Origin of the sequence: Streptomyces hygroscopicus subsp. hygroscopicus, from assembly GCF_001553455.1 — a bacterium.
Classification (GTDB): domain Bacteria; phylum Actinomycetota; class Actinomycetes; order Streptomycetales; family Streptomycetaceae; genus Streptomyces; species Streptomyces hygroscopicus.
Genome location: NZ_BBOX01000049.1, coordinates 1 through 53,355, shown reverse-complemented (window position 1 = coordinate 53,355; position 53,355 = coordinate 1). Strand labels below are relative to the sequence as shown.

The 53,355-nt window shown below is 72.0% G+C and carries 52 protein-coding genes, 2 tRNA genes and 1 riboswitch; of the genes, 24 read left to right on the top strand and 30 right to left on the bottom strand.

The window, feature by feature from the left end; translation table 11 throughout:
• Positions 1–96: 96 nt before the first annotated feature.
• A complete protein-coding gene (locus tag AXW62_RS06770; protein ID WP_060943675.1) occupies positions 97–1,368 on the bottom strand; it encodes an extracellular solute-binding protein in 1,272 nt (423 codons plus the stop codon).
• 262 nt (positions 1,369–1,630) lie between these two features.
• Here AXW62_RS06770 and AXW62_RS06765 point away from each other — a divergent pair, with 262 nt between their 5' ends.
• The 3 genes from AXW62_RS06765 (at position 1,631) to mctP (ending at position 4,747) form a co-directional block, all read left to right on the top strand.
• Entirely contained in the window at positions 1,631–2,425 is a 795-nt protein-coding gene (locus tag AXW62_RS06765; protein ID WP_060943674.1) for a GntR family transcriptional regulator, read from the top strand.
• A gap of 451 nt (positions 2,426–2,876) precedes the next feature.
• The gene (locus AXW62_RS06760; RefSeq protein WP_030823073.1) at positions 2,877–3,137 is read left to right on the top strand and encodes a DUF3311 domain-containing protein; all 261 of its coding nucleotides are present in this window, start codon (positions 2,877–2,879) and stop codon (positions 3,135–3,137) included.
• The gene (gene mctP, locus AXW62_RS06755; RefSeq protein WP_060943673.1) at positions 3,134–4,747 is read left to right on the top strand and encodes a monocarboxylate uptake permease MctP; all 1,614 of its coding nucleotides are present in this window, start codon (positions 3,134–3,136) and stop codon (positions 4,745–4,747) included. Before AXW62_RS06760 ends, mctP begins: the two co-directional genes overlap by 4 nt.
• Positions 4,748–4,931: 184 nt before the next feature.
• On the opposite strand, the gene AXW62_RS06750 is transcribed toward mctP, so the two are convergent.
• Positions 4,932–5,585, bottom strand: coding sequence for a hypothetical protein (locus AXW62_RS06750; RefSeq protein ID WP_060943672.1), 654 nt, complete (start codon positions 5,583–5,585; stop codon positions 4,932–4,934).
• Positions 5,586–5,814: 229 nt separating this feature from the next.
• On the opposite strand from AXW62_RS06750, the gene AXW62_RS06745 reads away from it, so the two are divergent.
• Positions 5,815–6,480, top strand: a complete 666-nt coding sequence (locus AXW62_RS06745) for a hypothetical protein (RefSeq protein ID WP_143712729.1) — start codon at positions 5,815–5,817, stop codon at positions 6,478–6,480.
• 10 nt (positions 6,481–6,490) lie between these two features.
• Here the strand turns inward: AXW62_RS06745 and AXW62_RS06740 are convergent, their stop codons facing one another.
• Positions 6,491–6,982 carry an ATP-binding protein gene (locus AXW62_RS06740; RefSeq protein WP_060943670.1) on the bottom strand — a complete coding sequence of 164 codons (492 nt, stop codon included), beginning with the start codon at positions 6,980–6,982 and terminating at the stop codon, positions 6,491–6,493.
• Positions 6,983–7,113: 131 nt separating this feature from the next.
• Here AXW62_RS06740 and AXW62_RS06735 point away from each other — a divergent pair, with 131 nt between their 5' ends.
• The 3 genes from AXW62_RS06735 to AXW62_RS06725 are packed head-to-tail and all read left to right on the top strand — an operon-like array spanning position 7,114 to position 8,408.
• On the top strand, positions 7,114–7,995 hold the full coding sequence (locus tag AXW62_RS06735) for a helix-turn-helix domain-containing protein (protein WP_252368517.1): 882 nt from the start codon (positions 7,114–7,116) through the stop codon (positions 7,993–7,995).
• A 1-nt stretch (position 7,996) separates the two neighbouring features.
• Positions 7,997–8,197: a DUF397 domain-containing protein gene (locus tag AXW62_RS06730; protein WP_060943669.1), complete on the top strand. Its 201-nt coding sequence runs from the start codon at positions 7,997–7,999 to the stop codon at positions 8,195–8,197.
• A gap of 10 nt (positions 8,198–8,207) precedes the next feature.
• Entirely contained in the window at positions 8,208–8,408 is a 201-nt protein-coding gene (locus AXW62_RS06725; protein WP_060943668.1) for a DUF397 domain-containing protein, read from the top strand.
• 12 nt (positions 8,409–8,420) lie between these two features.
• Here AXW62_RS06725 and AXW62_RS44790 read toward each other — a convergent pair whose 3' ends face one another.
• Both AXW62_RS44790 and AXW62_RS06715 read right to left on the bottom strand, forming a co-directional pair.
• Entirely contained in the window at positions 8,421–8,729 is a 309-nt protein-coding gene (locus AXW62_RS44790) for a Rossmann-fold NAD(P)-binding domain-containing protein (protein ID WP_060943667.1), read from the bottom strand.
• Between the two features lie 169 nt (positions 8,730–8,898).
• On the bottom strand, positions 8,899–9,240 hold the full coding sequence (locus AXW62_RS06715) for a hypothetical protein (RefSeq protein ID WP_289305991.1): 342 nt from the start codon (positions 9,238–9,240) through the stop codon (positions 8,899–8,901).
• 23 nt (positions 9,241–9,263) lie between these two features.
• Here AXW62_RS06715 and AXW62_RS06710 point away from each other — a divergent pair, with 23 nt between their 5' ends.
• Positions 9,264–10,004: a patatin-like phospholipase family protein gene (locus AXW62_RS06710; RefSeq protein WP_159060821.1), complete on the top strand. Its 741-nt coding sequence runs from the start codon at positions 9,264–9,266 to the stop codon at positions 10,002–10,004.
• A 170-nt stretch (positions 10,005–10,174) separates the two neighbouring features.
• Here the strand turns inward: AXW62_RS06710 and AXW62_RS46610 are convergent, their stop codons facing one another.
• Positions 10,175–11,104 (bottom strand): IPT/TIG domain-containing protein, encoded by a 930-nt coding sequence (locus AXW62_RS46610; protein WP_174556358.1) that lies wholly within the window; start codon positions 11,102–11,104, stop codon positions 10,175–10,177.
• 392 nt (positions 11,105–11,496) lie between these two features.
• Here AXW62_RS46610 and AXW62_RS06700 point away from each other — a divergent pair, with 392 nt between their 5' ends.
• The 3 genes from AXW62_RS06700 to AXW62_RS06695 all read left to right on the top strand — a co-directional run bounded on the left by AXW62_RS06700 (position 11,497) and on the right by AXW62_RS06695 (position 12,575).
• Complete coding sequence (locus AXW62_RS06700) at positions 11,497–11,784, top strand: hypothetical protein (RefSeq protein ID WP_060943665.1); 288 nt, start codon at positions 11,497–11,499, stop codon at positions 11,782–11,784.
• A 59-nt stretch (positions 11,785–11,843) separates the two neighbouring features.
• On the top strand, positions 11,844–12,002 hold the full coding sequence (locus tag AXW62_RS44375) for a DUF7196 family protein (RefSeq protein ID WP_169808119.1): 159 nt from the start codon (positions 11,844–11,846) through the stop codon (positions 12,000–12,002).
• A 78-nt stretch (positions 12,003–12,080) separates the two neighbouring features.
• A complete protein-coding gene (locus tag AXW62_RS06695) occupies positions 12,081–12,575 on the top strand; it encodes a GNAT family N-acetyltransferase (RefSeq protein ID WP_060943664.1) in 495 nt (164 codons plus the stop codon).
• A gap of 202 nt (positions 12,576–12,777) precedes the next feature.
• On the opposite strand, the gene AXW62_RS06690 is transcribed toward AXW62_RS06695, so the two are convergent.
• From AXW62_RS06690 to AXW62_RS06680, 3 genes are all read right to left on the bottom strand, one after another.
• Positions 12,778–14,241, bottom strand: coding sequence for an FGGY-family carbohydrate kinase (locus AXW62_RS06690; RefSeq protein WP_060943663.1), 1,464 nt, complete (start codon positions 14,239–14,241; stop codon positions 12,778–12,780).
• 261 nt (positions 14,242–14,502) lie between these two features.
• A complete protein-coding gene (locus AXW62_RS06685) occupies positions 14,503–15,450 on the bottom strand; it encodes a DeoR/GlpR family DNA-binding transcription regulator (RefSeq protein WP_079115502.1) in 948 nt (315 codons plus the stop codon).
• A complete protein-coding gene (locus AXW62_RS06680; protein WP_060943662.1) occupies positions 15,447–16,088 on the bottom strand; it encodes a histidine phosphatase family protein in 642 nt (213 codons plus the stop codon). Before AXW62_RS06680 ends, AXW62_RS06685 begins: the two co-directional genes overlap by 4 nt.
• Before the next feature lie 229 nt (positions 16,089–16,317).
• Here AXW62_RS06680 and AXW62_RS06675 point away from each other — a divergent pair, with 229 nt between their 5' ends.
• From AXW62_RS06675 to AXW62_RS06665, 3 genes are all read left to right on the top strand, one after another.
• Positions 16,318–17,826: an FGGY-family carbohydrate kinase gene (locus AXW62_RS06675; protein WP_252368515.1), complete on the top strand. Its 1,509-nt coding sequence runs from the start codon at positions 16,318–16,320 to the stop codon at positions 17,824–17,826.
• Between the two features lie 37 nt (positions 17,827–17,863).
• A riboswitch (cobalamin riboswitch) is annotated at positions 17,864–18,020 on the top strand.
• 136 nt (positions 18,021–18,156) lie between these two features.
• Entirely contained in the window at positions 18,157–20,586 is a 2,430-nt protein-coding gene (locus AXW62_RS06670) for a ribonucleoside-diphosphate reductase subunit alpha (RefSeq protein ID WP_060943661.1), read from the top strand.
• Entirely contained in the window at positions 20,586–21,656 is a 1,071-nt protein-coding gene (locus AXW62_RS06665) for a ribonucleotide-diphosphate reductase subunit beta (RefSeq protein WP_060943660.1), read from the top strand. The genes AXW62_RS06670 and AXW62_RS06665 overlap by 1 nt, the downstream gene beginning before the upstream one ends.
• Positions 21,657–21,747: 91 nt before the next feature.
• Here the strand turns inward: AXW62_RS06665 and def are convergent, their stop codons facing one another.
• From def to AXW62_RS06625, 8 genes are all read right to left on the bottom strand, one after another.
• Positions 21,748–22,377: a peptide deformylase gene (def, locus tag AXW62_RS06660; protein WP_030823024.1), complete on the bottom strand. Its 630-nt coding sequence runs from the start codon at positions 22,375–22,377 to the stop codon at positions 21,748–21,750.
• Between the two features lie 341 nt (positions 22,378–22,718).
• Positions 22,719–23,705: a tetratricopeptide repeat protein gene (locus tag AXW62_RS06655; protein ID WP_030823020.1), complete on the bottom strand. Its 987-nt coding sequence runs from the start codon at positions 23,703–23,705 to the stop codon at positions 22,719–22,721.
• A 232-nt stretch (positions 23,706–23,937) separates the two neighbouring features.
• Complete coding sequence (locus tag AXW62_RS06650; protein ID WP_244502980.1) at positions 23,938–25,419, bottom strand: HD domain-containing protein; 1,482 nt, start codon at positions 25,417–25,419, stop codon at positions 23,938–23,940.
• Between the two features lie 373 nt (positions 25,420–25,792).
• Positions 25,793–27,322 (bottom strand): HD-GYP domain-containing protein, encoded by a 1,530-nt coding sequence (locus tag AXW62_RS06645; RefSeq protein WP_079115503.1) that lies wholly within the window; start codon positions 27,320–27,322, stop codon positions 25,793–25,795.
• Positions 27,323–27,643: 321 nt separating this feature from the next.
• A complete protein-coding gene (gene rsrA / locus AXW62_RS06640; protein ID WP_030823011.1) occupies positions 27,644–27,961 on the bottom strand; it encodes a mycothiol system anti-sigma-R factor in 318 nt (105 codons plus the stop codon).
• On the bottom strand, positions 27,958–28,647 hold the full coding sequence (locus AXW62_RS06635; RefSeq protein ID WP_060943677.1) for a sigma-70 family RNA polymerase sigma factor: 690 nt from the start codon (positions 28,645–28,647) through the stop codon (positions 27,958–27,960). The genes rsrA and AXW62_RS06635 overlap by 4 nt, the downstream gene beginning before the upstream one ends.
• 302 nt (positions 28,648–28,949) lie before the next feature.
• Positions 28,950–29,654 carry an alpha/beta hydrolase family protein gene (locus AXW62_RS06630; RefSeq protein WP_060943676.1) on the bottom strand — a complete coding sequence of 235 codons (705 nt, stop codon included), beginning with the start codon at positions 29,652–29,654 and terminating at the stop codon, positions 28,950–28,952.
• A 161-nt stretch (positions 29,655–29,815) separates the two neighbouring features.
• Positions 29,816–30,643 (bottom strand): SOS response-associated peptidase, encoded by an 828-nt coding sequence (locus AXW62_RS06625; RefSeq protein WP_060943658.1) that lies wholly within the window; start codon positions 30,641–30,643, stop codon positions 29,816–29,818.
• A gap of 48 nt (positions 30,644–30,691) precedes the next feature.
• Between AXW62_RS06625 and AXW62_RS06620 the strand changes: the two genes are divergently transcribed.
• The 4 genes from AXW62_RS06620 to AXW62_RS06605 all read left to right on the top strand — a co-directional run bounded on the left by AXW62_RS06620 (position 30,692) and on the right by AXW62_RS06605 (position 34,362).
• Positions 30,692–31,405, top strand: coding sequence for a M50 family metallopeptidase (locus AXW62_RS06620; protein ID WP_060943657.1), 714 nt, complete (start codon positions 30,692–30,694; stop codon positions 31,403–31,405).
• A gap of 116 nt (positions 31,406–31,521) precedes the next feature.
• A complete protein-coding gene (gene aroA / locus AXW62_RS06615; RefSeq protein ID WP_030822997.1) occupies positions 31,522–32,895 on the top strand; it encodes a 3-phosphoshikimate 1-carboxyvinyltransferase in 1,374 nt (457 codons plus the stop codon).
• 12 nt (positions 32,896–32,907) lie between these two features.
• A complete protein-coding gene (gene rsgA, locus AXW62_RS06610) occupies positions 32,908–33,915 on the top strand; it encodes a ribosome small subunit-dependent GTPase A (protein WP_060943656.1) in 1,008 nt (335 codons plus the stop codon).
• Between the two features lie 123 nt (positions 33,916–34,038).
• Positions 34,039–34,362, top strand: a complete 324-nt coding sequence (locus AXW62_RS06605; RefSeq protein WP_030822992.1) for a DMT family transporter — start codon at positions 34,039–34,041, stop codon at positions 34,360–34,362.
• A gap of 108 nt (positions 34,363–34,470) precedes the next feature.
• Here AXW62_RS06605 and AXW62_RS06600 read toward each other — a convergent pair whose 3' ends face one another.
• Complete coding sequence (locus AXW62_RS06600) at positions 34,471–35,103, bottom strand: TetR/AcrR family transcriptional regulator (RefSeq protein WP_030822989.1); 633 nt, start codon at positions 35,101–35,103, stop codon at positions 34,471–34,473.
• A 182-nt stretch (positions 35,104–35,285) separates the two neighbouring features.
• On the opposite strand from AXW62_RS06600, the gene hisN reads away from it, so the two are divergent.
• Positions 35,286–36,080: a histidinol-phosphatase gene (hisN, locus tag AXW62_RS06595; protein WP_030822984.1), complete on the top strand. Its 795-nt coding sequence runs from the start codon at positions 35,286–35,288 to the stop codon at positions 36,078–36,080.
• 215 nt (positions 36,081–36,295) lie between these two features.
• The gene (locus AXW62_RS06590; RefSeq protein ID WP_030822981.1) at positions 36,296–36,688 is read left to right on the top strand and encodes a CBS domain-containing protein; all 393 of its coding nucleotides are present in this window, start codon (positions 36,296–36,298) and stop codon (positions 36,686–36,688) included.
• Positions 36,689–36,836: 148 nt separating this feature from the next.
• Here AXW62_RS06590 and AXW62_RS06585 read toward each other — a convergent pair whose 3' ends face one another.
• Complete coding sequence (locus AXW62_RS06585; RefSeq protein ID WP_060943655.1) at positions 36,837–38,303, bottom strand: catalase; 1,467 nt, start codon at positions 38,301–38,303, stop codon at positions 36,837–36,839.
• Between the two features lie 162 nt (positions 38,304–38,465).
• Here AXW62_RS06585 and AXW62_RS06580 point away from each other — a divergent pair, with 162 nt between their 5' ends.
• Positions 38,466–38,879, top strand: coding sequence for a Fur family transcriptional regulator (locus AXW62_RS06580; RefSeq protein ID WP_030822977.1), 414 nt, complete (start codon positions 38,466–38,468; stop codon positions 38,877–38,879).
• 151 nt (positions 38,880–39,030) lie between these two features.
• Here the strand turns inward: AXW62_RS06580 and AXW62_RS06575 are convergent.
• The 4 genes from AXW62_RS06575 to AXW62_RS06560 all read right to left on the bottom strand — a co-directional run bounded on the left by AXW62_RS06575 (position 39,031) and on the right by AXW62_RS06560 (position 44,333).
• A tRNA-Met gene (locus tag AXW62_RS06575) sits at positions 39,031–39,107 on the bottom strand.
• A gap of 102 nt (positions 39,108–39,209) precedes the next feature.
• Positions 39,210–41,066 carry a tetratricopeptide repeat protein gene (locus AXW62_RS06570; RefSeq protein ID WP_107406235.1) on the bottom strand — a complete coding sequence of 619 codons (1,857 nt, stop codon included), beginning with the start codon at positions 41,064–41,066 and terminating at the stop codon, positions 39,210–39,212.
• A 181-nt stretch (positions 41,067–41,247) separates the two neighbouring features.
• A tRNA-Met gene (locus AXW62_RS06565) sits at positions 41,248–41,321 on the bottom strand.
• A 69-nt stretch (positions 41,322–41,390) separates the two neighbouring features.
• Positions 41,391–44,333, bottom strand: a complete 2,943-nt coding sequence (locus AXW62_RS06560; protein ID WP_079115501.1) for a UPF0182 family membrane protein — start codon at positions 44,331–44,333, stop codon at positions 41,391–41,393.
• Positions 44,334–44,468: 135 nt separating this feature from the next.
• Between AXW62_RS06560 and AXW62_RS06555 the strand changes: the two genes are divergently transcribed.
• Positions 44,469–45,032, top strand: a complete 564-nt coding sequence (locus tag AXW62_RS06555) for a PPA1309 family protein (protein ID WP_060943652.1) — start codon at positions 44,469–44,471, stop codon at positions 45,030–45,032.
• Between the two features lie 21 nt (positions 45,033–45,053).
• Here AXW62_RS06555 and AXW62_RS06550 read toward each other — a convergent pair whose 3' ends face one another.
• The 4 genes from AXW62_RS06550 to AXW62_RS06535 form a co-directional block, all read right to left on the bottom strand.
• Positions 45,054–46,148, bottom strand: a complete 1,095-nt coding sequence (locus tag AXW62_RS06550) for a YlbL family protein (protein WP_060943651.1) — start codon at positions 46,146–46,148, stop codon at positions 45,054–45,056.
• A 110-nt stretch (positions 46,149–46,258) separates the two neighbouring features.
• Positions 46,259–46,441 carry a hypothetical protein gene (locus tag AXW62_RS06545; protein ID WP_030822966.1) on the bottom strand — a complete coding sequence of 61 codons (183 nt, stop codon included), beginning with the start codon at positions 46,439–46,441 and terminating at the stop codon, positions 46,259–46,261.
• A gap of 271 nt (positions 46,442–46,712) precedes the next feature.
• Complete coding sequence (locus AXW62_RS06540; RefSeq protein ID WP_030822963.1) at positions 46,713–47,180, bottom strand: molybdenum cofactor biosynthesis protein MoaE; 468 nt, start codon at positions 47,178–47,180, stop codon at positions 46,713–46,715.
• Positions 47,181–47,387: 207 nt separating this feature from the next.
• Positions 47,388–48,497, bottom strand: a complete 1,110-nt coding sequence (locus AXW62_RS06535; protein ID WP_060943650.1) for an NAD-dependent epimerase/dehydratase family protein — start codon at positions 48,495–48,497, stop codon at positions 47,388–47,390.
• A 191-nt stretch (positions 48,498–48,688) separates the two neighbouring features.
• Here AXW62_RS06535 and AXW62_RS06530 point away from each other — a divergent pair, with 191 nt between their 5' ends.
• On the top strand, positions 48,689–50,191 hold the full coding sequence (locus AXW62_RS06530; protein ID WP_060943649.1) for a zinc-dependent metalloprotease: 1,503 nt from the start codon (positions 48,689–48,691) through the stop codon (positions 50,189–50,191).
• Complete coding sequence (locus AXW62_RS06525) at positions 50,188–50,721, top strand: NUDIX hydrolase (RefSeq protein WP_060943648.1); 534 nt, start codon at positions 50,188–50,190, stop codon at positions 50,719–50,721. The genes AXW62_RS06530 and AXW62_RS06525 overlap by 4 nt, the downstream gene beginning before the upstream one ends.
• A 114-nt stretch (positions 50,722–50,835) precedes the next feature.
• On the opposite strand, the gene AXW62_RS06520 is transcribed toward AXW62_RS06525, so the two are convergent.
• The 3 genes from AXW62_RS06520 to AXW62_RS06510 all read right to left on the bottom strand — a co-directional run.
• A complete protein-coding gene (locus AXW62_RS06520) occupies positions 50,836–51,594 on the bottom strand; it encodes an AIM24 family protein (protein ID WP_030822952.1) in 759 nt (252 codons plus the stop codon).
• A 16-nt stretch (positions 51,595–51,610) separates the two neighbouring features.
• Entirely contained in the window at positions 51,611–52,294 is a 684-nt protein-coding gene (locus tag AXW62_RS06515; RefSeq protein ID WP_030822949.1) for an AIM24 family protein, read from the bottom strand.
• Positions 52,295–52,305: 11 nt separating this feature from the next.
• On the bottom strand, positions 52,306–53,355 hold a 1,050-nt coding region (locus AXW62_RS06510), incomplete at its 5' end, for an AIM24 family protein (RefSeq protein WP_252368513.1).

Below are 53,355 nucleotides of genomic sequence, written 5' to 3'. Positions count from 1 at the left end.
GGGCCACCGGGCCGGGGGCCGGCGGTGCCCCGCTCCGGCGGACCCCGGCCGCCGCCGGGCCGGGATCCTCGCGTTCGGTCGCCACGGCCATCGTGCTCAGTGCTCCTGGCTGAGGCGCTTGTTCATCTCGCCCTCGACCGACTTCGCGGCGGCGGCCGGTGACTTACCGTTCAGCACCGCGGTCATATAGGTCTTGATCGGGTTGGGGGCGTTCTCCACCGGGGCCCATTCGGGGATCAGCGGAGTGGTGCCGCCGCTCGCGGCGGCCGGCGCGGCGGCCTGGGCGGCGGGGTTGCCCTTGAGCTGCTCCTGGAGCGACTCCTTGTTGGGGATGACACCGCCCTCCTTGGCGAGCTGTCCCTCGTAGGTGTCATTGAGCGCGATCTTCAGGAACTCCTTGGCCAGCTCCTGCTTGTCGCTGCCCGCGGCGACGGCGAGGTTGGAGCCGCCGAGGAAGACGCCCTCCGGCTTGCCGGCGGTCTCACCCGGGATGGTGAAGTAGCCGATGTCCTTCTCGATCTTCGGGTTGGCCTTGATCGCGACACCGGCCTCCCAGGGCATGCCGATGAAGGCGCCGGTCCTGCCCTTGGCGAAGACCTCGCCCTGCTGCGGGGTGGCCTCGTCCTTGTCCTTGGGGGCCTGGCTGAAGGACTGGTACTGCTTGTAGATGTCCATGGCCTTGCCGACCTTGGGGTCGGCGAGGTTGGAGACCCACTTGTCGCCACTCTTCTTGACGAGGTCGGCGCCGGTGCCGATGGTCAGCCCGTCGAAGAAGTACCAGTTCTGGCCCGGGAGGTAGATCGGCTCGGCGTCGGTCTTCTTCTTGATGGCGTCGAGGTCACGGAAGAACTCGGTACGGGTCTTGGGGGTGTCCTTGATCCCGGCCTCGGCCCAGATCTTCTTGTTGTAGACGACGACCCGGTTGGACGCGTACCACGGCGCCGCGTACTGCTTGCCGTCGTAGACCGCGGACTTGTTGAGGGACTCCGCCCAGTCGGCGCCGATCGACTTCTTGAGGTCGCCCAGCTCGGCCAGTCCGCCGGCCTGCGCGTAGGAGGGGGTCTGGGTATTGCCGATCTCCAGCACGTCCGGCGGGTCGGATTCCGAGAGCGCCGTGGTCACCTTCTGCTGAATGCCGTTCCACTGCTGGGTCTCGATCTTCAGCGTGGCGCCGGTCTTCTTCTCAAAAGCGGCCTTGACATCCTTCGTCCAGCCGTCGGGCGCGGAGCCGTCCATCGCCCAGACGGTCAGCGTCTGCCCCTTAAAACCATCCGCTCCGGCCTTGTCGTCGTCGCCGTCGGACCCACAGGCCGCGACGGATACCAGCATTGCCGCGACACCCGTCGCCGCTATGAGCCCACGCTTCACAGCACTCTCCTCACAAGGACCGGATCAGGGTTTAATGGTCCAGACCAGTGCCCCGCAGCTTGGCCTAGACCTTTAGGGGTGTCAAGGGTGTATAAGAGTCACCGTGGGCTCCGTTACCGGACCGACACCTCCCGACATCCGGACCGAGGAATCGCCCGGAGCCGGGACCGTGCCACGATGTGAGGCGCTGAATTCTTCAAAAGACCGGTGACGGCGACAGACGCCGGTGACGGCGGCGGACCAGGAGTCGGAAGGGCGCGCGATGGAGACCGACGGGGCAACGGCGGCAGCGGCGGCCACCACGGCGGCCGAGAGCGGCGGCAACGGCTCCGGCGGGGCGCGCACCGCACGCGTCCCGAAGTACTACCACCTCAAGCGCCACTTGCTGGAGATGACCGAGACCCTGCCACCCGGCACCCCGGTCCCCCCGGAGCGCACCCTGGCCGCCGAGTTCGACACCTCGCGCACCACCGTGCGCCAGGCGCTCCAGGAACTGGTCGTCGAGGGGCGCCTGGAGCGGATCCAGGGCAAGGGCACCTTCGTGGCCAAGCCGAAGGTCTCCCAGGCGCTGCAACTCACCTCGTACACCGAGGACATGAAGGCCCAAGGCCTGGAGCCCACCTCCCAGCTGCTGGACATCGGCTACGTCACCGCCGACGACCGGCTCTCCGGGCTGCTGGACATCGCCACCGGCGGGCGGGTGCTGCGCATCGAGCGGCTCCGGCTGGCCAGCGGTGAGCCGATGGCGATCGAGACCACCCACCTGTCCGCCAAGCGCTTCCCCGCGCTGCGCCGCAGCCTGGTCAAGTACACCTCGCTCTACACGGCGCTGGCCGAGGTCTACGACGTCCGGCTGGCCGAGGCCGAGGAGACGATCGAGACCTCGCTGGCCACCCCGCGCGAGGCCGGGCTGCTGGGCACCGACGTGGGGCTGCCGATGCTGCTGCTCTCGCGCCACTCGCGGGACGCGTCCGGGGAGCCGGTGGAGTGGGTGCGGTCGGTCTACCGCGGGGACCGCTACAAGTTCGTGGCCCGGCTGCAGCGGCCGCACGGCTGAGCGCCGAGCCGCGCTACGGCGATCGGCCGGGCCTTCCCCGCGCCTGAAGCCGGGCCCTCCCTGCGCCTGAAGCGGCGGGCCGCACCACGGCCGGGTACCGAGCCGCGCTACGCCAGAGGGCCTCAGCCGCAGTACGGCCGGACACCGAGCGGCCCTACGGCCGAGCGCGGAGCGGCCCTACGGCCGGACGCCGAGCGGCCCTACGGCTGGGCGCTGAGCGGCCTTACAGCTGGGCGCTGAGCGGCCTTACGGCTGGGCGCCGAGCGGCCCTACCGCCGGACGCCGAGCCGCGCCCCGGCCGGGGCGCACCGCGGCTGACCGGCTTACTTTCTCATTTCGATATACGGACGGGTAGTGACTGCCGCCCGGCCCCGGGCTTAGATTTCCTGCGCATTGCACAAATGATCAGCTGTGACGCAGGTGATGAGCCGAGGGGACGGGAGCCCGCCACATGTCAGACACGTCCACCGCACCGGGCAGGAGACCGGTCGTCACGCCGCCGCGCGTCCTGGCCGCTCTCTGCCTGATCGCACCCTTCGTCGGGATGCTCTGGGTCGGCTCGTACGCCAAAGTCGAGCCGACCTTCATCGGGATCCCGTTCTTCTACTGGTACCAGATGCTCTGGGTGCCGGTCTCGGCCGCCCTGACCTCGGTCGCCTACGTCCTGGTCCGCCGCGAGCAGCGGGCGCGCAAGGGGGGTGACGGGGCATGAACGACGGAGTGAACGGCGTCGCACTCGCCGTCTTCATCTTCTTCTTCGTCGTCGTCACGGTCATGGGGTTCCTGGCCGCGCGCTGGCGTGCCGCCGAGAACGCCAACAACCTCGACGAATGGGGGCTGGGCGGCCGCAGCTTCGGCACCTGGATCACCTGGTTCCTGCTCGGCGGCGACCTCTACACCGCGTACACCTTCGTCGCCGTCCCGGCGGCGATCTACGCGGCGGGCGCGTCCGGTTTCTTCGCGGTCCCGTACACCATCCTGGTCTACCCGCTGATCTTCACCTTCCTGCCCCGGCTGTGGTCGGTGTCGCACAAGCACGGGTACGTCACCACCTCGGACTTCGTCCGCGGCCGGTTCGGCTCCAAGGGGCTCTCGCTGGCCGTCGCGATCACCGGCATCCTCGCCACCATGCCGTACATCGCCCTCCAGCTCGTCGGCATCCAGGCGGTGCTGGACGTGATGGGCGTCGGCGGCGGGGAGAACACCAACTGGTTCATCAAGGACCTGCCGCTGCTGATCGCCTTCGGTGTGCTCGCGGCGTACACCTACTCCTCGGGTCTGCGTGCCCCCGCGCTCATCGCCTTCGTCAAGGACACCCTGATCTACATCGTCATCGCGGTGGCGATCATCTACATCCCGATCAAGCTGGGCGGCTTCGACGACATCTTCAGCGCGGCGAGCGACAAGTTCACCAAGGCCGGCGCGGGCGCGATCGCGCCCGGCGCGGAGGGCCAGTGGGCGTACGGCACCCTGGCCCTGGGCTCGGCGCTCGCCCTGTTCATGTATCCACACTCGATCACCGCCACGCTCTCCAGCCGCAGCCGTGAGGTGATCCGCCGCAACACCACGATCCTGCCGCTGTACTCGCTGATGCTGGGGCTGCTGGCGCTGCTCGGCTTCATGGCCATCGCCGCCGGGGTGAAGGTCGACAACGGCCAGCTGGCCATCCCGCAGCTCTTCGAGGACATGTTCCCCGACTGGTTCACGGGCATCGCCTTCGCCGCGATCGGCATCGGCGCCCTCGTCCCGGCGGCCATCATGTCGATCGCCGCGGCGAACCTCTTCACCCGCAACATCTACAAGGACTTCCTGCGGCCGAACGCCTCGGCCGAGGAGGAGACCAAGGTCTCCAAGCTGGTCTCGCTGCTGGTGAAGGTCGGCGCGCTGATCTTCGTGCTGGGCATGGACAAGACCGTCGCGATCAACTTCCAGCTGCTGGGCGGCATCTGGATCCTCCAGACCTTCCCGGCCCTGGTGGGCGGCCTGTTCACCCGCTGGTTCCACCGCTGGGCGCTGCTGGCGGGCTGGGCGGTCGGCATGGTCTACGGCACGTGGAAGGCGTACGACACCCCGAGCGGCGCCCAGAGGCACTTCGGCAACACCGCCGACATCCCCGGCATCGGGGAGATCGGCTACATCGGCTTCACCGCCATCGTGCTCAACGTGCTGGTGACCGTCGTGCTGACGGTGGTGCTGCGCGCGCTCAAGGCGCCCGACGGCATCGACGAGACCACCGCCGCCGACTACACGGCGGACGCGGGCGACCCGGGCGTCCAGGTCGACCTCCCGCCCGCCACGGCGGGCTCCCCGGGCGGCCACTGACGCCTGGCGGCGGGCCGCGCGGATCGCCCGGTCCTCGCGGATCGCCCGGCTTGCTTGGCTTGCTTGGCTTGCTTGGCTTGCTTGGCTTGCTTGGCTTGCTTGGCGAACGGGCCGCCGGCTCCCCTCGCGGGGGCCGGCGGCCCGTATCTGTGGTCGCGGGGTACCGGGGTGCCGGGCGCGGGGCTTACGGGTGGTACTTCTCCTCGACCGTCTCGGCACCGGCGGACTTGGTGCTCAAGGTGACGCGGACGGTCACGCTGCCGGTCTTCGCGGCCTTCTCCAGATCGTCCGCGGTGCACTTCGTGGTGCCGTAGCCGTCCTCGCCGAGGGCCACATGGCCGGACTCCTCGCCGCAGATCGCGGCCGCGCCGAAGATCTGGGTGGCGTTGGAGATGAAGAACGCCTGGTCGGTGCTGCCGTCGTCGGGGTGGACGATCAGCTTGCCGGGCGCGAGGTACTGCAGCTTGCCGACGTACGTGTGGTGGTTGCCCGCGTTGGCGACGCCGCCGCCGGAGGAGGCGGACCCACCACCGGTGCCGCCGCCGTTCTGGCCCTGCGAGCCGGAGCTGTCCGAGGAGGAACCGCCCGTCGAAGAGCCCTCCTTGGCGGTGCCGCCCGTGGAGGAGCCCCCCTTGGCGGAGCCGCCCGTGGACGGGGCCGAGGCCGAGGCGTCCTGCGAGGCGGACGCGGCGGAGGAGCTCGAGGAACCGGCGGACTCCGAGTCGTCGGGACCGCATGCCGTCGCCCCGAGGCCCAGCGCCGCGGCGGCGACGATGGCGGCGGCGATGCGGCGGCCGGCACGGCCGCGGAAGCGCTTGGTGGTGGTGGCGGTGTTCATGGTGGTGCTCCTGTTGTTTCTGTTCTCTCGTCTCGCTCCCGGACGAACATCAGCTTCGGAGATCGGCTTGGCGTTCTGCTAACGGACGGCTAATGCGCTGGTGACAGGGGGATCAGCGGGGTCGCGGCCCCGTCCGGATGGGGCCCGTCCGGGTGAGTACGGATACCTACGCCGCGATGAGTGACGGCGCGGATCCGGCCCGCCGGGACCGCGACCTACTGTCCGGTACATGACCGAGAGCGAGGTTGCCGCCGGAAAGAGCGGCGGCGGGTGCGGAGCCGGGTGTGCCAGTGTGGTGGGTCTGCTGCTGGCCGTGGCCATGGCCGTGCTCGCGTACGCGAGCACGGATTCGACCTATCCCGACGTCGACCCGGAGAAGAGGGCGCGCCGGCTCTCCGGTTACTCCCAGGACGCCTACGGCGCACTCGGCATCGACCGCACCCTCGAAGGCGGCTACGTCGACGTCTTCACCAACAACACCTTCGGGGCCGACGACTGCTACCCGGACGGCCTGTTCAGCTTCGCCGACCCGCCCGTGGACGGCGCGTACCGGCTGTACCAGGAGTGGACCCTGAGCAAGGTGCGCAAGGCGGACGCGCTCCCCGGCCTGCGCGGGGTGCGCGATCGCCTCAAAGCCAAGGGATGGCACGTCACGGAGTACGGCAAGAACGAGCAGATCGAGGAGTGGAGCGTAGAAGCGGAGCGCGACGGGGGCTACGCGATGAAGGTCAGCTGGGAACCGGAATACCAGCGGCTCTCCGGCTTCGTCAGCGCGTCCTGCGCGATGGACCCCGGCTGGCCGGAGAAGAAGCGGGAACAGGAGGAGGAGGACGGGTACAGCGGCTCGTACGACGGGCCGACCCTGAACTTCCCCCCGGCGCTCACCCCGGCCTGATACCGGCGCGTCAGGCGGCGGTCCCGAAGGCGTCGCGGGGCTGCGGGGCCAGTTCGAACCAGAGCAGCTTGCCGCTCCTGCCGAACAGCTCGTCGGCGAGCGCGTAACCGCCCCAGTTGTCCGCGCAGATCCGGACGATGAGCAGTCCGCGCCCGTAGGTGGCCTCGGTGTTCGCGGCGGCCTCCGCGAGGGCGGACGAGCGGTCGAAGAGGGCCGGGGGCTTGTCGAAGGGCGGCGGGATGTCCGGATTGGTGTCCCACACGCTGATCCGCAGGCGGCCCTCCTCCACGGTGCGGATGCGCATTTCGGCCGGACCGGTGGTGTGGCGGTAGGCGTTGGTGACCATTTCGCTGGTGAGCAGGGTCGCGGGGTCGGTGAATCCGCCCATGCCGTGCCGGGCGAGGACCGCACGGAGGGTGATCCGGGCGATGGCGGCGGCGCGGGGGTCGTGGGGCAGGCGAAGTGAGTAGGACCAGGGGTTTTCCGTTGCTGCGGTGGGCATGAAGTCTCCGGTTTGTGCGTGGAGTTGGACGATGTCCGGGCACACACCGTAGCCTGCAACCCTTAAGGTATTTACCCCCTGACGGGAAAGGGGTGCATATACCACTCGTGTGAGTGACACGCCTGTTGCGCATGAGCAGGGAGAATCAGCAGATGCCCATGAGAAGCGTTCCGACCGCACGCCAACTCCGCCTCGGCACCGAGCTGCGTAGGCTCCGCGAGCGCGCCGGTCTGTCGTCCACCGAGGCCGGGCGGCTGCTCGGCACCAACCAGACGACGATCAGCAACATCGAGGCGAGCCGGTTGGGCGTGAGCGCGGAGCGGCTGCGAGCGCTCGCACGGAACTACTCGTGCGCGGACGAGGCTCTGATCACGGCACTCATCGACATGGCGGCGCAGCGCAAGCGCGGCTGGTGGGAGGAGTACCGGGAAATCCTGCCCACCGGATTGCTCGACCTGGCCGAGCTGGAACACCACGCCGTGGCACTGCGCACGGCGTATATCGCTCACATCCCTGGCCTGCTGCAAACGCCCGAGCATGCCCGGGAGATCTTCCGGCAGGCCGTGCCGCCGCTGCCTCCCCCAGACGTGGAACACCGTGTCTCGCACCGCATCAAGCGCCAAGCGATCCTGTACCGCGAAAACCCCACGCCGTATACAGCGATCGTCCACGAAGCCGCACTGCGCATGCGTTTCGGCGGCCCGGATACGGCACGCCTCCAGTTGCAGCACATCCTCGACATGAGCGAACACGAGCACATCAAGGCGCTCGTGATCCCCTTCGAAGCCGGGTCGTTCCCGGGCTCGGGACAGTCCGTTTGCTACGTCACCGGGCCGGTCCCGCAGCTGGACACGGTCCAACTCGACGCGGAATATGGCTCCGAACTCCTCGACGCCGCCGCCCAGTTGGAGAAGTACCGCGTCGTACTGGACCGCATGGAAGCAGTCGCTCTGCCGGAGAACAAATCCCGCGACCTCATCCGGAACATTATCCGCACCATGAAAGGTGAATGAGTTGTCCACTCATGACTGGCGGAAGTCCTCGTACAGCGCGGAAGCCAACGCCTGCCTCTACGTCTCCGCGCCCGACAGCGCCACCATCCGGCTCCGCGAGAGCGACGAACCCGACACCATCCTCACCACCACCCCCACCGCCCTCGCCGCCCTCATACGCAGCACCAAAGCAGGGCGACTCGACCACCTCGGCATGGCATAGGGCGGAACGCATGCCCACCCACTGCTGGCGGAAGTCCTCGTACAGCTCCCAAGGGGCGAACTGCCTGTACGTCTCCGCCCCCGACAACGCCACCATCCGACTCCGCGAAAGCGACAAACCCGACACCATCCTCACCACCACCCCCACCGCCCTCGCCGCCCTCATACACAGCGCCAAAGCAGGACGACTCGACCACCTCGGCGCAGCGTAGAGCGTGAGGTGATCAGGAGGCTGGCGGCGTGGCGAGGTAGTCGCCGTGCTCCAGATCGTCGAGCAGGGTCGGGTGGGTGGGGGACCAGCCGAGCAGCCGCTGGGTGTGGGCACTGGAAACGGGCCCGTCGAAGCCGTACAACGCGGCCGGCGACGGGCTGTGGAAGTGCGGGGCGGCCTCGTCGGGGGTCAGTGGGGCCGTGGGAAGGCCGAGGCCCCGGGGGCAGATCACGCGGGCCCTGCCGGCCGAGGAACTGCTGGCGCTGGTGGTGCACCTCTCCCTGCTGGGCTCGGACGCGTCCCCGGCGCCCGAGCCCGGCACGGCGCACGGCGCACGACGTGCGGCGTCGCGCGATCGTGGCGACGGTGCGCGCCCTCACCGCTCTGTGACGGTCTGGGCCGCGAGGCGGTTGACGACCGTGTTGTCCGCAACGTTGCCCCGCCATGGGTGGGTCACAACGCCATGGGTGGGTCACAACGCCATGGGTGGGTCACAAGGAGGTGCGGGCGATGGTGCCTGCGGTGAGGGTGGCCAGCATGTCTTGCAGGGCGGTGACGAAGTCCAGCTTGAACGCGGTGAGTGACGGGTCGGCCCGGTAGGCGGCGAGCATCGCCTCGGAGGGGCGGGCGTGCGTCCATACGGCACCGATCACCATGATCATGGCTGCGGTCAGCCGCGGGGCGTCCTTGCCCAGTTCGGGCAGGTAGCGGCCGGTCAGCGTGGCGATGGCGACGACGTTGGCCACGGCCGCGCGCTTGTAGCGGGCGGCTACCTCGGCGGAGACGTTGTGCTCCAGCACGCCCGCCTGCCTGCTCGGTCGCCGTTGGCACATCGGCCGGCGCCTACGTCGCGACGATGGCCATGGGCGGCGTCGACCTGGTCGAGCGCGCCCGCGCCGAACAGAGCGGCGCCCTGCTCACGTCACTGGCACCGGTGCCCGGACCAACCCCCGGCACCACCACTGACACCAGCGGCAGCACCAGCGGCGGCACGAGCGCGGTTCCACCGGACATCATGCGCTTGATGCTCTCCCCCGAGGGGCCGAGCATCGAGCGAGCGCGCGCCATCGGCCATCTCGCCATGACCGCTGCACGCGACCTGGACCAGGACGCGGCCATGCACCTGTGGCGGTCCGTACTGCCGCTTTCCGTCTGGCCGGAGGGGGACCTGCGCATCACCAGCGTGTGCTGTGAAACCGGCGAGACCGTGTTGTGGACGCGAAGCGACGGCATTGATCTGCCCACAGCCGTCGCCTCATCCTGCGCCGTACCCGGCTTCTTGCCACCGGTCCCATTCGACGGCGCCCATTACTGCGACGCCCCCCGCCTCCCCAGCGCCGCCGCACTGGCCAAGGAGAAGAACCTCGACGCCATCATCTTCATCGGCCCTCGCGCGGGAGCACTCGCCAACGTGGCCGAAGACGCGGAACTCGACGAGCTCGAACGACAGGGACTACGCGTCGTGAGGATCACCGACGGCCCGGACTTCACCGACGTTGCCGGAGAACTTCTCGACCAACGACTGCGCCCCCGCGCCGCCCAGATCGGCCTGGACGACGGCCGCAGGGCTGCCCAGCAGGTCGCGGCGCTGCGGTGAGGGACAGCCACTCGGCTGTCAGAGCAGGGATCGCGGGACGGCCCTTCATACCGGCGGTCGGCCCGCGCGGGCCGACGTACGCGCGGCTGGGGATGTCGTGGGTGGCGCCGGTCACCGGGCCCTGTGGAACGAGGCCCGGTGACCGGCGCGGTGGGTCGTCAGACGCTCGGTCAGACGTAGGTGAAGCCGCCGGGGACGGTGATGGTGCCGAACGCCGTCACCAGCGTGACGGTCGCGTTTCCGGCCACTCCGGGCGGGGTGGTGCCGGTGACCGTGGTGGCGGTGGCGGACACACCAGTGGCGGGAACGCCGTTGAACAGCACGGCCAGCACACCGCCGAGGTTGGTGCCGGTGATGGTGAACGCCGTGCCACCGGCGATGGGCCCGGAGGTGGGGCTGATGGCGGCGGCCGTCGACGCGGGCGGAGGCACGAAGTAGGTGAAGCCGCCGGGGACGGTGGTGCTGCCGCCGGGCCCGGTGACCGTCACGGCGACGTTGCCGCCCGCGGGCGGGCCCGCCGGGGTGATGCCGACCAGGCTGGTCCCGGCGGGGTTGATGAACAGGATCGTCGAGGGGTTCCCGCCGAAGCTGACGCCGGTGACGCCGGTCAGGTTGGTGCCCGTGATCACGTACAGCGTGCCGCCGGTGGTCGGGCCCACGGTCGGGGTGATGGCGACGGCGGCGGGCGGGGCCGGTGCCACGTAGGTGTAGGGCAGGGAGTTGCTGGTACCGGTGGCGGTGGTGACGGTGACCTGGACGACCCCGGCCGCGTGCGGCGGGGCTATCACCACGATCACGTCGTAGCCGTTGTTGCCGCCGCCTCCGGGCCAGCCGCCCCCACCGGGCCAGCCGCCGCCACCGGGCCAGCCCCCTCCGTCACCCCAACCCCCGCCGGGATAGTCCTGGTAGACGATGGTGGCGGGTGTACCGCCGAAGGACACGCCGGTGACGCCGCGCAGGTTCTGCCCGAACAGCCGGACGTAGTTCCCGCCGGCCGCCGGTCCCGAGTCGGGTGCCAGGGCGAGCAGCAGCGGCGGTCCCGCCGGGGGCCGGGGCCAGTAGTCCGCGGCGGCGGTGGTCGCGAGAGCGGTCGAGGTCATGATTGGTCCTCCCGGGGAAGGGTCGGTGCCGCGCACCAGTGGCATGCCGATGTGGTGGGCCACTGCTGGTCAACGCCGCGTCTCCAGCACGCGGTCGAGGCAGGCCGTACCGGCGGAACGGAAAGCCGCCGGGCTGCCGGTCGGAGCGCCGGAGCGGTGCGCGGATGATGGCGGAGCCACGGGGCGAACGCCCGGCTCCTGGAGTGGCCGATGAGATACGGAGCAGCCTCGGCGGCCACGTTCCCAGTTATCCACGCGCTCCCGTATCGCTCAAGACCCCTGGGCGGCCATCACTCGTTTGGCGCATACCACGGGGACGTGCGGCGCGCGTGTAATGGAGGGCATCGGCAGTGCCGGTCCCTCGTACGACCGACCGGGGAGGGAGCGATCCGATGAGCCTCGCGGCGTTCCTCCTCGCGCTCGGCACCACCTGTCGCATCACCCGCTTCATCACCAAGGACACGCTGGCGGCGGGCTTCAGATCGTGGGTCGCCGACCGCTTCGGTGACGACTCGGGGCCGTCGTACCTGGTCAACTGCGGCTGGTGCACCAGCACATGGGTTGCCGGGGCGACCGCCGTGTACGCGTCCTTGCTGCACACCACCGCGTGGTTCCAGCTGCCGGCCACCGCCCTGACGCTCTCCTACCTGGCCGGTGTCGCCTCGCGGTGGCTGGACTGACATCCACGCGAGGACTGACATCCACGCGAACGCGTCTCGAAGGAAAGGAACGGGCAGCCATGGCCTGCAACTGTGGTGGTGGAACACCTCGAACGGTCGTCGTCTACCACCTGACACTGCCGGACGGCACGGTCCGGCGCTACGTCACCTACCAGGAAGCCGAGGCGGCCAACCGGCGCGCGGGCTTCACCGGAGTGATCACCACCGTCGCCCAGTGACGACGGCACCCGCACCGGAGAAGCCCGCACCGCCTGAGCGCGGGCCCGGCTGTCGGTGGGGTGCGGCACACTGCGGACATGGACATCACGATCAGGCACGCGCGGGACGAGGAGCTGGACCGGATCGGAGAGCTCACCGCGCAGGTCTACCTCGCGGACGGGCTGCTGGACTTCGGGAACAGCGACCCCTACCTCGCCACGCTGCGCGACGCCCGGCGCCGCGCCACGGAGGCCGAGCTGCTGGTCGCGGCCGACGCGGCGAGTGATGAGGTGCTGGGCTCCGTGGCGCTCGCGGTGCACGGGGAGGCGTACGCGGACCTGGCCCGGCCCGGCGAGGGCGAGTTCCGGATGCTGGCCGTGCGGCCCGCATCGCGGCGGCGCGGGGCGGCCGAGGCGCTGGTGCGGGCCTGTCTGGACCGGGCGCGCGAGCTGGGTCTGGAGCGGGTCGTGATCAGCAGCCAGCAGTCGATGACCGCCGCCCACCGGCTGTACGGCCGACTCGGCTTCGTCCGGGCGCCGGAGCGGGACTGGTCACCGCTAGCGGACACGGACATGATGCTCCGTTCACCGTAGAGCTCTGACCAGCGTTCACCGTGGAGCTCTGACCAGGGGGACGAGACCTCGGGGGCGGGATTCCGGGGCGGGCCCCAGGGGCCCCCTTCCGGGGTCGGGACTTCCGGAGGGCGAGGTCCCGGAGGCGGGATTCCGGGGGCAACCGCCCCCTCGCCCCCACCGACCGCCAGCGCAGCCAGCCGCACCCTCGCCCCGGCGACCGCTAGCGCAGCCAGCCGCGCTCGCGCAGGGCGGCGGTGAAGGCGGCGTACGACTCGTCGAGGGCGGCGCGTTCGGCCTCGTCCGGTTCGATGTCCCGGCCGGTACGGACCATCGCGGCGGCGCTCGTCGCCACGTCCGGGTGGAGGGTGCCGGACGCGGCGAGGAGAGCGGCGCCGAAGGCGGTTTCGGCGTGGTCGGCGATGCGGAGGGGGCGGCCGAGGACGGTGGCCCGGACGCGGTTCCACAGCGGGCTGCGGCTGCCGCCGCCCGCCGCCCACAGCGGGCCCTCGACCGTGACGCCCAACTCCCCTACCCGGTCCAGCGCGAGGCGCTCCAGGAAGGCGACGCCCTCCAGGTCGGCGCGGTGGCGGTCGGCGTCGTCGGCCGGGCTGCCCAGGAGGAAGCCGCGCGCCGCGCCGCTGACGAACGGGAAGCGCTCGCCCTCGCGGCGCAGGGGGTAGGCCACCACGGACGCCGGGCCACGGGCCTCGGCGGCCGCGTCGAGCGCGGGCAGCCGGTCGGCGGGCAGATGGGCGAGGGCCTCGCCGCCGGTGTTGGACGCGCCGCCCGGCAGCCACCAGCCGTCGGGGTGGCGGTGGCTGTAGAGCGCGCCGGACGGGTCGGCGGTCAGCTCCCGGGTGACGCCCTTGAGGACGTACGTGGTGCCGAGGACGCCCACGAACTGACCGGGCCGCACGGCCCCGGTGGCGAGCTGCCCGGCACAGCCGTCCGTCATCCCCAGGCGCACCGAACAGCCCACCGGCAGCCCGGTTTCGCTCGCGGCCACCGCGCACACCGTGCCGGCCCCGGTGGCGGGGGCCTGTACGGGCGGCAGCCACCCGGGCGGTACGCCCAGCGCGGCCAGGACCTCGCCCGGCCACTCGCCCACGCGTGGGTCGTAGCCGCTCTTGAGGGCGTGGCTCCAGTCGGTGGCGACCGGCCCGCCGGTCAGCCGCCGTCCGATGAGGTCGGGGGTGTGGAGGAGGTGGCGGCCCCGGCCGTCGTCCGACCCGTACGCCTCCGCCAGCCAGGCGATACGGCCCAGCGCCGCCGTAGGGCCGACCGTCAGGCCGAGGTCACGCCAGCGCGCGGCGCCCAGTTCCTGGGCGCGTGCGTTGAGTTCCGTGGCGCGGCGGTCGTCGTACATCAGGGCGGGGCCGACCGGTTCGCCCGCGTCGTCCGCCAGGACGACCGTGCCCGAGGTCGCCGAGGTGGCGACGGCCGCCACCTCCCGGCCGCCCAGCGGAAGCGCGGCCGTCGCCCGGCGCAGGGCCGCCGCCACGGCGGGCCACCAGGCCCGCGCGTCCTGCTCGCTACGGCCGCCCGCGCCGCGCACCGGAGCGGGCAGGGGCGCACGGCCCTCCGATCGCACCCGTCCGTGCGCGTCCACGCACATCACCCGCACCGCCGCCGTGGCGATGTCGATCCCGGCGACCACTTCGGACTGACCAGTTGCCACACGCATGGCGTTAAATTAACACCGTAGACGTTAAGAAGCAGCCCCAAGAGCCGTGACGAACCGGCCCCGGACCCCGGACCGGCTCCCGGACCAGAGACCGGCCCAGGGCCACACACCGCCCGCGAGCCGGATACCGACCACCCGGGCCCCGGGCCCCCGGGCCGCACACCGACCCGGGCCAGACACCGACCCGGGCCACACACCGACCCGGGCCAGACGCCGACCCCCGCGCCGAGAGACCGGCCCCGTGCCAGACCGGCCGCCGCACTACGGGACCGGCTTCGCGACCCTCACGTCCACGCTCTCCCGTAGCTCCTCCAGCAGCCCCGCCTCGATCCCGTCGTCCACCACCACCTGGTCGAAGTCGTCCACCGGGCACAGCCGGTGCAGCGCGGTGCGCCGGGTCTTGGAGGCGTCCATCAGCAGCACCTTGCGGGTGCCGGCCGCCAGCATCGCCCGCTTGACCAGCACCACGTCCTGTTCCTGGTGGTACGTGGTGCGCGCGTCCATCGCCGAGGTGCTGACCAGCACCATGTCCACCGACAGCGCCCCTATCGCCTCCGCGCACGGCACCCCGAGGAACGAGTCATGGGTGTGGGAGTACTCTCCGCCGAGCCCGATCAGCCGGATGTGCGGCACCCCGGCGAAGACCTCCGCCACCCGCCGGGCATTGGTCACCACCGTGAGCGGGGCGGCCTCGACCAGCAGCCTGGCCAGGGCGAGCGCGGTCGTGGAGTCGTCCAGCATCACCGACATACCCGGCTCGACCAGCTCGGCGGCGACCGCCGCGACAGCCTCCTTCTCGGCGCGGTTGACGCCCAGCCGGTACTCCAGGCTGGACTCGAAGACCGACGAGGGCAGCGCCGAGACCCCGCCCCGGAACTTCCGCAGCACACCGAGCCTGGCCAGCTCGTCCAGGTCCCGGTGGACCGTCATCAGGCTGACCCCGGTGAGCCCGGCGAGCTCGGCCGCGGTGGCGGTGGAGTGTTCGAGGACGTATTCGGTGATGGTCTGCCTGCGCGCGTCCTGGGGACGGGTCTGGGGCTGCTGGCCCTGGCGATGGACCTGCGGACGGCTCTCGGAACGCGCCTGGCCGCGGGACTCGGAACTCGCCTGGGTACGGGGCTCGGCATGAGTCTGGGGACGGGCCCGCGAAGGGGGCTGAGGCCGGGCCTGGGAACCGGCCCGGCCGCCGGGCGCTCCGGTCGCGGTCATGCCGGGAGTCCTTCCGTGGCGCCCGGGGCGATCTGCGTGGGCACGTTCAGCGAGCGCAGCGCCGTCACCTCACCGTCCGTCTCGATCTCCGTCACCGCCGCGTTGTCCAGCCGGGGGAGGACCGCGCGGTAGCGGCCGAGGGGGATGCCGAGCAGCGCGCACAGCGCGATCCGCAGCAGGGAGTTGTGGGCGACCACGAGCACCGTGCCGCCCTCGTGCGCGGCGGCGAGCCCGCGCAGGGCGGCCACCGCACGCGCCGCCGCCTGTCCGGGCGGCTCGGAGCCGGGGAAGGCGCCGGTCACGGGGTCGTGCCGGAACGCCCGCACGGCGGCCGGGTCCTCCGCCTCCATCTCGGCGATGGTGCGGCCCTCGCCCCAGCCGAAGTGGAGCTCCCGCAGATCCTCGATCACCTCCGGCACCAGGCCCAGCGCCTCGGCCGCCGGTTCGGCCGTCCGCCGGGCGCGGCTCAGCGGGGAGCAGGCCACCGCGTCCGCGCCGCGCCGCCCGGCCCACTGGGCGAGCGCGCGGGCCTGGCGGTGTCCCCGCTCGGTCAGGGCGATGTCGGAGGTGCCCGCGTAACGGTTCTCCGTGTGCCACACGGTCTCGCCGTGGCGTACGAGCAGCAGTCGGGCGCTCATCGGGGGGCCTCCCACGCGTCGGCCATTGCCTCATCAAGTCGTAGATGTTAAATCTAGCATCGCTCATGTGATGGAACCCCGGAAGTGTCCCGGACGTACGCCGCGGCACACCGGGAGGAAGACCACCCATGCGCGTCCTCGCCGCCGGAGGCCGTGTCGTCACACCCTCCGGGCCCGGCGCACGGCCCAGCCACCCCGCCAACCCCGAAGCCACGGAGGGCATCAGGCCATGAGCACCATGAGCACCGACAGCGTGATCATCGGAGTCGACATCGGCACCTCCGTCACCAAGGCCGTGGCCTTCGGGCGGGACGGCCGGGCAGTGGCCTCCGCGAGCCGCCCCAGCCGGCTGAACCGGCTGCCCGGCGGCCGGGTGGAGCAGGACCTGGAGGACGTGCTGCGCACGGTCGGCGAGGTGTGCCGGGAGGTCGCCGCCGCCCTCCCCGTCCCCCCGGCCGCGCTCGCGCTCACCGGCCAGGGGGACGGGCTGTGGCTGCGGGACGGTGCGGGCCGGGCGGTGCGTCCGCCGATCTCCTGGATGGACGGCAGGGCGGGCGGCACGGTGGCCCGCTGGCGCGAGGACGGCACCCTGCGGGCGCTGTACGCCCTCACCGGCTCGGGGGTGTTCCCCGGCTGTCACGCCCCGCTGCTGGCCTGGCTGGCCGAGCACGAGCCGGAGTCCCTGGAGCGGGCCGAGGTCGCGGGGTACTGCGTGGACGCGGTCGCCCAGCGGCTGACCGGCGTCATCGGCGTGGACGCCGCGGACGCCTCGCTGCCCTTCCTCGACGTGACCACCCGCGCCTATGTGCCCCGGGCGCTGGAGGTGTGCGGAGTCGCCGGGTACGCCCGGCTGTTGCCGCCGCCCGCCGCCCCGGACGCGGTCGCCCGGCTGGACCGGGCGGGCGCGCGGCTGCTGGGGCTGCCGGCCGGACTGCCGGTCACGGCGGGCCCGTACGACCTCCCGGCCTGTGCCATCGGCAGCGGGGTGCGCGAGGCGGGCGACGGGCTGCTGATCGTCGGCACCACCCTGGCCAGCCAGGTGCTCACCGACAGCGTGCGGATCGACCCGGACGGCGATCCGGCGGGGATGTGGCTGTGCACCCCGGATCCGGACCGCTGGCTGCGCGCCATGCCCGCGATGGTCGGCACCGCGGCCCTGGAGTGGGTGCTGGAGTTCACCGGCGCGACCACGGCCGAGCTGGACGCGATACTCGAGGCCGCCCCGCCCGGCGCCAACGGCGTGACCGCGCTGCCCTTCCTGTCCGGCGCCGGGGAGCGCGCGCCGTTCGTGGAGCCCGCCGCCCGGGGGCGGCTGGACGGGCTGACGCTGGCCGCCACCCGCGCCGACGCGGTCCGCGCGGTCTGTGAATCCATCGCCTACGCCGCCCGCCACTGCCTGGAGGCCGCCGGGCTCTCCGCGAGCCTCGCGCTGTGCGGCGGCGGCACCCGGTCCACGGCATGGGCCCGGCTGTTCGCCGATGTCATCGGCCGCCCGGTGCGCATCCCCGACGAGCCCGAGGTGGGTGCGCGCGGCGCGGTGGCGGTCGCCTGGCGGTGCCTCGGCGACCCGGTCGACGCGGAGCGCTGGCGGGCCGACTCCCGGACCGTCGAGCCCCGCGCGGACCTGCGCGGGGTCTTCGAGGAGGGCTACGCCGGCTACCGCGCCCGGCTCGGCGAGGCGCTCGCCGGATGGCGCGCCACCGGCCCCAGGTCACGGGCCAGGTCCGGAACGCACTAGCACATTCATACGAAACTCCGCACCTCTCGACACAAGATGTGGGGGCACGTGCGGCGGCCGACACAAGATGTATGCTCATGCTCGCTGTCGCCGCAGGGGAATCCGGTGGGAATCCGGAACTGTCCCGCAACGGTGTACGTGTGCGCTTTTGCGTACCCGCCAGTCCGAGCACCTGCCGACGGCCATGACGAACACGTCCCCCGGCCTCGTGGGTTGGGCCGATGGACGCTGCGTGGTGTGCCCGCGTACCAGGAGTGCGGTACCGGCATGCCCGCACGCGCCCGTCGCTCCGCCCCCCGTGGCCCCAGCCGAGCGAGGGAGAGCACTTCAGTGACCATCGCGCCCGCCGATCCGGTTTCAGCGCAGGCGGATTCTCAGGCAGCGGACGACGCGCCCGGGACCGCCCTGCTGCGGACCCTCGCCGCCCTCACCGCCGACCTGCCCGCCACCGATCACGAGCTGGTCGCCGCCGCCGCCCTGCGCGGCCGCCATCCCGGCTCGGACGAGGCGGAGCTGCGCACGCTCGCGACCGAGGCGGCGGCCGGGCTGATCGCCGAGGAACCGGAGTACTCGCGGCTGGCCGCGCGGCTGCTCGCGGTCACCATCACCGAGGAGGCGGCCGGACAGGGCGCGGTCTCCTTCTCCCGCTCCGTGGCGGTGGGCCACCGCGAGGGGCTGATCGCCGACTCCACCGCCGAGTTCGCCGCCACCCACGCCCAGCGGCTGGACGCGCTGGTGGACCGGGCCCTGGCCGACGGCGCCGACGACCGCTTCGGCTACTTCGGGCTGCGCACCCTCTACAGCCGCTATCTGCTGCGCCACCCGCTCACCCGTCAGGTGATCGAGACCCCGCAGCACTTCCTGCTGCGCGTGGCCTGCGGGCTCGCCGAGGACCTCTCGGAGCGGGCGCTGGACGAGGTGGCCGAGCTGTACCGGCTGACCAGCACGCTGTCGTACCTGCCCAGCTCCCCCACGCTGTTCAACTCCGGCACCCGCCACCCGCAGATGTCGTCCTGCTATCTGCTGGACTCGCCGCTGGACCAGCTGGACTCCATCTACCACCGCTACCACCAGGTCGCGCGGCTGTCGAAGCACGCGGGCGGCATCGGCCTGTCGTACTCGCGCATCCGCGCCCGCGGTTCGCTGATCCGGGGCACCAACGGCCACTCCAACGGCATCGTGCCGTTCCTGCGCACGCTCGACGCCTCCGTCGCCGCCGTCAACCAGGGCGGCCGGCGCAAGGGCGCGGCCTGCGTCTACCTGGAGACCTGGCACGCGGACCTCGAGGAGTTCCTGGAGCTGCGGGACAACACGGGCGAGGACGCCCGCCGCACCCACAACCTCAACATCGCCCACTGGATCCCGGACGAGTTCATGCGCCGGGTGGAGGCCGACGCCGACTGGTCGCTGTTCTCACCGGTCGACGCGCCCGAGCTGGTGGACCTGTGGGGTGCGGAGTTCGACGCCGCGTACCGGAAGGCCGAGGCCGAGGGGAAGGCGGTCAAGCAGGTCCCGGCCCGCCAGCTCTACGCCCGGATGATGCGCACCCTCGCGCAGACCGGCAACGGCTGGATGACCTTCAAGGACGCCGCCAACCGCACCGCCAACCAGACCGCCGAGCCCGGCCGGGTCGTCCACTCCTCGAACCTGTGCACCGAGATCCTGGAGGTCACCGACGACGGCGAGACCGCCGTGTGCAACCTCGGCTCGGTCAACCTCGCCGCCCACCTGGGCGAGGACGGGCAGCTGGACTGGGAGCGGCTGGACGCCACCGTCCACACCGCCGTGACCTTCCTCGACCGCGTGGTGGACATCAACTTCTACCCCACCCCGGAGGCCGGGGCCTCCAACTCCCGCTGGCGCCCGGTGGGTCTGGGCCTCATGGGGCTCCAGGACGTCTTCTTCCGGCTGCGGCTGCCGTTCGACTCGCCCGAGGCCAAGGAGCTGTCCACGCGGATCTCCGAGCGCATCATGCTCGCCGCGTACGAGGCGTCCTGCGAGCTGGCCGAGCGCCACGGCCCGCACCCGGCCTGGTCCGAGACCCGCACCGCACGCGGTGTGCTGCACCCGGACCACTACCCGGACGCGGTGGCCACCTGGCCGGAGCGCTGGCAGGCGCTGCGCACCCGGATGGCGAAGTCCGGGATGCGGAACTCGCTGCTGCTGGCGATCGCGCCGACCGCGACCATCGCCTCCATCGCGGGCGTCTACGAGTGCATCGAGCCGCAGGTCTCCAACCTCTTCAAGCGCGAAACGCTCAGCGGGGAGTTCCTCCAGGTCAACTCCTACCTGGTGAACGACCTCAAGAAGCTGGGCGTCTGGGACGCGCAGACCCGTGAGGCGCTGCGGGAGGCAGGCGGTTCGGTCCAGGACTTCTCCTGGGTGCCCGCGGACGTACGGGAGCTGTACCGCACGGCGTGGGAGATCCCGCAGCGCGCCCTGATCGACATGGCGGCGGCCCGCACCCCCTACCTCGACCAGAGCCAGTCGCTGAACCTCTTCATGGCCTCGCCGACCATCGGCAAGCTCAGCTCGATGTACGCCTACGCCTGGAAGCGCGGCATCAAGACCACGTACTACCTGCGCTCGCGGCCGGCCACCCGGATCGCCCGGAGCGCACGCGGCGGGGCCGCGGCCACCACCCCGGCCACCACCCCGGCCACCGCTGCCGCCCCCGCCCCCGCCCAGCAGGCGCCCGCCGACCCCGAGGTCATCGCCTGCTCCCTGGAAAACCCCGAGTCCTGCGAGGCCTGCCAGTAATGACCGCCCATCCGTCGCCCGACCACCGCCCCTCGTCGACGGCGCCGCGCGCCGACGCCTCCCCGGCGGTGAAGAACCTGCTCGACCCGGGCTTCGAACTGACCCTGCGGCCGATGCGGTACCCGCGGTTCTACGACCGCTACCGCGACGCGATCAAGAACACCTGGACCGTGGAGGAGGTCGACCTCCACTCGGACGTGGCCGACCTCGCCAAGCTCTCCCCCGGTGAGCAGCATCTGATCGGCCGTCTGGTCGCCTTCTTCGCGACCGGCGACTCGATCGTGGCCAACAACCTGGTGCTGACCCTCTACAAGCACATCAACTCCCCCGAGGCGCGGCTCTACCTCTCCCGGCAGCTGTTCGAGGAGGCGGTGCACGTCCAGTTCTACCTGACGCTGCTGGACACCTACCTGCCCGATCCGGACGACCGCGCCGCGGCCTTCGCCGCCGTCGAGAACATCCCCTCCATCAGGGAGAAGGCGGAGTTCTGCTTCCGCTGGATGGACTCGGTGGAGAAGATCGAGCGGCTGGAGACCCAGGAGGACCGCCGCCGCTTCCTGCTCAATCTGGTCTGCTTCGCGGCCTGCATCGAGGGGCTGTTCTTCTACGGCGCCTTCGCCTACGTCTACTGGTTCCGCTCGCGCGGGCTGCTGCACGGCCTGGCGACCGGCACCAACTGGGTGTTCCGCGACGAGTCGATGCACATGGAGTTCGCCTTCTCGGTCGTGGACACCGTCCGCGAGGAGGAGCCGGACCTGTTCGACGACGAACTCCGGCGGCAGGTCACCGACATGCTCAAAGAGGCGGTCGAGGCGGAGCTGCAGTTCGCCCGCGATCTGTGCGGGGACGGGCTGCCGGGCATGAACACCGCGTCGATGCAGGAGTACCTGCAGTGCGTGGCCGACCAGCGCCTCCAGCGCCTCGGCTTCCCCCCGGTCTTCGGCTCGGAGAACCCGTTCTCGTTCATGGAGCTGCAGGACGTCCAGGAGCTGACCAACTTCTTCGAGCGCCGCGCCTCGGCCTACCAGGTCGCGGTCGAGGGCTCGGTCGCCTTCGACGACGACTTCTGACGACTTCTGAGCCCGCTCTCATGGCACAGGGCCGGACCCCGCGGGTCCGGCCCTGTGACGTACCGCACACTCAGAGCACACTCAGGCACACTCAGTCGTTGGGCACCGTCTCATAGCGCGCGGTGCCCTCGGCCATCTGCTTCAGCACGTCCTTGCGGTCGCGCTTGGAGAGCCGGTCGATGTAGAGGTAGCCGTAAAGGTGATCGGTCTCGTGCTGCAGGCAGCGCGCGAAGTAGCCGGTGCCGCGCACCGCGATCGGCTTGCCGTCCAGGTCCTGGCCGCGCACCACCGCGTAGTCGGGGCGGGCCAGCGGGGCGTAGGCGGTGGGGACCGACAGGCAGCCCTCATTGGAGTCGTCCAGCACCCGGCGGTCGGCGGGCAGCTCCTCCAGCACCGGGTTGCACACCACGCCCACGTGGCGCACGCCCTCGTCGTCCATGCAGTCGTAGACGAAGACCTTGAGGTCGACACCGATCTGGTTGGCGGCCAGGCCCACGCCCTCCGCCGCCCGCTGGCTGGCGAACATGTCGTCGACGAGCCGCGCCAGCTCGTCGTCGAACGCGGTCACGTCCTTGCACTCCTTGTGCAGGACCGGATTGCCGACAACGGTGATCGGGCGGGCGGTGCCACGCTCGCGGAAGGCCCGCTCGCGCTCCTCGCAGTCCTCCGTGTCCACGATGAACTCGTCGTCCACCTGCTGCTTCGTACCTTGCTGCGACATCGTCCGCCGTATGCCTTCCCTCAACCGTGATGCGTCGCCCTACAGGGTACGGGCACCACACCGCCGGGCGCGGCGCGAGCGCTGGCCCGGCACGGGCAGCGAACGCGGGCGGGCAGCGGGTGCGGACGATCGGCGGGCGCAGCGGGCGCGGGCGCAGCGGGCCCAGCGGGCGCGGGCCAGCAGGCGCGGGCGGACGCAGACCCAGCGGGCCCAGCAGGCGCATGCCCAGCGGGCGCAGGCAATCAGCACACCCAGCAAGCGCAAGCAATCAGCACGCCCAGCGGACGCGGGCCCAGCAGGCGCAGGCAATCAGCAGCCGCAGGCCCAGCGGGCGCAGGCAGTCAGCAGACCTCTTCCAGGTCCCGCCACTCACGCGTGTCCGGGCTGTCGGCGACCCAGCCGTCCAGCAGCCCCCGCACCAGCCCGCCGGGCGCCGCGATACCGCATTCGCGCTCGGGGACCCACAGTGAGCCCGAGCCCGCCATACGGTGCCCCAGCGGCCCGGGGTGGCCCGGTTCGCTGTGGTCGTGCGGGTCCAGATGCTCGCCCTCGCCCTCGTCGCTGGGCATCCGGCTCTCCGAACAGGAGCGGCACAGCAGCCGCACCGACGACGACCAGTCCTCGGCGGCGAAACCCGCGTCCGCCGCGAGCCGCTCCAGGGCGTCCCGGTCGGCCTCGGTGGCCGCCTCCAACAGCACCACCCAGGTCGGCACCGGGGACGGCGCCCACAGCTCGATCTCGTCGAAAACCGGGTAGACGGGCCCCGCGGAGGTCACGCGCTCACCGTGCGGCACACCGTCGTGCAGGACCACCTCGCCCCAGCGCCGCCCGGACGACGGCAGCGGGATGGACAGCACCTCGATCCGCGCCGGGTCCAGACGGCGGCCCCAGACGACCTCGGCCTCGCCCTCCGGCGACAGCCGCACCGCCGCGCTGCCCAGCTCCATGCCGAGCGGCTCCCCGGACGCGGACGCCTCTCCGGGCACCTTCAGCCCGTACGCCTGCCAGGCGCGGCGGGCCAGCGGCCAGTCCTGGAGCGCGGTGGCCGCGATTCCCACGTTCCACCAGTCGGGAGCCCCCGTCTCGCGGTCCAGCAGCGCGACCGCGCGCAGTCCCGCGGCGCGTGCCTGTTCCCAGTCGTGCCGGAACTTGTGCAGCAGCGCCAGATTGAACCAGGACTCCGACAGCCACGGCTCCAGGTCGGCGGCACGGGTCAGCAGTGCGCCCGCGTCCTCGTACCGGCCGTCGCCGATGAGCGTGAACGCACGGTCCGTGGCCTGCCGCCATGAGGCGGACGGCCGGTGCCGTACCTTGCCGAAGATCTTCACGATTCCCGCCTGCCGGTATCGAAGTCGTCCCGTACCAGATGCCTTCGCGGACGGCGTCGCCCTCCCTCGAAGACAACCTGCCACACATTCGCGGACATCTCAGCCCGGCCCCTCACCCTGCGGCCGGGATGCGAAGCCCACCACACCTCCTTGCCACCGGCCATCGGCCCGACACCCCTCTCCTCGCATCCAACCATGCCCTTCGGGAGCCCCGCTCATTACCCGCGAGTTCTCATCGGGGACGGCCGTACACCTGGCGCGACAGCACCGCGGCGAGCGCCTCCACCACGACCGGGTCGAAGTCGCGCGCCGTGGAGAGCCGCAGCCGCTCCAGGGCGCGCAGGGCGGCCGCCCCGGCCGCTCCCTCGGCCGCGGGCGCGCTCACCAGCTCGGTGTACGCGTTCACCGCGCGCACGATACGCGCGGCGAGCGGCTGCTCGCGGTACGGGTCCGCCTGGCGCTCGACCACCACCGCCACCTCGGCGGGTACCCCGGTCTGACGTACCACGGCGCCGCCGAGCAGCGCGATCCTGCGCTGCTCGGCGGCGGGCAGCGGCTCGGTGGCCCCGGCGGGCACCGGGTCGAGCAGCGACAGCTGGCCGATGTCGTGCATCAGCGCCGCGTATTCCAGCACGGTCAGCCGGGGACCGGAAAACCCCAGCTCACGGCCTACCGCCCGGCTGAGCGCGGCCACCTTACGGGCGTGCCCGGCCGGGGTGTACCCGGCTATCTCGGTCGACCGGGCCAGGGACGCGATGGTCTGGCGGTAGGTGGCCCGTATCCCCGCGTAGCGGCGGTAGGAGTACTGGATCAGCAGCAGCGGCAGCGCCAGAACCGGCAGCGGCCACAGCCCGGCGACGGCCACGGTGAGCGCCATCACCACCCCGGTCGCGCAGACCGCCGCCCCCACCCCGCCCAGCGCCCGCAGCTCGTCGCGGAGCAGCGGTCCCAGCGGTCCGTAGGGCCGGCCGGTGCGGGCCCGCGCCAGGGCGGCGCCCAGGACCGCGTCGCACAGGGCGGTCAGGGCCAGCAGGGCGAGCAAATAGCCGACGACGTACGGGCCGTGTCCGCACCAGGCGGCCAACCGGCCGGTGCGGTGCAGCGGTTGGAAACAGGTGGCAGCGAACGCGACGGTCAGCACCCGGCGGGCGGCGTGGCCGGAATCGGCCGGGCACCCCAGCGCCAGCGGCACCACCAGCCCGGCCAGGGAGGCCGCCACGACGACGGTGACCACCTGGAGGACCCCGGAGGCGGCGGGCTCCCCGCCGAGCCGCCCGAGCAGGGCGTAACCGAGGGCGCCCGCGGCGGCGACGGGCGCGGGCTCACCGCGCGGATCGTGCGCCCCGCCGCCGCGTGCGGGGCCGGGCGGCGCCTCGACGCACCGGATCGCCTCCCCGGCGGCGATGAGCGCCCCGAAGGCGAGCGCCGCCTCCGGCCGCCGCACCCCGTGCCACTCGGTCCATACGAGCGCGACCACGGCGAGCGCCCCGGCCGCGCCGTACACCGCGACCGGGATCAGGACGCCCTGACCGCGCGGCGATATGCGCTCCCCGGGAGCCGCGCCCGGGTCCCGGACCCGGCGGGCCCGGGACGCCGCACGGGCGTGCCGCTCCGCGATCCGGGCCGGACCGCGCGGGGGACCGCCGACTCGGCCCTTACGGTCCCCGCCCCGCCCCAGGGCGAGCCACCGGGCGGCGTCCCGGTCCCGGCTCATACGCCACCGCCGGGGCCGGGGCGGCCGCCTGGCCGGGGCGTCCAGGCGAGACCACTGCGGCCAGGACCACTCCGACCGGAACCACCCCAGGCCGGACCACTGCAAGCCGAACCGCTGCGCCCGGAACCACTCCAGGCGAGACCGCCGCCGCCAGAACCACTCCGACCGGAACTGCTGCAGGCGAGACCGCTGCAAGCCGAACCGCTGCGCCCGGAACCACTCCAGGCGAGACCGCCGCCGCCAGAACCACTCCGACCGGAACTGCTGCAGGCGAGACCACCGCAGGCCGAACCGCTGCGGCCGGAACCACTCCAGTCGGGACCACTCCCGCCAGGACCGCCCGTGCCGGTCCTGGCGGGGCCCTGGGTGGGGTTCATGACCGGCCGCCGGGGCGCGGACCGTCCGGAGCCGGTGACCGGCCGGGGCCATCCGACGGGCCCGTCGCCGCCGCCCGTACGAGCGGCGCGGATGGCTCGGTCGACCGCGACGTCTCCGGCACCCGGCTCGCCCCCCGCGGCCCGCTCGGCTCCCGCGGCCGGGACGGCTTGGGCGGCCGGGGCGAGGAGTCCGCCGGGACGTTTCCTCGCTCCTCGGGGGCGTCCGCCGTGACCGCGGCATGCCAGCCGTGGCGGTCCAGGGCGCGGGCCAGGGCCCGCACCATCCGGGGGTCGAACTGCGTTCCCGCGCACCGTTTCAGCTCCTCGACGGCCGTGAGCACCGGCCGCGCCCTGCTGTACGTACGTGTCGAGGTCATCGCGTCGAAGGCGTCCGCGACCGCGACCACCCGCGCGAACTCCGGAATCTGCGCCCCGGTGAGCCCGTACGGATAGCCGCTGCCGTCCAGCCGCTCATGGTGGTGGAGGATCGCGGCCCGCGCCTCGCCCAGGAAGCCGATGCCGCGCACCATCTCGTCGCCGTATTCGGGGTGCAGCTCGATCACTCGGCGCTCTTCGGGGGTCAGCGGACCGTTTTTGCGCAGCAGCCGGGTGGGGACGCCGAGCTTGCCCACGTCGTGGAGGATGCCCGCGATCCGCAGCGCCTCCAGCCGGTCGCCGCTCATGCCCAGCTCACGGGCGATCATCGTGGAGGCCCGGCCGACGCGCTCGCTGTGGCCCCGGGTGTAGCGGTCCTTGATGTCCACCGCCTGGACCAGCGCCCGGATGGTGGCCTGATGGGCGGCGCTCTCGCGGTGGTACAGCACGAAGCCGCAGGCGCAGACGTACATCGGCAGCAGCACCAGCAGGGCCGCCGCCGGTCCGTAAGGGCTGCGCCACAGCACCGCCATGGTGAGTCCGGCGGGTCCGTGCACCAGATACGGGGCGAGCGCCCCAGGCAACCGGCCGGACCAGGCGGCGCGCGGGGAGCGGCGCTCGGCGGTGACCAGCACCCCGCCCTCCAGGACGGTGGCGGTCAGGCCCAGGACGAGCGCGGCGGCGACGGCGGTGACCAGCGCGTACGGAAAGCCGGGCCCGCCGGGGTCCCGGACACCGCCGCCGAGGTCCCCCAGAGCCTCCAGGGCCTCCAGGGCCTCCAGGGCCCGCGGGCCGCGCAGGGCCGAGAAGGCGCAGGAGGCGGCCCAGACGGCCAGCGAGAGCCGCGCGGCGCGCCACGCCCGCCGCGGCCAGACCGGGGGCCGGTCGGCGCGGGTCAGCAGCGCACCCGGCAGCGCGACCAGCGCTGCGGCGGCGGGCGGCAGCAGAAAAGCCCCGGCCAGAAGGACGGGGCTGCACCATTCGGGCCATCGGGCCCTGGCCCTGGACCCCACGGCGTGGACCGTGGCGAGGAGGGCGACTGTGGCCCAGGGCACGTCCTGTCCGGGCCGTACGACCGGGGCGGCGCACAGTCCCCCGGCGAGCACGGCGCACAGGACATAGACGCGCGCCCCCAGGGGTAGTGCCCGCACGATGTCCCTCCCCATCCATGTCCGTTCACCCGTCCCTCTCGGACGGGGCGGGTGAGGTTGGTTGGGGAGCTTAGGGCGGAGCGGAGCGCCAGGTACCGGCGCGACTGTCCGATTACACCCTTCGAGTGATGATCTGATCACCGAGGGCGAGATCAGGGCCCACTGGGCCTCTCGACGATCGGCGGACGTTCAGCCGGGGCCGGGGGCACTCCTGCTGCCCGGGACCGGGCCGGGGGCCGGGGCCAGGGAGCCGCTCGTGGGCCCGGGGCCATCCGGGGGCCCGGGGCCATCCGCCCCGGAGGTCACTCCTGGGCCCGGAGGTCACTCCTGGGCGGTGGTCGGAGCGTTGGTCTCCGCGGTGATCTCACGCTCGGGCACCGCCTGCCCGGAGCGGATCAGCTCGATCCGGCCCATGACCTTCGAGCGGAGGTCGCTGGGCACGTCGTCATGGCCGCAGCACCGCTTGACGAGCTTCTTCACGGCCTTCTCGAGGCCGTACTTCTCCAGGCACGGGGAGCACTCGTCGAAGTGCACCTCGAACTTGGCGCAGTCGCCGTCCGGCATCTCGTGGTCGAGGAACTCGTAGAGGTGGTCGAGAACCTCGGAGCAGTCCGTCTCATGCGGCTCTCCGCAGCTCATGAGCCCGCGCCTTTCCGATCGTGCGACTCGTCCGCCCCGGCGGACGCGCCCGCGGGAACCAACCCGCGCCCACGGGCATAGTCCTCCAGCAGACCGCGCAGCTGGCGGCGCCCACGGTGCAGCCGGGACATCACCGTACCGATGGGTGTACCCATGATGTCCGCGATCTCCTTGTACGCAAAGCCCTCGACGTCCGCGAGGTAGACCGCGATGCGGAACTCCTCGGGGATGGCCTGGAGGGCCTCCTTGACATCGGAGTCCGGCAGGTGGTCGAGGGCCTGCGACTCGGCGGACCGCAGACCGGTCGACATGTGCGACTCGGCGCGCGCCAGCTGCCAGTCCTCGATCTCCTCGGCCGCGCTGCGCTGGGGTTCCCGCTGCTTCTTGCGGTACGAGTTGATGAAGGTGTTGGTCAGGATGCGGTAGAGCCACGCCTTGAGGTTGGTGCCCTCGCGGAACTGGTGGAAGGAACCGTACGCCTTGGCGTAGGTCTCCTGTACGAGATCCTCGGCGTCGGCCGGGTTGCGCGTCATCCGCAGCGCGGCCGAATACATCTGGTCCAAGAAGGCAAGGGCGTCCCGTTCGAAGCGCGCGCTGCGCTCCGTGGACGTCTCATACGCCCTCTCGACCGGCTCTCCCCCGGTAACGCCGTCGGTCCCTGCGTCGGTCCCAGTGACCTGACCCACCTCCTCCAGCTTCGTGTCGGGGCCGGATGTGGACCCGCTCGAATCGGAGAATAGACGACGATCCGGTCCGCCCGCCGCTCCGATCTTCACGGTCTGCGCCGCCTGCAGCTGGGACCAGTCCAGGTCAGCGGCGTCCGGACGGGCCGGGCAAGCAAGCGAACCCATGCGGGGGACTCCCTTTCCACGGTGAGTGACAACGCCCGGTACAACACCTGCCGCCTCCGTCGCATTCCCGCCCCGGCGCCCGGCTGCCCGACTTCCGCATCCGGTACCCCGGCTTCCGGCCACCGGCCCCGTACGGGTCAGCCCCGTGCGCGCGGCAGGCCCAGTGCGCGCGGCAGCCAGTCGGCGACGGCGCCGGTGATCAGGGCGAGCGCCGCGGGCTCGTCCAGCTCCGCCGACTTCGGCAGACCAAAACCGTGATCGCCGTACGGCACCGCCACAAGCTCCATGTCCGCGGGCAGCTCCGGGAACTCCTCCGGCCGCCCGAAGGGGTCCCGGCCGCCCTGGACGATCAGCGTCGGCACCCCCGCGCCCAGCAGCTCCGCCGCCCGGGACCGCTCCGGCTTGCCCGGTGCGTGCAGCGGGAACGACAGCGCCAGCACGGCCTTCGCGCCCAGCTCCCGGGCGGTCCGGCAGGCCACCCGCGCCCCGGCACTGCGGCCACCCGCCACGATCGGCAGCCCGGCCCTCTCCAGCGCGGGCCATACGGCACGCCATCCGGTGTCGAGGGTCGAGGGCGCGGGCGCGACCTTCTTGCCCGCCACCCGCCACGGCTGCTCGACCAGCGCGACGCTCACCCCGCGCCCGGGGAGGGTTTCGGCCAGTGCGCGCAGGTCCCGCGCCTCGATGCCCCCGCCGGCGCCGTGGCTCGCGGCGAGCAGGGCGCGGGCGCCGGGGGCGTGGTGCCAGGTGATCCGGGCATCCCCGGCCGGGGTCGGCACGGTCTCGGCTGTCACGCCTCCGGTCGCCCCCACGCCCCCAACCGCCCCAGCGCTCCCAGCCATCCCCGCGCCCTCGGACACCCCCGCGCCCCCAGCCATCCCCGCACCCCCGGACACCCCAGCGCCCCCAACCGCCCCAGCGCTCCCAGCCGCCCCCGTGCCCCCGACCGTCTCCCGGGGCCGGGGCGTTCCCGTCGTCTTTTTCTCCTTTTTCTCCGCGGCCATCAGAAAAGCGTGCCCTCCTCCGGGGCCTCGAGCTCCTTCAGCAGTTCGGGGCCGTTGTTACGGACATCACTCACCCCGGTCGCGACCGGGTAGGCCCGCAGCAGCCCGGAGGGCGGCGGGGCCAGCAGCGGCAGCAGGTCGCCGGGGTCGGTGCGGGCGGGGTCCAGCCAGGAGTCCCAGCGGTCCTCGGTGAGGACCAGCGGCATCCGCGGGTGGATCTCGGCGAGCGACCGCGGTCCCTCGTCCCGGGCCACGCCGCCGAAGGGCTCCTTGTCCGCCTCGGTGGTGATCACCGTACAGGTCACCCACCACGCCCGGGGATGGTCGTCCGGCAGCGTCCGGTCCCGCCAGAACTCGTACAGCCCGGCCATGGCCATCACCGAACCGTCCACCGGGGTCACGAAGTACGGCTGCTTGCGGGGCCGCTTCCGCTTGCCCTTCTCCTCCAGCTGCCGCTCCCCCGCCCCCGTGACCCACTCGTAGTAGCCGTCGGCGGGCAGGATGCAGCGCCGTGAGGCGAAGGGACGCCGGTAGGAGGGCTTCTCGTGCACGGTCTCGGCCCGTGCGTTGATCATCCTCGCCCCGCCCTCGGGCGACTTCGCCCAGGCCGGCACGAGGCCCCACTTCAGCGCCCTCAGCTGGCGGACCGGGCGCGGCTCGGCGGCGTCCGGTCCGTTGCGCAACGGGCGTTCGAGCACCGCGTGCACGTCCTTGGTGGGCGCGACGTTCCAGTCGGGCGCCAGGGTCTCCGCCGGCTCCCACTTCTCCACCCCGAAGAGCCCGACGAGATCCTCCGGCCTCCGGCTCGCTGCGTATCGACCGCACATAGGTGCCACACTGCCACGACCCCTACCGACGCGAGGAGCCGCCCGCACATGGACGCAACGAACGCCGCCGACCTGTGGGACCGGGTGACCGGCACCCAGCCCGCCCCCACCAGCTGGCTGGTCGTCTCCACCGGGATCGTCGCGCTCGCGGTCGTCGTCTTCCGCACCGCCTGGCGCATAGCCCGGAACGCCATCACCATCGCCCACGAGGGCGGTCACGCGCTGGTCGCCCTGGTCAGCGGGCGGCGGCTGGACGGTATACGGCTGCACTCGGACACCTCGGGGCTCACCGTCTCCCGCGGCAAGCCCACCGGCCTGGGCATGATCCTCACCGCGGCGTCCGGCTACACCGCCCCGTCGCTGCTGGGCCTCGGCGGCGCCTGGCTGCTGGCGGCGAACCACATCACCTTGCTGCTGTGGGGGACGACGGCGCTGCTGGGCGCGATGCTGGTGATGATCCGCAACGCCTATGGCGTCCTTACGGTCGTCATCAGCGGTGCCGCCTTCTTCCTCGTCTCCTGGCTGACCGGTCCGGACGTCCAGGCCGGGTTCGCGTACGCCGTGGTCTGGTTCCTGCTCCTGGGGGGCGTGCGTCCCCCGTTCGAGCTCCAGCGCAAGCGCCGTCACGGGGGCGCGTACGACTCCGACCCCGACCAGCTGGCCCGGCTGACGGGCATTCCGGCCGGCGCCTGGCTGCTGCTCTTCCACGTGGTCTCGCTGTGTTCGCTGCTCGCCGGGGGGCGCTGGCTGCTGGGGCGGTGACCCGTACGAGCCCCGCCGCGCCACTTTCGGAGCCTTGTACCAGCGCCGTGTTTCGACTGGATTTCACCACTTTCGATCGGGATTGGCACTCCGGGCGAACCACTAAAGTGAGACCCATGACCGGCATTGAGACCTCCCCGGGCGACGACACCGCCCTCTGGCCCGCTCCGACCGCGGATGGCGCGGTGGACGCGACCGTCACCGTGCCCGGATCCAAGTCGGTTACCAACCGCGGTCTGATCCTGGCCGCGCTCGCCGCCGAACCCGGCTGGCTGCGCCGCCCGCTGCGCTCCCGCGACACCCTCCTGATGGCCGCCGCCCTGCGCGCCATGGGCGTCGGCATCGAGGAGACGGTGTCCGACGGCGCCCTCGGCTCGAGCGGCCCCGCCGGCGGCGAGGCGTGGCGGGTCATCCCGGCGGGGCTGCACGGCCCGGCCACCATCGACGTCGGCAACGCCGGGACCGTGATGCGCTTCCTGCCGCCGGTCGCCGCCCTGGCCGACGGCCCCGTCCACTTCGACGGCGACCCCCGCTCCCACGAGCGGCCGCTGCACGGCGTGATCGACGCGCTGCGCGCCCTCGGCGCGCGCATCGACGACGACGGCCGCGGCGCGCTGCCGATGACCGTGCACGGCGGCGGGGCGCTGGACGGCGGCCCGGTCCGCATCGACGCCTCCTCGTCCTCCCAGTTCGTGAGCGCGCTGCTGCTGTCCGCGCCGCGTTTCAACCAGGGCGTCGAGGTGCGCCACACCGGCGCCGCGCTGCCCTCCCTGCCGCACATCCGGATGACCGTCGACATGCTGCGCGCGGCAGGCGCACGGGTGGACACCCCGGAGGCCGGCGGCGAGCGGGGCGTGTGGCGGGTGGCGCCGAGCGCGCTGCTCGGCCGTGACCTGGTCGTCGAGCCCGATCTGTCCAACGCGGCGCCGTTCCTGGCCGCCGCCCTGGTCACCGGCGGCCGGGTGACCATCCCGGACTGGCCGGAGCGCACCACCCAGCCCGGGGACGCACTGCGCCGGATCTTCACCGAGATGGGCGGCTCCTGCGAGCTCACCGACACCGGCCTGACCTTCACCGGTACCGGCCGGATCACCGGGATCGACGCCGATCTGCACGAGGTCGGCGAACTGACCCCGGTGATCGCGGCGGTCGCGGCGCTGGCCGGCTCCGAGTCGGTGCTGCGCGGCATCGCGCATCTGCGGCTCCACGAGACCGACCGGCTCGCCGCCCTCGCCAAGGAGATCAACGAACTCGGCGGGGACGTCACCGAGACCGAGGACGGACTGCGCATCCGACCGCGCCCGCTGCACGGCGGGATCTTCCACACCTACGAGGACCACCGGCTGGCCACCGCCGCCGCCGTACTGGGCCTGGCCGTGGGCGGTGTGCTGGTCGAGAACGTGGCGACGACCGCCAAGACCCTCCCCGACTTCCCCGGCCTGTGGACCGGCATGCTCGACGCGGCGACGACCTCGGCGCGGAGATCCTGAGAGCCTGGAGCCATGCGCCGCTACGGCAAGCACACCGACGAGGACGACGTACGGATCCGCCCCAACCGCAAGGGCAACCGGCCGCGCACCAGCATCCGCCCCAAGCACGAGGACGCCGCGGAGGGCTTCGTGCTGACAATCGACCGCGGCCGGCTCACGGTCCTGGTCCAAGGCCGCACCATCACCGCCATGAAAGCCCGCGAGCTCGGCCGCAAGGGCGTCGTGGTGGGCGACCGGGTCGCGGTCGTCGGGGATCTCTCCGGCGCCAAGGACACGCTCGCCCGGATCGTACGGGTCCAGGAGCGCTCCTCCGTGCTGCGCCGGACCGCCGACGACGACGATCCCTACGAGCGGGTCGTGGTCGCCAACGCCGACCAGCTCGCGATCGTGACCGCCCTGGCCGACCCGGAACCGCGTCCCCGCCTGATCGACCGGTGCCTGGTGGCCGCCTTCGACGCGGGCCTGGAGCCGCTGCTGGTGCTCACCAAGTCGGATCTGGCGCCCGCCGAGGAGCTGCTGAAGACCTACCGGCCGCTGGGCATCCCCGCTGTCGTCACCAGCCGCGACGAGCTGGCCGACGGCGACGCCGCCGACCGGGTGCGGGAGCGGCTGGCGGACCGGATCACCGTCTTCGTCGGCCATTCGGGCGTCGGCAAGACGACGCTGGTGAACGCGCTGGTCCCGGACCGCCAGCGGGCCACCGGCCGGGTGAACGCGGTCACCGGCCGCGGTCGCCACACCACCACCTCCGCGCTCGCGCTGCCGCTGCCGGACGCCAAGGGCTGGGTGATCGACACCCCGGGCGTACGGTCCTTCGGACTGCACCACGTGGACCCGGCGCGGGTCATCCACGCCTTCCCCGACCTGGAACCGGGCACCGAGGGCTGCCCGCGCGCCTGCAGCCACGACGAACCGGACTGCGCGCTGGACCAGTGGGTGGCCGACGGCCACGCCGAACCGGCCCGGCTGTACTCCCTGCGACGGCTGCTGGCCACCCGGGAGCGGCGGGAGGGCGACTAGGGTCCTGCCCGGGGGTGTTTGCCGCCCGCCCCGGGCGGTAAGTGGATAATCGGATCAAGGAGTCCCAGCGGCCGGGTGCGCCCCGGGCGAAGGCAGCCGACGGCGGTACGGGAGGGCATCTGTATGGCGTGGCTGCTGGTCGTGGTCGCCGGGCTTCTCGAAACGGGCTTCGCCGTCTGTCTCAAGCTCTCGCACGGCTTCACCCGGCTCTGGCCGACGATCGCCTTCTGCGCGTTCGCGCTCGGCAGCTTCGGGCTCCTGACGCTGTCCCTGCGGAAGCTCGACGTGGGCCCGGCGTACGCGGTGTGGACGGGAATCGGGGCCGCCGGCACCGCGATCTACGGCATGGTCTTCCTCGGCGACCTGGTCTCCACGCTCAAGATCGTTTCGATCAGCCTGGTGATCATCGGCGTGATAGGGCTCCAGCTCTCCGGCTCGGCCCACTGAGACCGCCGAAGGCTCCGCTCACCCCGTTGACACCATCGGGGCTCCGCTCACCCCACTGAGACCGCCGGGGCTCCGCTCAGCCCAACTGAGACCCGTCGAGGGCTCCGCTCACCCCAGCACGGTGCGCACCATACGGGCCACATCCGCCGCCGGGGCGGGCGCCACCACGTACGACAGGGCCAGCCTGGCGACCGCGTCGCAGGCCAGCGGCAGCTCCACCGCCCCGGCCGGCCATTCGCCCGCCAGCAGCCGCACCGCCCTGTCCCGTGCCTGACCGAGCACCTCGCCCGGCGCGGGCAGCGGTCCGGGCGGCGCCGTCCGCCCGGAGGGTGACCCCCGCCCGGACGGTGACGTCCTTCCCCGCGGTGGTGTCCTTACCGGCGGTGCCGCGCTCACGGGCGTCGGCAGCCGCTCGTTCCAGCAGCCCGTGAGCACCGCCCGCACCAGCGGGTTCTCGGTCGCCGAGCGGACCGTCCACACCGCCGCGGCGGCCAGCCGCTCCCCGGGGGCCGCCGCACCCGGCGCGCCGGTCAGCGCCCGGTCGACCCCGCGCAGATACGCGTCGGCCTCGCGCCGCACCAGGGCGCGGGCGAGGCCCTCCTTGCTGCCGAACTCGTTGTAGAGCGTCTGCCGGGAGACCCCGGCCGCCGCCGCGACCTCGGCCATCTTGACCCTCGGCCACGGACGGCCCTCGAGTGCGGCGAAGGCCGCGTCGAGTAAGGATTCACGCGCCGCGGGCATCGTCGCCTCCCAGAGCGGCCATCGTCGCCATCGTCGCTGTCCTGCCCGGCATGTGCCCGACAGAATTGACGGGCCGCCAGATGAAGTCAAGAGCCCCGCGCGGGCCGGTCCTTCCGCCCCCACAGCCCTGGCCATGTGGAGTCGTGTGGCTCCGCCTCCGCGCGTCTCGGTACTGTTCGGCCATGCCCGACTACCACGATGACCTGCGCCTCGCCCACGTCCTCGCCGACGCCGCCGACTCGACCACCATGGAGCGGTTCAAGGCGCTCGACCTCAAGGTCGAGACCAAACCCGATATGACGCCGGTGAGCGAGGCCGACAAGGCGGCCGAGGAACTCATCCGCGGCTCCCTCCAGCGCACCCGGCCGCGCGACGCGGTGCTCGGCGAGGAGTTCGGCAGCGAGGGCAGCGGTCCGCGGCGGTGGGTGGTCGACCCGATCGACGGCACCAAGAACTATGTGCGCGGGGTGCCGGTCTGGGCCACCCTGATCGCCCTCATGGAGCGCGGTGAGGGCGGCGACCGGCCGGTGGTCGGAGTGGTGTCCGCGCCGGCGCTGGGGCGCCGCTGGTGGGCCGCCGAGGGGCTGGGGGCGTACACCGGGCGCAGCCTGTCGTCCGCGACCCGGCTGGCGGTCTCGCGGGTGAGCCGGCTCTCCGACGCCTCGTTCGCGTACTCCTCGCTCAGCGGGTGGGAGGAGCGCGGCAAGCTGAACGGCTTCCTCGATCTGACCCGCGCCTGCTGGCGCACGCGCGGCTACGGGGACTTCTGGCCGTACATGATGGTCGCCGAGGGCTCGGTGGACCTCTGCGCCGAACCGGAACTGTCGCTGTGGGACATGGCGGCCAACGCGGTGATCGTCCAGGAGGCGGGCGGCCGTTTCACCGGACTCGACGGCGTACCGGGCCCCAACAGCGGCGACGCGGCGGCGTCCAACGGGCTGCTGCACGGGGCGATGCTGGACTATCTGCGGTCCTGAGCGGCCTGGAGGCGGCCGGCGACAGCCGCCGAGGTGCGAACCGGAGCGTGAGACGGAGCACGGGGCGCGCTCGGCGGCGGGCCGGCTTCCGCGCGCCCTTGTTGGACCCACCGAGGCATGTGAACATGAGAATCCGGAACCTTGTGAACTTGTGAATCCGTTCTCTATCGGATTCACCCATCGGATTCACCAAGGAGGTGGCTCCGTCCATGCCCATGCACGTCCGTGACGCCATGAGCCCGGTGGTCCTCACCATCGGCCCCGCCCATACGCTCCGCCAGGCCGCCCGGCTGATGTCCGCGCGCCGGGTCGGATCGGCCATCGTGCTCGATCCCGACACCAGCGGCCTGGGGATCCTCACCGAGCGCGACATCCTCAACTCCCTCGGGGAGGGCCAGGACCCGGACCAGGAGACCGCGCACGCCCACACCACCGCCGACGTCGTCTTCGCCGCCCCCGGGTGGACGCTGGACGAGGCGGCCCGCACGATGACCCGGGGCGGCTTCCGCCATCTGATCGTGCTCGACGCGGGCGACCCGGTCGGGGTGGTGTCGGTGCGCGACATCATCCGTTGCTGGGCCCCGGCCCCCGAACCCGTACCGGCCTGAAGACACCCCCGGACGCACCGGGCCCGGCACTGCGCCGCGCCGGGCACCCGGCGCACCGCGCCCGGCGTCCGGATGACCGGCATCCGGCACACGAAGAGGCCGGAGCCCAGCGGCGTCCGGCCTCTTCGGTTGGTACGACAAGCGTCCGTCAGCCGCGCAGGGCCTGGACCGCGGTCTCCAGCCGCTTGCCGTAGTCGGCGTCCGCCTTGCGGAAGTTCTCGATCGCCCGCTGCGCGATGTCGTCCCGGGAGACCTTGGAGATGAACTGCGCCAGGTTCTGGATCAGGCGCTCCTTCTCCTCCTCCGACATCAGCCGGTAGAGGTTGCCCGCCTGGACGAAGTCGTCGTCCTCGGCGTGCGAGGGCGCCTCGTGGTCACCGGTCCGACCGGACACCGGGGACGGCTGCCACAGCGGCCGGCCGGTCTCCGCCGGGCCGCCGAAGCTGTTGGGCTCGTAGTTCTTGGCGCCCGCGTGACGGCCGTCGTACAGGAAGCCGTCCCGGCTGTAGGTGCGCGCCTCGGCCGCGTGCGGACGGTTCACCGGCAGGTGGTCGGCGTTGATGCCGACGCGGTAGCGGTGCGCGTCGCCGTACGCGAAGAGGCGGCCCTGGAGCATCTTGTCCGGGGACGGGCCGATGCCCGGCACGAAGTGCGCCGGCGAGAAGATCGACTGCTCGACCTCGGCGAAGATGTTCTGCGGGTTGCGGTTGAGCTCCAGCTTGCCGATCTCGATCGGCGGGTAGTCCGCGTGCGGCCAGACCTTGGTCAGGTCGAACGGGTTGAAGCGGTAGTTCGCCGCCTCGGCCGCCGGCATGATCTGCACCTGCACGGTCCAGGTCGGGAAGTCACCGCGCTCGATGGCCTCGCGCAGATCGCGCTGGTGGCTGTCCGGGTCCAGACCGGCGGTCTCGGCCGCCTCGGCGGTGGTGAGGTTCTTGATCCCCTGGTCGGTCTTGAAGTGGTACTTGACCCAGAAGACCTCGCCCGCGGCGTTGTTCCACTGGTAGGTGTGCGAACCGTAGCCGTTCATGTGGCGGTACGAGGCGGGAATGCCGCGGTCGCCGAACAACCAGGTCACCTGGTGGGTGGACTCGGGCGAGAGCCCCCAGAAGTCCCAGACGTTGTCCGCCTCCTGGGAACCGGTGTACGGGTCGCGCTTCTGGGTGTGGATGAAGTCGGGGAACTTGATGGCGTCCTTGATGAAGAACACCGGGGTGTTGTTCCCGACGAGGTCGTAGTTGCCGTCCTCGGTGTAGAACTTCAGCGCGAAGCCGCGCGGGTCGCGCACCGCGTCGGCCGAGCCGAGGCTGCCGGCGACCGTCGAGAAGCGCAGGAAGGTCTCGGTCTGCTTGCCGACCTCGGAGAGGAACGCGGCGCGGGTGTACTTCGTCACGTCCGCGGTCACGGTGAAGGTGCCGTACGCACCGGCGCCCCGCGCGTGCACGATCCGCTCCGGGATGCGCTCGCGGTTGAAGTGGGCCAGCTTCTCGATCAGGTGCTGGTCCTGGATGAGGACCGGACCGCCGACGCCCGCCGTCTCGCTGTTCTGGTTGTCCGCCACCGGAGCCCCGGACTCCGTGGTCAGCGGACCAGTGATGTTGTCCTGGACCGTCACGTGCGCCTCCTGCGTACTCGCGTTCTGTCCCTTGGTCTGGGGCTGGCCCCGATCCTACATTGGACATTGTCTAAGTCAAGAAGGCGTGGAGAGTGATAACAGATCTGGCCAAAGACTCGCCCGCTGCTACCCTTGTCCTTATCTGACTGATAGGTGAATGGCATGAGTGACCTGCTGGAACGGCTCCGGGGACGCGGCTGGAGGCTGACGGCCCAGCGGCGTGTTGTCGCCGAGGTCCTCGATGGGGACCACGTGCACTACACCGCCGACGAAGTCCACGCGCTGGCGGCCGAGCGACTGCCCGAGATCTCCCGCGCGACCGTGTACAACACCCTCGGCGAGCTGGTCTCACTCGGCGAGGTCATCGAGGTCAGCACGGACGGCAGAGCCAAGCGCTACGACCCGAACGCCCACCGCGCGCACCAGCACCTGGTGTGCGGGCGGTGCGGCACGATCCGCGATGTCCACCCGTCCGGCGACCCGCTCGCCGATCTGCCCGCACAGGAGCGCTTCGGCTTCTCGATCTCCACGGTCGAGGTGACCTACCGGGGGCTGTGCCCCGACTGTGCGGCCTGAAGGCAGCGACCCGACCGCGGCCCGACTGCGGCACGGCCCGGAGAACGGCGCGAAAGCACGGCAAGGCGACAGGGGCGGCAAGGGCGGCGAGAGCCCCCGGGAGCCGCGACAGACGGAAGGCCCGGATCCTGGAGGATCCGGGCCTTCGCCGTGGTAGCGGGGACAGGATTTGAACCTGCGACCTCTGGGTTATGAGCCCAGCGAGCTACCGAGCTGCTCCACCCCGCGTCGGTGTGCACCAACCTTAACCCGGGGTGGACGGCGGGAGCAAACCGGTTACCGGCCGGGCACCCGCCGGTGGCGCCGGGCCGGAGATCCGGCCCGGCCCCGTCACGCCGTGAGCTCCTGCTGGAGCGCGTCCCGCAGCCGCGCCGCACGCTCGGCGACCTCGGCGGGGCCGAGCTCCACCGCCCGCGCACACCACCGCTGTCCCTCGGTGAGCGCGCCACGGCGGGCCGCGAGCAGCGCGAGCCGCAGCGCGGCCCGGCCGTGCCCCGCCTCGGCCGCGCGCTTCCACCACAGGGCGGCCTCCGGCTCGCTGCCCTCCCGGGCCAGCAGCAGCCCCAGGTTGAACGCGCCGTTGCTGCTGCCCGCCTCGGCCGCGGCGCGGTACCAGCGCGCCGCCTCGACCACATCGCCACGGGCGGCCGCGAACATGCCCACGCGCACCTGGGCCCGCCGGTGGCCCTGGCGCGCGGCGCGCTCGTACCACTCCTGGTACTCGGGGACGTGCGGCCCGGAGCCGTCGTCGGGCGGCGGGACCGGGAAGCGCGTCCCGGACGAGCCGCCGAAGCCGGTGCCGGTCGCCGGGTCGGTGCCGACGGAGGAACGGTCCAGCAGCGCGGCCAGCCGGAAGGCGCCCTCGGCGCTGCCGCCGCCCGCGGCGCAGCGCAGATGGCGCTCGGCGCCCTGGAGGTCGCCGTCCCGCTGCAGGGCGAGGCCGACCTGCAGCGCCGCCTCGGTGTGCCCGTCGGCGGCGGCCCGCTCGTACCACTGCCGGGCCGCCCGCTCCTCGCCCCGGCCGGCGTACAGGATCCCCAGGTTGAACGCGGCGTCCACGCTGCCGGCCTCGGCCGCCTTGGAGAACCACGGCTCGGCGCCGGCCGCGTCGCCGCGCTGCAGCAGCAGCACGGCGACCGCGTTGGCCGCCTCGCGGTGGCCCGCGTAGGCGGCGCGGCGGTACCACTGCTCGGCCTGTGCGGTACGGCCCTGCTCGGCGCAGAGCAGCCCGAGGTTGTAGGCGCCGTTGATGTCCCCGGCGTCGAGCGCGGCGCGGTACCAGCGCTCGGCGGTCTGGGTCTCGCCCCGGTCGGCGTGGAGCGCGCCCAGCGCGTTGGCGGCGTTGCCGTCGCCGTCCTGGGCCGCGCGGTGCCACCACACGGCCGCGCTGTCGGTGTCGCCCGCGTCACGCAGCAGGAAGCCCAGCGCGCAGGCGGCACGGGCCTCGCCGTCCTTGGCCGACATCAGGTACCAGCGGCCGGCCTCCTTGGTCTCACCGCGCTTCTCCAGCAGCGTGCCGAGGTGGAGCGCGGCGCGCCGGTGGCCGCGTGCGGCGGCCTGCCGGTACCACTGCTCGGCCTCCTCCCGTCCCGCCCCGTCGGCGCCGCGGCGGCGCCCGGCCATCGTCTCCGGACCGCCGTCCGCGTCGCCGGCCCGGTCGTCGAGGATGCGGGCGAGCCGGTAGGCGGCCTCGCGGTGGCCGCGCTCGGCGGCCACGCGGAACCAGCGCTCGGCGCCGATGTCGCTGCGGTGCTCCAGCAGGTCGCCCAGCGCGTACGCGCCCAGGGTGTGCCCGGACTCGGCGGACTGGCGCAGCCAGTACTCGGCGGCGGGCTCGTCGCCGCGCTCACGGTGGTACCGGCCCAGGGCGTGGGCCGCGGCGGCGGATCCGGCGACGGCGGCGATGCGCCACCAGCCGGCCGCCTCGTCGGCGTAGCCCCGCTGGTGCAGCAGAACACCGAGGTTGTTGGCAGCGGCCCGGTCGCCCGCCGCGGTGGCGCCCCGCAGATGCGGTTCGGCACCGTCGAGGTCGCCGCGGCGCAGCAGCAGCGCGCCGAGTGCGCTCATCGCGGCGGTGTCACCGGCCTCGGCGGCGCGGCGGTGCCGGGTCTCCTCCTCGGCATCGTCATGCGTGTGCGCAAAACGCCCTGTCTCCAACAGACTGACCCTGTCCCCCATAAATCCCATCGTGGCATCACCCGCATCCGGCGTACACCTGGTATACCGCAGCCGAGGAGGTCACTTCAGCGTTTTGTCGACATGCCCACAGAGAGACAACCCAAACGCTTGTATCCGCATTCCCCGAGTGGACGCTCACAGAACACACAACAAGGCCCGGATCCTTGCGGATCCGGGCCTTGTCTGTCAGTAGCGGGGACAGGATTTGAACCTGCGACCTCTGGGTTATGAGCCCAGCGAGCTACCGAGCTGCTCCACCCCGCGTCGTGGTACGACCACCGTACCACGGCGCGCGGGACCGGCCGCCCGGCCGTTCTCCCAGGTCGTCAAGGGTCAGCCGCCCTTGGTGCCGGAGCCGTCGCCGGCGCTCTGACTCTGTGGCTGGTTCTGCTTCTGGTCCTGCTTGCCGGTCTTCTCCTCGGCCTTGGCGGCGCGGTCCAGCGCCGCCTTCAGGTCCTCCTGGGCCTTGCCGTACGCGTCCCAGTCCTGCGGCTGCTCGCGGAGCGCGTCCTGGGCGTCCTGGTAGGCGTCCTGGGCATCCTTGAGGGCCTCCTTCACCGTCGGGTTGGTGCTCGACGGCGGTTTCTGCCGGCCGTCCCCGCCCGGTGGCTGCTCCCCGGACGACTCGCCGAAGACGGCGTCCAGGGCCTCGCCCAGGGTGTCCTTGAAGACGGTCTCCTTGCCGTAGGAGACGCCCACCTTCTTCAGCAGCGGGTAGTTGGCGCTGCCACCGCGGGCGTAGACCGGCTCGATGTACAGGAAGCCCTTCTCCAGCGGGACGGTGAGCAGATTGCCGTACTCGATGTCGGAGTCGGTGCCCCTCAGGTTACGGACGAACTCGGCGACCTCCGGATCACCGTTGAGCTCGCTCTGCACCTGCTGTGGACCGGGCACGTTGGAGGTGACCTTCAGCAGTCGTATCGTGCCGTAGTCCTTGCTGTTGGCATCGGCGTCGACCGACATGAACGCGCCCAGATTGGGACGCCCGTTGGGGGTGAAGGTCGTCGTCAGCGAGAACGTCTGCGCCTTCTGGTCGGGCATCTTCATGCTCAGGTAGTACGGCGGCACCGCGTCCCCGTCCTTCTGCGTCGGGTCGTCCGGCACCTGCCAGGCGTCACTGCCGCTGTAGAACTGCTTGGGGTCGGTGACGTGGTAGCGGGTCAGCAGCTCGCGCTGGACCTTGAACAGGTCCTGCGGATACCGCAGGTGCTCCATCAGTTCGCCGCTGATCTTCTCCTTGGGCTCCACCGTGCCCGGGAACGCCTTCTCCCAGGTCTTCAGGACCGGGTCCTTGGTGTCCCACTCGTAGAGCTTGACGGTGCCGTCGTAGGCGTCCACCGTCGCCTTCACCGAGTTGCGGATGTAGTTGACCTTGTTCTGCTGCGCCACCACCGAGCGGTCCCCGTCGCTCAGCGAGTCGGCGGTGCTGTCGCCCAGGGTCGTCCGCGAGGCGTACGGATAGCCGTTGGACGTGGTGTAGGCGTCGACGATCCACTGGATCCGGCCGTTCACCACCGCCGGATAGGCGTCACCGTCGATGGTCAGCCAGGGGGCGACCTTCTCGACGCGCTCCTTGGGGGTGCGGTTGTAGAGGATCCGCGAACCGTCGCCGATCGCGCCCGAGTAGAGGATCTGGGGCTCGCCGAACGCCACCGCGTAGGCGGCGCGGTTGATCGGGTTGGAGAGGCTGACCCCGCTCTTGCCCTTGTAGCTGGTGGTCTTCTCGCCGTTCTTCTCGTAGTCGAGCTCCTTCTGCGGGCCGCCGACTATCGAGTACTGGTTGGTCTTCTCGCCGTAGTAGACCTGCTGGGTGTAGGTGCCGACCCCGCCGCCGCTCGACCCCTTGGTGGGCAGTCCGGACTCGGTGAAGTCCGGGGAGCCGGCCGGGTCCGCGTTGGGATCGGTCGTGGTGCCCTTCGCCGTCACCAGGCCGTAGCCGTGGGTGTAGGTGAAGTGGTCGTTGATCCAGTTCCGCTTGGGGATGCCGTTGAGGTCCAGCTCGCGCACACCGACGACGGTGTCCTGGTCCTTGCCGTCGGCGTCCTTGTAGCGGTCGACGTCGAGCGTCGAGGGGAACTGGTAGTACTTGCGCTCCTGCTGGAGCTGCTGGAACGTCGGCGAGATGACGCTGGGGTCGATCAGCCGGTAGCTGGCCGTGGTGTTGGCGGCCTTGCGGAGCGCCTCACCGCCCTCGCTGTCGTTCTTGCCGGAGTAGTCCGCCACCTTGGAGTCGTCGATGCCGTACGCCTGGCGCGTGGCCTCGATGTTCTTCTGGATGTACGGCGCCTCCTTGGCCTGCTCGTTCGGCTGGACCTGGAACTTCTGCACGATCGCCGGGTAGAGCCCGCCGATCAGGATCGCCGACAGCACCATCAGGCCGAAGCCGATGACCGGCAGCTGCCAGGTGCGGCGCCACAGCGTCGCGAAGAAGAGCACCGCGCAGATGGCCGCGATGCAGAACAGGATCGTCTTGGCGGGCAGATAGGCGTTGGCGTCCACATAGCGCAGACCCGTCCAGTTGCCGGTCGCCTTGAAGTCGCTGGACTTCACCGCGAGGCCGTAGCGGTCCAGCCAGTACGCCACCGCCTTGAGCGCGACGAAGACGCCGAGCAGCACCGACAGATGGCCGGTGGCGGCGGCGGTCGCGCGGGCGCCGGGGCTGGTGACCCGCAGCCCCCCGTAGAGGTAGTGCACCAGGGCGGCGGCGATGAGCGAGAGCACCGTGGCCGCGAAGCCGAAGCTCAGCAGGAAGCGGTACCAGGGCAGGTCGAAGGCGTAGAAGGCCACGTCCTTGTGGAACTGCGGGTCCTTCTGGCCGAACGGCACCCCGTTGACCCACAGCAGCCAGATGCGCCACTGGCCGGCCGCCGAGGCGCCCGCGATCAGCCCGACCAGGGCGGTGACCGCGAGCAGCACCCACTTCTTGAACGGCGCGATGCCCATCCGGTAGCGGTCGAGGCTCTGCTGCTCCATGGACATCGCGCTCAGCGGCGGCCGCAGCCGGTGCGCCAGCCAGATGTTGATCCCGACGGCCGTGGCCATCAGCACGCCGAAGACGAAAAACAGCCCGATCTTCGTCTTCAGCGTGGTGCTGAAGACGGAAGAGTAATGAAGTGAGCGATACCAGAGCCAATCCGTCCAAAAACCGGCAAACATGACAAAGAGCATGGCCAACACGGCCAGCACGCCCAGGGTCATGAGCAGGGTCCGGGCACGCCGGGACGGTCGGCCGACTCTGATCCGCGGCCCCGTCGGGCCTCCGCCGCGGTCCGGCATCTGGAAAGCCAAGGTGCGCACCTCGAAGTTCGCTGTTGGTTGAGGGGACCCTGAACTCCAGGGCCCACCTGATGCAACTTACTCAGGCTTTACTCAGTTCCCGTTTCCGGGTCCGAACAGGGCACGATATGAACCATGTCCAACGCAACCCCCGGAACCGGCCCGCTGGCCGCGAATCCGCTGACCCGAGCCGTCCTCGAGATCGACGAGTACGCCTCCGGCCTCGGCTGGGACCAGCCCGCCCGGCTCTTCGCCCTCGTCGACACCGCCCGGCTGCGCGCCGAGGAGCCCGGCCTCGCCGCCCAGCTCGGCCTCGGCGAGGGCGGGACGGAGACCGCCTCCCTGACCCCCGTCGAACAGGACGAGCTGCCCTCCGGCGCGCCGCTCGACGAGTTCCTCGCCACCATCGCCTGGCCGGACGCCGTGACCGGCTGCGCCCTGACCGTGGAGCGGCAGATGCTGCCGCCGTCCGCCGAGGGCGCGGTGCCCGAGGGCCTGGACGAGGCCGAACTGGCCACCTGGGTCGCCGGTCATCCGGACCGCCAGGAGGTCCGGATGACCGTCGCCGTGCTGCGCGACGGCACCCGCGAGTCGGCCCTGCGGCTGCGCGAGAAGGACTCCCCGACCGAGGTGCTCACCGGGGCCGGTCTGGTGCCGGGGCTGGCGGACGCGCTCGCCGCCACCTTCGCCACCGACTGACCCCCGCGACGGGGGCGCCGCTCAGCCCGTCGTGCACGCCGGCAGACCGGCGGTGTCCCCCTTACGGATCTTCTCGAGCGCCTTCAGGGCGTCGTCGATGGTGTGCACCTTGACCAGCCGCAGCCCGCTCGGCACGTCCTTGGCGGCGGCCGCGCAGTTCTCCTTGGGCGTGAGGAAGAAGCGGGCGCCCGCGTTCCGCGCGCCGATCGTCTTCATCTCGATGCCGCCGATCGGGCCGACCGTGCCCTTGTCGTCGATGGTGCCGGTGCCCGCGATGAACTTCCCGCCGGTGAGATCACCGGGCGACAGCCGGTCCACGATCCCCAGCGCGAACATCAGGCCCGCGCTGGGCCCGCCCACGTCCGCCAGCTTGATGTCGATCCGGAACGGGAAGGTGTAGTCGACCCCGGCCTGGATGCCCACGATGGCGCGGGAGCGGCCCTCGTCCGCCTTCGCGGTGGTGATGGTGACCCGCTCCTCGCCGGTGGGCTGCTTGCCGCGCTTCTCCGCCGCGGCCACCTCCTTGGCCGGGATGACCGAGAAGGCCACCTTCTGGCCCGGCTTGTGCTTGGTGACCAGCTTGGCGACGTCATCGGGTTCGCGCACCGCCGTGCCGTCCACCGACTTGATCACATCGCCCGCGTGCAGCCTGCCCTGGGCCGGGGCGCCCTTCTGGACGGCACCGACGATGACGTGCGAGGTGACCGGCTTCTTCAGCGCCCGCAGCGCCGCGACCTTGGCGGACTCCTGGGACTGGGTGAACTCCTCGGCGTTCTGCTGGTCGACCTCGTCCGGGGTCTTGTTGTCCGGGTAGAGGGTGCTGTGCGGCACGACCACGTCATCGTGGGACAGCCAGCCGTAGACGGCCTCCACGAGGTTCATCCGGTACTCGGAGCCGGTGACGCGGACCGTGGTCATGTTCAGATGGCCACCAGTGGTCTCACAGTCCTTGTGGCCGGAGATCTGCAGCACGCACTCACCGTTGTGCTCGCCCAGGGTGTTGTACGTCGGTCCGGGCGACATCGCCGCGTACGGCACCGGGATCAGCACTCCGGCGCAGAGCAGCGCGATCAGCATCAGAAGGGAGGCGAGCATCGTCGCAGTGCGGCGTGGCATGGAACGACAGTACGGGACGGGTCCGTCAGTCCACCGTCGGGGCCGTCCGTACGAGGGGCGGTGCGGACGGGGCGCGGACGGGGCGAGGACGGGGCGAGGACGAGGCGCGGTCAGACCGCGGCGTCCGTATCGGAGGGCCGGCGTTCCATCGCCTCGCGGAAGCGGGCGTACCCGGCCAGTTCGGCCACGTCCCCCGCGGACTTCCGTTTGCCGGCGCGTGCGGCTATGCCGGCGTATATGGCCGCGGCTATGGCCGCGAACAGCGGAATCAGCAACCAGAGAAGCGCACCCACAGCGGCCTCCCGACCCGTGGAAAAAGGCGCGGCACGACAGCCGCGACTGACAGATGAGCAGATTAATCCTCTGCCCCGTCAACGCTCACGGCAGGGTAGGGGTTACGCAAGCGGAGTACACCCTTCCGTGGCCCGCCGCACGCTGGAGCCCCCCGTTCCCCTTACGCCCCGCTCTCCCGTCACCCCTGACGAGGCGCTTACGCGCCCACCTGCCCTCCCGTCACCCGACCACCACCCCGCAACGAGCGCTACGCGCCCACCCGCCCTCCCGTCACGCGCCCACCCATTCTTCGGTGCCGTCCGCGAACGTCTGGTGCTTCCAGATCGGGACCTCGCGCTTGAGGTCGTCGATCAGCCGGCGGCAGGCGGCGAACGCCTCCGCGCGGTGCGGGCAGGAGACGGCCACCACCACGGCCAGATCCCCGATCGCCAGATCGCCCACCCGGTGCACGGCGGCCAGCGCGCGCACCGGGAAGTCGGCCACGACTTTCTCGGCCACCCGGCGCAGCTCGGCCTCGGCGGTGGGATGCGCGGAATAGCCGAGGGCGCCGACCTCCGCGCCGCCGTCGTGGTTGCGCACGGTGCCCACGAACAGCGCCGTGCCACCCGCCGCGGCATCGCCCACCGCCCCGAACACCTCGTCCACGGAGAGCGGTGTGTCACGGACGGCGAGCAGCCGGATGGGCTCGGCGGCCGCGAGTTCGCCGGGGTGATCGTACGAATGTGCCATGCCGTCCATCCTGCCGTACCGTCCCTCCTCGTGGAATGAAGGGAACCCTCGGATACCGGATCCCGGAAAGAGTCTTCCGGTCCTGTCCGGGCCGAACCTGCCCCCTGACCGCCGCCCGCGTCGGACCTGGCCCGTCGGACCTGCCGACCGCCCGCGTCGGACCTGCCCGCCTGCCCGGCCCGCCGGACCGCGCCGGATCCGCCGCCGGGGTCCGCGTCAGGCCCTGCGGCGTGCCTTACGGGCGCGGCGCACGATCGCCGCGGTGCCCACCAGCGCCACCGTCGCGCCCGCGGCGCCCAGCGTCGTGGCGTCCTTACGGCCCAGGCGCCGGCCCGCGACCGTATGGCGGCCGGAGACCTCTTCCAGCAGCTCCGCCAGGACCTCCTCATTGGTCCAGCGCGGCCGCCAGCCCGCCGCGTGCAGCCTGCTGCCGCTGACCGCCCAGGGGTGCATCGTGTACGCGAGGTCCCCGGCCGGGGACGGCGTCAGTCCCAGCCGGTGCAGCCGGGAGGCGGCGCCCAGGGCGACCGCCGACGGCAGCTCCATGCGCCGGATACCGGACAGCTCCTCGACCTCCTCCTGCTCCAGCCAGCCCTCGCAGCCGACCGCGAGTTCGCCCTCGACCTTCTCCAGGGCGGCGTACTCCAGCGCCGTCACCAGGTCCTCCACATGGCAGAACTGCCAGGTGGGACGGGATCCGGCGACGACCAGCAGACGCGGTGACTCGAAATAGCGGGTGAGCGCGGTGTCCGTGCCGCCGACCAGGATCGCCGGGCGCACCACGGTCACGTTCAGCCCCGGATGCGCCCGGGGCGCGCGCTCCCCCAGCCGCTCGATCTCCAGCAGGTCGCCGACGCCGGTGGCCTCGGCGGTCGCCCGCAGCTCGGCGTCCTCGGCGAGCGGCACGTCGTTGTCGGGAAGCGCGCCGTAGACCATCGCGGAGGTGCACAGCACCACCCGGCGCACCCCGGCCGCCGCGGCGGCCGTCAGGACGGTCTGGGTGCCGCGCACGTTGTAGGCGGTGCGGGCGGCGGAGTCGGTGCCCAGGTCCAGGTCGACGGCGAGGTGGACCACCACATCGGCGCCGCGCAGCTTGTCGGCGATGGCCGGATCGCGGACGTCCAGCACATGCCACTGCGCCTCGGTCACCTCACCGCGGCGTTCATCGATGGCCAGGACCTGCTTGACCTCTTCGGACTCCGCGAGCCGCTGCGTGAGCAGGGCACCTGAGCCCGAGGCGGCGCCGGTCACCGCCACGACGGGTCGTCGTACGGCGGGGGCCGTGTCGTTTCGCGCAGCGCGAACTTCTCGGTCTGGGGAACTCACCGGGCGTCTCCAGCGGTTGTCTTCAGTACGCAGCGCATGCACGCATACGTACCAGGTGACGTCCATCCTGCCGCAGGGCGGCGATCAGCGAAGCACCGAGCCCGGAAACCGGCGAGGTGTCTAGGCTGGGTGGTGATGTCGGGCATCCGCCGCCGGCCCGGGGCCGGTGGCCCAACGAGCCGAGGAAACCCGTGAGTGACACCCCATTCGGATTCGGCCTTCCGCCGGAGGAGCCGGAGGACGGCGACGACGGCAAGAAGAAGGGCGGCCAGGGCGGCGAGCAGGGCCCCGCGAATCCCTTCGGGTTCGGCGGCGGAACCGGCGGCGCGGGCGGCGCGGAGAATCCGTTCGCCGCGATGTTCGGTTCGCTGAACCCTGGCGACCTGGGCGCGGCCTTCCAGCAGCTCGGGCAGATGCTCTCCTACGAGGGCGGCCCGGTGAACTGGGACATGGCCAAGGACATCGCGCGGCAGACCGTGGCGCGCGGCACCGCCGACGGCAGCAAGGACGAGAGCGTCGGCCCCGCCGACCGGGACGCCGTCCAGGAGGCCGTGCGCCTGGCGGACCTGTGGCTGGACGGGGTCACCTCGCTGCCCTCGGGCTCGGCGAGCGCGGTGGCCTGGAGCCGCGCCGAGTGGGTCGAGGCGACGCTGCCGGTGTGGAAGGACCTGGTGGACCCGGTCGCCGAGCGGGTCGGTGCCGCCATGGGCGATGTGCTGCCCGAGGAGATGCAGGCCATGGCCGGCCCGCTGCTCGGGATGATGCGCTCCATGGGCGGTGCCATGTTCGGCACCCAGATCGGGCAGGCGCTGGGCGTGCTGGCCGGCGAGGTGGTCGGTTCGACCGACATCGGGCTGCCGCTCGGCCCCGCGGGCAAGGCGGCCCTGCTGCCGGTCAACATCGCGGCGCTCGGCTCCGGTCTCGGCGTGCCCAAGGAGGAGGTCCGGCTGTATCTGGCCCTGCGCGAGGCGGCCCATCAGCGGCTGTTCGCCCATGTGCCGTGGCTGCGCTCGCACCTCTTCGGTGCGGTCGAGGGCTACGCCCGCGGCATCAAGGTCGACACCGCCAAGCTCGAGGACGCGGTCGGCCAGCTCGACCCGACCCACCCCGAGCAGCTGCAGGAGGCGCTCCAGCAGGGCATGTTCCAGCCCGAGGACACCCCCGAGCAGAAGGCCGCGCTGGCGCGTCTGGAGACCGCTCTGGCCCTGGTGGAGGGCTGGGTGGACGCGGTGGTGCACGCCGCCGCCAAGCCGCATCTGCCGTCCGCCGACGCCCTGCGCGAGACGCTGCGGCGGCGCCGGGCGAGCGGCGGCCCCGCCGAGCAGACCTTCGCCACGCTGATCGGCCTGGAGCTGCGGCCGCGCCGGCTGCGGGACGCCTCCCGGCTGTGGGCCTCCCTGACCGACGCCCGCGGCCTGGAGGGGCGCGACGGGCTGTGGGCGCATCCGGACATGCTGCCGACCGCCCAGGACCTCGACGACCCGGACGGCTTCGTCCACCGCGAGCAGCTGGACTTCTCCGAGCTGGACAAGATGCTCGGCGAGGCGGCGGGCGGCCGGGCCCCCCAGGACGGCCCCGGCCGACCCGACCTCCGTAAGGACCGCGAGGACGGCGGTGGGGACGGTAGGGACGGCAACGACGGCGGCGACGGCAAGGACGGCAGGGACGACGACCGGGGCGACGGCGAGCGGTGAGTCTGCACCAGGACGCGGCGCGGGTGCTCACCGAGTGGTCCGCGCCCGATGCCGCCCAGGAGCGGCTGCGGAAGCAGTACGGCGATCATCTGGCCGCCTATCCGGACGGTATGTGGAAGGCGTGCGGGGACGGCCACATCACGGCGAGCGCGCTGGTGATCGACCCGGACCGGGAGCGCGTGCTGCTCACCCTGCACCGGAAGCTGCGGATGTGGCTCCAGATGGGCGGCCACTGCGAGCCGGACGACGCCACGCTCGCGGGCGCGGCGCTGCGCGAGGCCACCGAGGAGTCCGGGATCGAGGGGCTGGCGCTGCTGCCGGGCGGCCCGGTGCGGCTCGACCGGCACCACACCCCCTGCGCCTGGCACATGGACGTCCAGTACGCGGCGGTGGCCCCCCGGGGAGCGGTGGCCGCGATCAGCGACGAGTCGCTGGATCTGCGCTGGTTCGGCTACGACGAGGTGGCGGCCGTCGCCGATGAGTCGGTGCGGCACCTGGTCACGCGCACGCGTGCGCTGGTCTCAAGCTGATTCCCAGCTGATCCGAAGCTGATCACAAGCTGAGCCGAAGCTGGTCTGTAAGCGATCCGGAGCGCGCGCCGGCCGCGGGCCCGAGGTCCGCGGCCGGCGCGTCGTCGGCCCCGGTCAGTTGCTGAAGATGTTGCCCTGGTTCTGGCCACGGGCGCCCTGCTGGCCCATGCCGAACTGCGCGGCCACCCCGCCCCCGATCATCGCGTTCTGCGGCGGGAGCAGCTCGCTGGGCTGCACCAGGGCATAGCCCTGGCCGAGGAAGCTGAGCTCCCAGCCCTCGCCGGTGTTGCCGCGCCGCCGCCAGACGCCCGAGGAGTGCGTCTGGGCCTGCATCTGGACCCGTAGCGAGCTGGACCAGGCGACGATGGCGTCCGCGTCGACGTTGACGTACTTGTCGGGGGTGATCTGGAGCATCAGCGGCTGTCCCGAGGTCATCAGCGCGACCTTGCCCTGGCCGGAGATGTTGAGGTTGTACTTGCCGGAGCCGGAGATCCCGTACTGGCTGTCCACCGCGATCGTCTCCCAGTGGAGCGTGGAGTCGAGCGCGAGCACATAGGAGCTGTCGACGGTCAGCCCGTCGTGGTCCACGTCCATCACATGGATGTGCTGGGCGAGGTTGGCCAGGTAGACGGTGCCCTGCCCGGAGCAGCGCATCAGGTCCAGGCCCTCACCGGCACGGCTCCGGGCGGTGCGCTGCCCCGGCGTCTGGTACTCGCCGTCGAACTCGATCAGCCCCTGATAGGCGACCATGCTGCCCTTACGCGCGAGCACGTCCTCGTGGCCGCTCAGGGCGACCCGCAGCAGCTGCGGGTTCTGGAGCGCGTAGCGCTCCTGCGTCTGGGCCTCGGTAAAGGCGAAAAGCGGGCTCTGCATCTGGTGTCCCTCCCCCTCAGCCCCGGGCCCGGAGCCGGTCGGTGCTGTCCTCACTGGGCTGTACGACGACGAAGCCCTGCCCGGAGAAGCCGAGCTGATACGCCTCGCCGCTGCCCCGGCCGATCAGGGACGACGCCTTGAAGCTGCGCTTGCCCTTCACCTTGAGCCCGGAGGACCAGGCCACGAGCGCGTCCGGGTCCACATAGGTCTCGTCCTCGCCGCGGCCGCAGTCGACGACGATGGGGGTGCCGCGGGAGGTCAGGGCGACCCAGCCGGTGCCGGAGACGCCCACGTTGAACAGGCCCTGCCCGGCGAACTTGGCGATGCCCTTGACCCGCTCCACGCCCCACTGGAGATGCGCGTCGAAAGCGAGGAGGTTGGTGCCGTTGACCGACAGCGCGTCGCCGCCGAGATTGACGCAGACGATGTCGGCCCCGTAGTCGGCGAGGTAGAGCAGCCCGTCGCCGCTGCACCGCATCAGCGGGGCGCCCTCACCGGTCAGCCACTGGGAGGCCATCTGCCGTACCGCGGGCGGGTTGGGCTCGTACTGGACGAAGCCCTCGTAGGCCACCATCGAGCCGGTGCGGGCGAAGAGGTCCTGGCCGCTCTGCATGGCGACCTTGAGCATGCTGGAGCCGTGGTTCTCCATGCGGGCGGCGACCGGGGCAGGTGCGAAGCCCGAAATCATTTGCTGGTCCATGCCGGGCTCCTTCAGACCTCGTAGGGCTGGACGACGATGAAGTTGCCGGGCGCGCCGCGGAACTGGAGGTTCACGGTCTCCCCGCTGTGGCCGGGGTAGGCGCTGCGGCGCAGCCGCACCTGGCTGGAGATGATCACCTGCGCTCCGGCGGACCACGCGACGACGGCGTTGCTGTCGGCGAAGGTGGTCGGGGTGACGGGGAGGACGACCGGAGTGCCCTCGGTCTTCACCACGACGGTTCCGGTGCCCTGGAACTGCATGGTGAACAGCGCCCCGCCGGGGATGCCGTGGCCCTCGATCCGGCGCACCTCGTGGTGCAGCGACTCGTCGAAGGCGAGCACGTTCTCGGCGGCGACACAGATGGCGTCGCCCTGGAGCTCGATCGGGTGGAGTTCGGCGGCGTTCTCGGCGAGGAAGACCTGGCCCTGGCCGGTGCAGCGCATCAGCTGCATCTCCTGGCCGGTCGCGTTGCCGACGATCCGGCCGCGGAAACCGGCGCCCTTGTAGCTGAAGTCGACCTTGCCCTGGTAGAGCACCATCGTGCCCTGGCGGGCGAGCACGGGCTGTCCGCCGACGCCGAGGTCGACCCGCATCAGCCGGGAGTTCTGAGGCGTCCAGCGCTGACCGGTGGGCGCCTCGCGGTACTTGGCGAGCGCGGCCTGGACCCCGGGGGCGTCACCGCCCTCGGGGACGCCCATGGGCTGCGGCTGTCCGTAAGGGGCGGGCCCGCCCGGCTGACCGGGCTGTCCGGGATACGGCGGGGTGGGGGGCCGGCCGTACGGCGCGGGGGCGGGCGGGGTCTGGCCCGGCCCCCTGCCGAACGGGGGCTGCTGGCCCGGGAACTGTCCCGGCGGACCGGGCGGCGGCACCTGGCCGGGCGGCACCATGGGCGCGGCGATGGTGGGGGCGCCGTGCATCTGCGGGGTGCCGGGGGCGGGCGGCTGGACGCCCTGGGGCGGGGTGCCGTACGGCGTTCCCTGCGGAGGCGTACCGGGAGCGGGCATTCCCTGAGGCGGCGGCGCCTGGGGAGGCATTGCCTGGGGCGGCTGTCCGTGAGGCGG

Excerpts from the sequence above, each read along its gene's own strand:
- AXW62_RS06765 (WP_060943674.1), top strand. The coding sequence starts at position 1,631 with ATGGAGACCGACGGGGCAACGGCGGCAGCGGCGGCCACCACGGCGGCC.
- AXW62_RS06760 (WP_030823073.1), top strand. The coding sequence starts at position 2,877 with ATGTCAGACACGTCCACCGCACCGGGCAGGAGACCGGTCGTCACGCCG.
- mctP (WP_060943673.1), top strand. The coding sequence starts at position 3,134 with ATGAACGACGGAGTGAACGGCGTCGCACTCGCCGTCTTCATCTTCTTC.
- AXW62_RS06750 (WP_060943672.1), bottom strand. The coding sequence starts at position 5,585 with ATGAACACCGCCACCACCACCAAGCGCTTCCGCGGCCGTGCCGGCCGC.
- AXW62_RS06745 (WP_143712729.1), top strand. The coding sequence starts at position 5,815 with ATGACCGAGAGCGAGGTTGCCGCCGGAAAGAGCGGCGGCGGGTGCGGA.
- AXW62_RS06740 (WP_060943670.1), bottom strand. The coding sequence starts at position 6,982 with ATGCCCACCGCAGCAACGGAAAACCCCTGGTCCTACTCACTTCGCCTG.
- AXW62_RS06735 (WP_252368517.1), top strand. The coding sequence starts at position 7,114 with ATGAGCAGGGAGAATCAGCAGATGCCCATGAGAAGCGTTCCGACCGCA.
- AXW62_RS06725 (WP_060943668.1), top strand. The coding sequence starts at position 8,208 with ATGCCCACCCACTGCTGGCGGAAGTCCTCGTACAGCTCCCAAGGGGCG.
- AXW62_RS06715 (WP_289305991.1), bottom strand. The coding sequence starts at position 9,240 with ATGTGCCAACGGCGACCGAGCAGGCAGGCGGGCGTGCTGGAGCACAAC.
- AXW62_RS06710 (WP_159060821.1), top strand. The coding sequence starts at position 9,264 with ATGGCCATGGGCGGCGTCGACCTGGTCGAGCGCGCCCGCGCCGAACAG.
- AXW62_RS46610 (WP_174556358.1), bottom strand. The coding sequence starts at position 11,104 with ATGACCTCGACCGCTCTCGCGACCACCGCCGCCGCGGACTACTGGCCC.
- AXW62_RS06700 (WP_060943665.1), top strand. The coding sequence starts at position 11,497 with ATGAGCCTCGCGGCGTTCCTCCTCGCGCTCGGCACCACCTGTCGCATC.
- AXW62_RS44375 (WP_169808119.1), top strand. The coding sequence starts at position 11,844 with ATGGCCTGCAACTGTGGTGGTGGAACACCTCGAACGGTCGTCGTCTAC.
- AXW62_RS06695 (WP_060943664.1), top strand. The coding sequence starts at position 12,081 with ATGGACATCACGATCAGGCACGCGCGGGACGAGGAGCTGGACCGGATC.
- AXW62_RS06690 (WP_060943663.1), bottom strand. The coding sequence starts at position 14,241 with ATGCGTGTGGCAACTGGTCAGTCCGAAGTGGTCGCCGGGATCGACATC.
- AXW62_RS06685 (WP_079115502.1), bottom strand. The coding sequence starts at position 15,450 with ATGACCGCGACCGGAGCGCCCGGCGGCCGGGCCGGTTCCCAGGCCCGG.
- AXW62_RS06680 (WP_060943662.1), bottom strand. The coding sequence starts at position 16,088 with ATGAGCGCCCGACTGCTGCTCGTACGCCACGGCGAGACCGTGTGGCAC.
- AXW62_RS06675 (WP_252368515.1), top strand. The coding sequence starts at position 16,318 with ATGAGCACCATGAGCACCGACAGCGTGATCATCGGAGTCGACATCGGC.
- AXW62_RS06665 (WP_060943660.1), top strand. The coding sequence starts at position 20,586 with ATGACCGCCCATCCGTCGCCCGACCACCGCCCCTCGTCGACGGCGCCG.
- def (WP_030823024.1), bottom strand. The coding sequence starts at position 22,377 with ATGTCGCAGCAAGGTACGAAGCAGCAGGTGGACGACGAGTTCATCGTG.
- AXW62_RS06650 (WP_244502980.1), bottom strand. The coding sequence starts at position 25,419 with ATGAGCCGGGACCGGGACGCCGCCCGGTGGCTCGCCCTGGGGCGGGGC.
- rsrA (WP_030823011.1), bottom strand. The coding sequence starts at position 27,961 with ATGAGCTGCGGAGAGCCGCATGAGACGGACTGCTCCGAGGTTCTCGAC.
- AXW62_RS06630 (WP_060943676.1), bottom strand. The coding sequence starts at position 29,654 with ATGGCTGGGAGCGCTGGGGCGGTTGGGGGCGTGGGGGCGACCGGAGGC.
- AXW62_RS06625 (WP_060943658.1), bottom strand. The coding sequence starts at position 30,643 with ATGTGCGGTCGATACGCAGCGAGCCGGAGGCCGGAGGATCTCGTCGGG.
- AXW62_RS06620 (WP_060943657.1), top strand. The coding sequence starts at position 30,692 with ATGGACGCAACGAACGCCGCCGACCTGTGGGACCGGGTGACCGGCACC.
- aroA (WP_030822997.1), top strand. The coding sequence starts at position 31,522 with ATGACCGGCATTGAGACCTCCCCGGGCGACGACACCGCCCTCTGGCCC.
- rsgA (WP_060943656.1), top strand. The coding sequence starts at position 32,908 with ATGCGCCGCTACGGCAAGCACACCGACGAGGACGACGTACGGATCCGC.
- AXW62_RS06605 (WP_030822992.1), top strand. The coding sequence starts at position 34,039 with ATGGCGTGGCTGCTGGTCGTGGTCGCCGGGCTTCTCGAAACGGGCTTC.
- AXW62_RS06600 (WP_030822989.1), bottom strand. The coding sequence starts at position 35,103 with ATGCCCGCGGCGCGTGAATCCTTACTCGACGCGGCCTTCGCCGCACTC.
- hisN (WP_030822984.1), top strand. The coding sequence starts at position 35,286 with ATGCCCGACTACCACGATGACCTGCGCCTCGCCCACGTCCTCGCCGAC.
- AXW62_RS06590 (WP_030822981.1), top strand. The coding sequence starts at position 36,296 with ATGCACGTCCGTGACGCCATGAGCCCGGTGGTCCTCACCATCGGCCCC.
- AXW62_RS06580 (WP_030822977.1), top strand. The coding sequence starts at position 38,466 with ATGAGTGACCTGCTGGAACGGCTCCGGGGACGCGGCTGGAGGCTGACG.
- AXW62_RS06570 (WP_107406235.1), bottom strand. The coding sequence starts at position 41,066 with ATGGGATTTATGGGGGACAGGGTCAGTCTGTTGGAGACAGGGCGTTTT.
- AXW62_RS06560 (WP_079115501.1), bottom strand. The coding sequence starts at position 44,333 with ATGCCGGACCGCGGCGGAGGCCCGACGGGGCCGCGGATCAGAGTCGGC.
- AXW62_RS06555 (WP_060943652.1), top strand. The coding sequence starts at position 44,469 with ATGTCCAACGCAACCCCCGGAACCGGCCCGCTGGCCGCGAATCCGCTG.
- AXW62_RS06550 (WP_060943651.1), bottom strand. The coding sequence starts at position 46,148 with ATGCCACGCCGCACTGCGACGATGCTCGCCTCCCTTCTGATGCTGATC.
- AXW62_RS06540 (WP_030822963.1), bottom strand. The coding sequence starts at position 47,180 with ATGGACGGCATGGCACATTCGTACGATCACCCCGGCGAACTCGCGGCC.
- AXW62_RS06520 (WP_030822952.1), bottom strand. The coding sequence starts at position 51,594 with ATGCAGAGCCCGCTTTTCGCCTTTACCGAGGCCCAGACGCAGGAGCGC.
- AXW62_RS06515 (WP_030822949.1), bottom strand. The coding sequence starts at position 52,294 with ATGGACCAGCAAATGATTTCGGGCTTCGCACCTGCCCCGGTCGCCGCC.